Origin of the sequence: Polaribacter sp. Z022 (assembly GCF_023555495.1) — a bacterium.
Lineage (GTDB): Bacteria > Bacteroidota > Bacteroidia > Flavobacteriales > Flavobacteriaceae > Polaribacter.
The window spans coordinates 173,014-230,684 of the sequence record NZ_JALCZO010000001.1; the positions used below are offsets into that span (position 1 = coordinate 173,014).

General features: G+C 28.8%; 51 protein-coding genes (2 of these 51 only partly in view). 20 read left to right on the forward strand and 31 right to left on the reverse strand.

Features of this window, described 5'->3' with window-relative positions:
• Positions 1-1,488, reverse strand: the beginning of a protein-coding gene (locus tag MPF13_RS00720; protein ID WP_249980308.1) for a TAT-variant-translocated molybdopterin oxidoreductase. 1,566 nt of this gene lie to the left of the window's left edge; only the first 1,488 of its 3,054 coding nucleotides appear in the window; it begins with the start codon at positions 1,486-1,488; its stop codon lies beyond the left edge, outside the window.
• A gap of 81 nt (positions 1,489-1,569) precedes the next feature.
• Positions 1,570-2,874 carry a cytochrome c3 family protein gene (locus MPF13_RS00725; RefSeq protein WP_249980310.1) on the reverse strand — a complete coding sequence of 435 codons (1,305 nt, stop codon included), beginning with the start codon at positions 2,872-2,874 and terminating at the stop codon, positions 1,570-1,572.
• Positions 2,875-3,066: 192 nt separating this feature from the next.
• Between MPF13_RS00725 and MPF13_RS00730 the strand changes: the two genes are divergently transcribed.
• On the forward strand, positions 3,067-3,435 hold the full coding sequence (locus MPF13_RS00730) for an SPOR domain-containing protein (protein WP_249980312.1): 369 nt from the start codon (positions 3,067-3,069) through the stop codon (positions 3,433-3,435).
• Here the strand turns inward: MPF13_RS00730 and MPF13_RS00735 are convergent, their stop codons facing one another.
• From MPF13_RS00735 to MPF13_RS00755, 4 genes are all read right to left on the reverse strand, one after another.
• Entirely contained in the window at positions 3,436-3,999 is a 564-nt protein-coding gene (locus tag MPF13_RS00735) for a DUF2911 domain-containing protein (RefSeq protein ID WP_249980314.1), read from the reverse strand.
• A 196-nt stretch (positions 4,000-4,195) separates the two neighbouring features.
• Positions 4,196-6,307, reverse strand: coding sequence for a ferrous iron transport protein B (gene feoB, locus MPF13_RS00745; protein WP_249980316.1), 2,112 nt, complete (start codon positions 6,305-6,307; stop codon positions 4,196-4,198).
• A 6-nt stretch (positions 6,308-6,313) separates the two neighbouring features.
• The gene (locus tag MPF13_RS00750) at positions 6,314-6,538 is read right to left on the reverse strand and encodes a FeoA family protein (protein WP_249980317.1); all 225 of its coding nucleotides are present in this window, start codon (positions 6,536-6,538) and stop codon (positions 6,314-6,316) included.
• Positions 6,539-6,589: 51 nt separating this feature from the next.
• Complete coding sequence (locus MPF13_RS00755) at positions 6,590-7,270, reverse strand: SCO family protein (RefSeq protein ID WP_249980318.1); 681 nt, start codon at positions 7,268-7,270, stop codon at positions 6,590-6,592.
• A gap of 172 nt (positions 7,271-7,442) precedes the next feature.
• Here MPF13_RS00755 and rseP point away from each other — a divergent pair, with 172 nt between their 5' ends.
• Positions 7,443-8,789, forward strand: a complete 1,347-nt coding sequence (gene rseP / locus MPF13_RS00760; protein ID WP_249980320.1) for an RIP metalloprotease RseP — start codon at positions 7,443-7,445, stop codon at positions 8,787-8,789.
• Positions 8,790-9,141: 352 nt separating this feature from the next.
• Here the strand turns inward: rseP and MPF13_RS00765 are convergent, their stop codons facing one another.
• The 4 genes from MPF13_RS00765 to MPF13_RS00780 form a co-directional block, all read right to left on the reverse strand.
• Positions 9,142-9,297 carry a hypothetical protein gene (locus tag MPF13_RS00765; protein WP_249980322.1) on the reverse strand — a complete coding sequence of 52 codons (156 nt, stop codon included), beginning with the start codon at positions 9,295-9,297 and terminating at the stop codon, positions 9,142-9,144.
• 167 nt (positions 9,298-9,464) lie between these two features.
• A complete protein-coding gene (locus MPF13_RS00770; protein ID WP_249980324.1) occupies positions 9,465-10,892 on the reverse strand; it encodes a flotillin family protein in 1,428 nt (475 codons plus the stop codon).
• 9 nt (positions 10,893-10,901) lie between these two features.
• Positions 10,902-11,471 carry a hypothetical protein gene (locus MPF13_RS00775; protein ID WP_249980326.1) on the reverse strand — a complete coding sequence of 190 codons (570 nt, stop codon included), beginning with the start codon at positions 11,469-11,471 and terminating at the stop codon, positions 10,902-10,904.
• A gap of 303 nt (positions 11,472-11,774) precedes the next feature.
• A complete protein-coding gene (locus tag MPF13_RS00780) occupies positions 11,775-13,601 on the reverse strand; it encodes a TonB-dependent receptor plug domain-containing protein (RefSeq protein ID WP_249980327.1) in 1,827 nt (608 codons plus the stop codon).
• Between the two features lie 68 nt (positions 13,602-13,669).
• Between MPF13_RS00780 and MPF13_RS00785 the strand changes: the two genes are divergently transcribed.
• The 5 genes from MPF13_RS00785 (at position 13,670) to MPF13_RS00805 (ending at position 18,154) form a co-directional block, all read left to right on the forward strand.
• Positions 13,670-15,175 carry an aminotransferase-like domain-containing protein gene (locus MPF13_RS00785; protein ID WP_249980328.1) on the forward strand — a complete coding sequence of 502 codons (1,506 nt, stop codon included), beginning with the start codon at positions 13,670-13,672 and terminating at the stop codon, positions 15,173-15,175.
• Positions 15,176-15,249: 74 nt separating this feature from the next.
• Positions 15,250-16,515 (forward strand): Y-family DNA polymerase, encoded by a 1,266-nt coding sequence (locus tag MPF13_RS00790; RefSeq protein WP_249980329.1) that lies wholly within the window; start codon positions 15,250-15,252, stop codon positions 16,513-16,515.
• Between the two features lie 9 nt (positions 16,516-16,524).
• Entirely contained in the window at positions 16,525-16,902 is a 378-nt protein-coding gene (locus MPF13_RS00795; protein ID WP_249980330.1) for a putative signal transducing protein, read from the forward strand.
• 61 nt (positions 16,903-16,963) lie between these two features.
• The gene (locus tag MPF13_RS00800) at positions 16,964-17,674 is read left to right on the forward strand and encodes an OB-fold nucleic acid binding domain-containing protein (RefSeq protein WP_249980331.1); all 711 of its coding nucleotides are present in this window, start codon (positions 16,964-16,966) and stop codon (positions 17,672-17,674) included.
• A 45-nt stretch (positions 17,675-17,719) separates the two neighbouring features.
• The gene (locus tag MPF13_RS00805; RefSeq protein WP_249980333.1) at positions 17,720-18,154 is read left to right on the forward strand and encodes a LexA family protein; all 435 of its coding nucleotides are present in this window, start codon (positions 17,720-17,722) and stop codon (positions 18,152-18,154) included.
• Between the two features lie 68 nt (positions 18,155-18,222).
• Here MPF13_RS00805 and MPF13_RS00810 read toward each other — a convergent pair whose 3' ends face one another.
• A complete protein-coding gene (locus MPF13_RS00810; protein ID WP_249980334.1) occupies positions 18,223-20,724 on the reverse strand; it encodes a S9 family peptidase in 2,502 nt (833 codons plus the stop codon).
• A 103-nt stretch (positions 20,725-20,827) separates the two neighbouring features.
• A complete protein-coding gene (locus tag MPF13_RS00815; RefSeq protein ID WP_249980336.1) occupies positions 20,828-21,277 on the reverse strand; it encodes a nucleoside deaminase in 450 nt (149 codons plus the stop codon).
• Between the two features lie 57 nt (positions 21,278-21,334).
• On the opposite strand from MPF13_RS00815, the gene dxs reads away from it, so the two are divergent.
• Positions 21,335-23,104 (forward strand): 1-deoxy-D-xylulose-5-phosphate synthase, encoded by a 1,770-nt coding sequence (gene dxs / locus MPF13_RS00820; protein WP_249980337.1) that lies wholly within the window; start codon positions 21,335-21,337, stop codon positions 23,102-23,104.
• A gap of 49 nt (positions 23,105-23,153) precedes the next feature.
• Here dxs and MPF13_RS00825 read toward each other — a convergent pair whose 3' ends face one another.
• From MPF13_RS00825 to MPF13_RS00850, 6 genes are all read right to left on the reverse strand, one after another.
• Positions 23,154-23,579 carry a hypothetical protein gene (locus tag MPF13_RS00825; protein ID WP_249980338.1) on the reverse strand — a complete coding sequence of 142 codons (426 nt, stop codon included), beginning with the start codon at positions 23,577-23,579 and terminating at the stop codon, positions 23,154-23,156.
• 11 nt (positions 23,580-23,590) lie between these two features.
• Positions 23,591-26,278 carry a T9SS type A sorting domain-containing protein gene (locus MPF13_RS00830; protein WP_249980339.1) on the reverse strand — a complete coding sequence of 896 codons (2,688 nt, stop codon included), beginning with the start codon at positions 26,276-26,278 and terminating at the stop codon, positions 23,591-23,593.
• Positions 26,279-26,330: 52 nt separating this feature from the next.
• Positions 26,331-27,668, reverse strand: a complete 1,338-nt coding sequence (locus tag MPF13_RS00835) for a deoxyguanosinetriphosphate triphosphohydrolase (protein WP_249980341.1) — start codon at positions 27,666-27,668, stop codon at positions 26,331-26,333.
• 11 nt (positions 27,669-27,679) lie between these two features.
• Entirely contained in the window at positions 27,680-29,443 is a 1,764-nt protein-coding gene (locus tag MPF13_RS00840) for a Na/Pi cotransporter family protein (protein WP_249980342.1), read from the reverse strand.
• A gap of 110 nt (positions 29,444-29,553) precedes the next feature.
• Positions 29,554-31,335: a ribonucleoside-diphosphate reductase subunit alpha gene (locus MPF13_RS00845; RefSeq protein WP_249980343.1), complete on the reverse strand. Its 1,782-nt coding sequence runs from the start codon at positions 31,333-31,335 to the stop codon at positions 29,554-29,556.
• Positions 31,336-31,338: 3 nt separating this feature from the next.
• A complete protein-coding gene (locus tag MPF13_RS00850) occupies positions 31,339-32,613 on the reverse strand; it encodes a ribonucleotide-diphosphate reductase subunit beta (protein WP_249980344.1) in 1,275 nt (424 codons plus the stop codon).
• A 405-nt stretch (positions 32,614-33,018) separates the two neighbouring features.
• Here MPF13_RS00850 and MPF13_RS00855 point away from each other — a divergent pair, with 405 nt between their 5' ends.
• Together MPF13_RS00855 and MPF13_RS00860 are read left to right on the forward strand one after the other, a co-directional pair.
• Entirely contained in the window at positions 33,019-33,210 is a 192-nt protein-coding gene (locus MPF13_RS00855) for a cold-shock protein (RefSeq protein WP_249980345.1), read from the forward strand.
• Between the two features lie 88 nt (positions 33,211-33,298).
• Positions 33,299-34,321 (forward strand): COX15/CtaA family protein, encoded by a 1,023-nt coding sequence (locus tag MPF13_RS00860; protein WP_249980346.1) that lies wholly within the window; start codon positions 33,299-33,301, stop codon positions 34,319-34,321.
• Positions 34,322-34,326: 5 nt separating this feature from the next.
• Here the strand turns inward: MPF13_RS00860 and MPF13_RS00865 are convergent, their stop codons facing one another.
• Entirely contained in the window at positions 34,327-34,749 is a 423-nt protein-coding gene (locus MPF13_RS00865; protein ID WP_249980347.1) for a molybdenum cofactor biosynthesis protein MoaE, read from the reverse strand.
• Between the two features lie 62 nt (positions 34,750-34,811).
• Between MPF13_RS00865 and MPF13_RS00870 the strand changes: the two genes are divergently transcribed.
• Positions 34,812-35,084 (forward strand): DUF3817 domain-containing protein, encoded by a 273-nt coding sequence (locus tag MPF13_RS00870; protein ID WP_249980348.1) that lies wholly within the window; start codon positions 34,812-34,814, stop codon positions 35,082-35,084.
• Positions 35,085-35,088: 4 nt separating this feature from the next.
• Here MPF13_RS00870 and MPF13_RS00875 read toward each other — a convergent pair whose 3' ends face one another.
• Positions 35,089-35,331 (reverse strand): MoaD/ThiS family protein, encoded by a 243-nt coding sequence (locus MPF13_RS00875; RefSeq protein WP_249980349.1) that lies wholly within the window; start codon positions 35,329-35,331, stop codon positions 35,089-35,091.
• Between the two features lie 9 nt (positions 35,332-35,340).
• Positions 35,341-37,812, reverse strand: coding sequence for a DUF5686 and carboxypeptidase regulatory-like domain-containing protein (locus tag MPF13_RS00880; RefSeq protein ID WP_249980350.1), 2,472 nt, complete (start codon positions 37,810-37,812; stop codon positions 35,341-35,343).
• 303 nt (positions 37,813-38,115) lie between these two features.
• Here MPF13_RS00880 and MPF13_RS00885 point away from each other — a divergent pair, with 303 nt between their 5' ends.
• The 9 genes from MPF13_RS00885 to MPF13_RS00925 all read left to right on the forward strand — a co-directional run bounded on the left by MPF13_RS00885 (position 38,116) and on the right by MPF13_RS00925 (position 51,301).
• The gene (locus tag MPF13_RS00885; RefSeq protein WP_249980352.1) at positions 38,116-40,398 is read left to right on the forward strand and encodes an NADP-dependent malic enzyme; all 2,283 of its coding nucleotides are present in this window, start codon (positions 38,116-38,118) and stop codon (positions 40,396-40,398) included.
• A gap of 38 nt (positions 40,399-40,436) precedes the next feature.
• A complete protein-coding gene (gene ruvA / locus MPF13_RS00890; RefSeq protein WP_249980353.1) occupies positions 40,437-41,018 on the forward strand; it encodes a Holliday junction branch migration protein RuvA in 582 nt (193 codons plus the stop codon).
• Positions 41,019-41,022: 4 nt separating this feature from the next.
• Positions 41,023-48,138, forward strand: a complete 7,116-nt coding sequence (gene sov / locus MPF13_RS00895) for a T9SS outer membrane translocon Sov/SprA (protein WP_249980355.1) — start codon at positions 41,023-41,025, stop codon at positions 48,136-48,138.
• 27 nt (positions 48,139-48,165) lie between these two features.
• Entirely contained in the window at positions 48,166-48,546 is a 381-nt protein-coding gene (gcvH, locus tag MPF13_RS00900; protein ID WP_249980356.1) for a glycine cleavage system protein GcvH, read from the forward strand.
• Entirely contained in the window at positions 48,512-48,895 is a 384-nt protein-coding gene (locus MPF13_RS00905) for a VanZ family protein (protein WP_249980357.1), read from the forward strand. The genes gcvH and MPF13_RS00905 overlap by 35 nt, the downstream gene beginning before the upstream one ends.
• Positions 48,896-48,953: 58 nt before the next feature.
• Positions 48,954-49,673, forward strand: a complete 720-nt coding sequence (locus tag MPF13_RS00910; RefSeq protein ID WP_249980358.1) for an energy transducer TonB — start codon at positions 48,954-48,956, stop codon at positions 49,671-49,673.
• A 131-nt stretch (positions 49,674-49,804) separates the two neighbouring features.
• Positions 49,805-50,005, forward strand: coding sequence for a dodecin family protein (locus MPF13_RS00915; protein WP_249980359.1), 201 nt, complete (start codon positions 49,805-49,807; stop codon positions 50,003-50,005).
• A 74-nt stretch (positions 50,006-50,079) separates the two neighbouring features.
• A complete protein-coding gene (locus MPF13_RS00920; RefSeq protein WP_249980361.1) occupies positions 50,080-50,436 on the forward strand; it encodes a DUF1304 domain-containing protein in 357 nt (118 codons plus the stop codon).
• Between the two features lie 64 nt (positions 50,437-50,500).
• Positions 50,501-51,301, forward strand: coding sequence for a mechanosensitive ion channel family protein (locus MPF13_RS00925; protein WP_249980363.1), 801 nt, complete (start codon positions 50,501-50,503; stop codon positions 51,299-51,301).
• On the opposite strand, the gene tsaB is transcribed toward MPF13_RS00925, so the two are convergent.
• From tsaB to cyoE, 10 genes are all read right to left on the reverse strand, one after another.
• Entirely contained in the window at positions 51,291-51,977 is a 687-nt protein-coding gene (gene tsaB, locus MPF13_RS00930) for a tRNA (adenosine(37)-N6)-threonylcarbamoyltransferase complex dimerization subunit type 1 TsaB (protein ID WP_249980364.1), read from the reverse strand. The two genes, MPF13_RS00925 and tsaB, sit on opposite strands and share 11 nt — an antisense overlap.
• An 85-nt stretch (positions 51,978-52,062) precedes the next feature.
• On the reverse strand, positions 52,063-53,385 hold the full coding sequence (locus tag MPF13_RS00935; RefSeq protein ID WP_249980365.1) for a TolC family protein: 1,323 nt from the start codon (positions 53,383-53,385) through the stop codon (positions 52,063-52,065).
• Between the two features lie 123 nt (positions 53,386-53,508).
• The gene (locus MPF13_RS00940) at positions 53,509-53,730 is read right to left on the reverse strand and encodes a CAMCR motif-containing small membrane protein (RefSeq protein ID WP_249980366.1); all 222 of its coding nucleotides are present in this window, start codon (positions 53,728-53,730) and stop codon (positions 53,509-53,511) included.
• Positions 53,723-54,262, reverse strand: coding sequence for a DUF420 domain-containing protein (locus MPF13_RS00945; protein ID WP_249980367.1), 540 nt, complete (start codon positions 54,260-54,262; stop codon positions 53,723-53,725). The genes MPF13_RS00940 and MPF13_RS00945 overlap by 8 nt, the downstream gene beginning before the upstream one ends.
• Entirely contained in the window at positions 54,255-54,956 is a 702-nt protein-coding gene (locus tag MPF13_RS00950) for an SCO family protein (RefSeq protein WP_249980368.1), read from the reverse strand. Before MPF13_RS00950 ends, MPF13_RS00945 begins: the two co-directional genes overlap by 8 nt.
• A complete protein-coding gene (locus MPF13_RS00955; RefSeq protein WP_249980369.1) occupies positions 54,953-55,615 on the reverse strand; it encodes a hypothetical protein in 663 nt (220 codons plus the stop codon). The genes MPF13_RS00950 and MPF13_RS00955 overlap by 4 nt, the downstream gene beginning before the upstream one ends.
• Before the next feature lie 51 nt (positions 55,616-55,666).
• On the reverse strand, positions 55,667-56,008 hold the full coding sequence (locus tag MPF13_RS00960; protein WP_249980371.1) for a cytochrome C oxidase subunit IV family protein: 342 nt from the start codon (positions 56,006-56,008) through the stop codon (positions 55,667-55,669).
• Positions 56,009-56,027: 19 nt separating this feature from the next.
• Complete coding sequence (locus MPF13_RS00965) at positions 56,028-57,011, reverse strand: cytochrome c oxidase subunit 3 (protein WP_249980373.1); 984 nt, start codon at positions 57,009-57,011, stop codon at positions 56,028-56,030.
• 57 nt (positions 57,012-57,068) lie between these two features.
• The gene (locus MPF13_RS00970; protein ID WP_249980375.1) at positions 57,069-57,656 is read right to left on the reverse strand and encodes a cytochrome c oxidase subunit 3; all 588 of its coding nucleotides are present in this window, start codon (positions 57,654-57,656) and stop codon (positions 57,069-57,071) included.
• A 2-nt stretch (positions 57,657-57,658) separates the two neighbouring features.
• On the reverse strand, positions 57,659-57,671 hold the final stretch of the coding sequence (cyoE, locus tag MPF13_RS00975) for a heme o synthase (RefSeq protein WP_502924063.1). Its footprint extends 854 nt past the window's final position; 13 of the gene's 867 nt are visible here — the last part of the coding sequence; its start codon lies off the right edge, out of view; the stop codon is at positions 57,659-57,661.

Consider the following 57,671-nt stretch of genomic DNA (forward strand, 5'->3'; position numbering starts at 1 on the left):
GTAATAATTTGTAGTATCTCCAGACCAATTTAATAAAGCGTCTTGAACTTGACGTGTATTAAATAATGGCTGAATAGTTGGTTGCATTAAACCATAAGTAACCTCATCAAACTGAGTGTCTCCCCAAGATTCTAAGAAATGTGGAGTTGGTAATGCAAAATTAGAAGCATTTACAGTTTCATTGTTCTCTGTAGATAATGCAACTGACAACTCTAATTTTTTCAATCCATCAACAAAATCTGATGAATTAGATAATGAATAAATTGGATCTACATTGTAAGAAATTAATCCTGCAATTTTACCAGCTTTCATATCAGAAACTAATTGAGCAACTTCTACATCATTTCCTTGACGGATATTTAATGTATTCTTTGTGTCAATAATTTCACTATTTAATGCTTTGTTTATTGCCAGAGCAATTAACTGTGCATTTACATCATTTAAACCTGTTAATACAACACCTTTAGATCCAGCTTTCTTTAATTCTATAGCCATTTTCTTTACTTCTGCATCTGCTGAAGTAGACTTAGAAGAAACAGAATCTCCTGTTATTGCGTTGTATAAATTTAATAATGCAAATACTTGATCAGAAGGTTTTACAACAACTCTTTTATCAGAATTTGCACCTGTTAAAGACATATTACTTTCAAACTGAACATGGTAAGACATTTTACCAGTTTCTGGCTTTCTCCCAGCTATATATTGCTTTTCAAATCCTCCATGAAAATCTCCAAGAAAATCTGCTCCAAAAGAAACAATTGTTTTTGCTTTATCTAAATGATAGTTTGGCAAAGCACGTTTACCATACATAGCTGACATTGCCTCTACTGCTCCAGATTCTGAAATAGCATCATAAACAACATGCTTTACATTTGGGTTTGCAGCAATAAAGCCTTCAATAATCATATTTGTAGAAGGGCTTGCCATTGTTCCTGTTAATAAAACTACTGGTTTACCCGCTTCTTTTAATCCGTTTAATTTAGCTTTAATTTCTTTATCTGCATCTGCCCAAGAAATTGCTTTACCTCCTTTTGTAGGTTCTTTTAAACGTAATTTTTCATCATATAAAGACAAAACAGAAGCTTGTACTCTTGCACTAGTAGTTCCATTAGCTTCTTTGTTTGGCATTATTTGAATTGGACGTCCTTCACGAGTTTTAACTAAAACGTTTGCAAAATCGTAACCATCTGCCATAGAAGTTGCATACCAATCTGCAACTCCAAGAGTTACATCATCTGGTTTAACAACATAAGGAATAGACTTTCTTACTGGTCCTTCACATGCAGCTAAAGATGCAGCAGCAGTAGTGAACCCAACATATTTTAAAAAGTCTCTACGAGAAGTAGAAGAGTTCTCTAATGTTTCTTTATCACCTAAAAACTGATCTGTAGGAATTTCCTCTACAAACTCGTTTTTACTTAACGTTTCAACAATAGAACTATCTTTTAGTTCCTCAACACTTTTCCAGTATTTTTTGTTTGAAGCCATTTATGCTTTTATTTAATGATTAAAAGATTTAAAAATTGAATAACTACAATTTGTTGAATCTTTAAATTTTTTAATTTCTAATTAATAGTGACACTTACCACACTCTTTTCCTCCTAATTGAGAAATAGTAACTTGATCTACGTTGTATTTCTTTGCCAAATCTTCATGAATTTTCTTGTAATAATCATTACCTTTTAAATTCACTTTTGTGTCTTTATGACAATCTATACACCATCCCATTGTTAATGGAGAATATTGATATAATTCATCCATTTCCTCTACAGGACCATGACATTTTTGACAATCTAAACCTGCAACTGTTACGTGTTGTGAGTGATTGTAGTATACAAAATCTGGTAAATTATGAACTCTTACCCATTTAATTGGAGAAGTTTTACCAGTATACTCTAAATTATCAGCATCCCATCCTGCAGCAGCATATACTTTAGCAATTTCTAAATCTAATTCTTCTTTTCCAAGAACAATACCATCTTCCATTTCTACAACAGTATCATCAGCAACTTCAGAAATATTTTTATGACAATTCATACAAACATTTACAGAAGGAATACCTGATGTTTTACTATGCTTAGCAGCAGAGTGACAATATTGACAATCTATCTTATTATCACCAGCATGTATTTTGTGAGAAAATGCAATTGGTTGAATTGGTTGATACCCTTCATCAACACCAACTTTAAACAAAGTTCCAAAGAAAACATAAGCACCAATTAACATTAAAAATATTGTAGTTAATACTTTTAAGAAAGTGTTTTGTTTTAAACCTTCCCAAAGTTCATGAATATCTCTTTTAAAACTAGAACTTTCTCCTGGAGCAGTATTCCCTTTTAATTCATTAACTTGCTTTAACAAGCTAGCAATCATTAAAAAGGCAACAATTATTGCAGCAGCTAATATATAAATTAACCAACCTGGAGCCTCACCAGAAGCACTTTTAGCAGCACCACCTTCAGCAATTACTTCTTTTTTCTTAATCTCACCAACAGTAGTGTAATATAAAATATCATCTACATTTTGGTCTGATAACTGTGGAAAAGCAGTCATTGGAGAACCTTTGTACTCGTCAAAAATAGCTATAGCATCTGAATTTCCAGAAGCTCTTAACTCAGCATTGTTTTTAATCCAAGCTTTTAACCAATCATTCTCTCTTTTTTCTTCTACACCACCTAAAGCTGGCCCAATAAGTTTTTTGTCTAACTTATGACAAGAAGCACATAAAGATTTAAATAATTTTTTTCCTTCTTTTTGACGCGCTTCATCAATTTCTTGCGAATAAGACGATAAGCTAAATGCAAAAATTAAGAGAAAAGTAAAACTTTTAAGGAGAAATGCGGTTAGTCTATTGTGTAATTTTACACTTTTCATATTTAAACTTTGTTAAAATATCTAATATAAAATGATAAAAGTCATTTTTTTCGGTTTGACAAAAGTACTACTTCTTCCTAAATTTTAAAAAGCTAAAAGAATGTTAAATATAATTTATAACAATTCTAAATAAGATTATTTTCTAATTTATTTCTAAACTTGTCGTTATTTTTGTACAAAATATTAAGACGCATGAAAATTAAATTTATTGTTATAACTTTTTTGACTGTTTTATTTACAGCAAATTACAGTGCTTTTTCTCAAAATAAAACAACAAAATCAACAGAAATTAAAAGTATAATTTCTAAAAAAAGAAGTTTTAACAAGAAGTTTGGGTTTGGATATAGAATACAACTTTACAATGGTAATGAACAACAAGCAAGAAAATTTAGAGCACGTTTTAATATTGAGTTCCCAGAAAACTCATCTAAATTAGTTTATAATGCTCCTGAATGGAAAGTACAAGTTGGCTTATACAAAACCAAACTAGAAGCAGATAAAGATTTAATTAAATTTCAAGAAAAGTTCTCTGGAATTATAGTTGTACCAATGGGTAAATAGTTACTCTTTTACTACAACTTCATTTAAAGGAATAGTAACTACTTTAGTACCCCAACCTAAATACATATTTATATTTTTAGCTTCTTCTTTTTTATTGAAAGTTATAGAAAAAGCTTCTATGTTTTTATTAGATTCTGAAACTTTACCAGATACCCTAATAACGTCTTGTTCTTTTTTGTAGAAATAAGAACCCCAAACGTTTCTTTGGTTACTTATAATTATTGTCCAATCTCCATCTGTTGGAATAGTAAATAACGAATACGTTCCTGCTTTTACATCTTTCCCTCCAAAAACAACATCTTTGTAAAATGTAATTTCTGCAGCCTCATTAGCACCAGTTCTCCAAACTTTATCATTAGGTGCAAGCTTAGATAAATCTCTACCTTTTAGTTGTGGTCTTCCGTAAATTACTTTTACTAGTTTATCTGAATTTTTCCAATGAGTTGGATAAGAAGCAGCATCCATAGGACTTACATCTAATTTAGGAAATTTTTGTGCAAATAAATTTGACGAAGTTGTAAAAGCTAAAACAAGAACTAAAACTGAAAGTATAGATTTTTTCATTTTTTAAAAAATTATAAGTGTGTAGTCTTCAAAAATATAAAACCTAACAAAAGAAAGCTACTAATTTTATGTTAAAGAAAGTTTTAACAACCACAATCTGGATTACAGCCTTTTTTCTTTTTTGTAGAAAAACCAAACTTTTTCACTAAAAAAACAACCGCCAAAACAACTATTATATATGTAATAATTTCTTGCATTAGCTTAAGATTTGATAAGTTATAAAAGAAGCTACATATGCCAATAACCCCATTCCAAATAACTGAATAAGTGGCCATTTCCAAGACTTTGTTTCTCTTTTAACAATTGCCAAGGTTGCCATACATTGCATTGCAAAAGCATAAAAAATCATTAACGACATTCCTACAGGAAAATTAAACCTGTTTTTACCATTATCTGGATTAATTTCTGATGCCATTTTTTCTTTAATGGTAGCTGTATCTTCATCATCTGAACCAACACTATAAATGGTTGCTAAAGTACCTACAAAAACTTCTCTTGCTGCTAAAGAAGTAATTAGAGCAATTCCTATTTTCCAATCATAACCTAAAGGTTTTATAGTTGGTTCTATTGTTTTTCCTAGGATTCCAATATAAGAGTTTTCTAATTTTACAGATGCAATTTTTTGTTGCAATTCTACATCAGATAAATTTTGATTTGCAACATTTTCAACAACATTTTTTTCTGCATTTTTAAAAGACGATGGCCCATTAGAAGCTAAAAACCATAAAATTATAGACAGTGCTAAAATTATTTTTCCTGCCTCTAAAACAAAAGATTTTGTTTTTTCTACAACTTCATAAAATACATTTTTTACAGAAGGTAATTTATAGTTTGGCATTTCAACTACAAAAAATGATTTCGATTTTATTTTTAATGTTTTATGTAAAATAAACGCTGCTAAAACAGCCGTTACAAAACCTAAAGCATATAAAGACAATAAAACTAAACCTTGTAAATTTAAAATTCCGAAGATTTTTTTATCAGGAATAATTAAAGCAATTAATATAGCATAAACAGGCAAACGTGCAGAACATGTTGTAAAAGGTGTTACTAAAATTGTAATTAATCTTTCTTTCCAACTAGAAATTGTTCTTGTTGCCATAATTGCAGGAATTGCACATGCTGTACCTGATATTAACGGAATAATACTTTTACCATTTAAACCAAAACGTCTCATTATTTTATCCATTAAAAAAACCACACGACTCATGTATCCTGTTTCTTCTAGTATGGCAATGAATAAAAATAAAATGGCAATTTGTGGAATAAAAATAATGACACCTCCTATTCCTGGTATAATTCCTTCTGCTAATAAATCTGTTAATACTCCTGTTGGTAAATTGCTTTTTGCAAAGTCAGATAATTCTGCAAAAGCACCATCAATAAAGTCCATAGGAATTGAAGCCCAATCAAAAACCGATTGAAAAATTAACATCAATAGAAAAACGAAAAAGAAATATCCGAAGATTTTATGTGTAAATATTTTATCTAATTTACTTCGTAAATCTGTTGCTTTACTTTTATCAACTATATATGTCTTTTTTAGAATTTTATTTATTTCTTGATAACGATAAATAGTTTCTTTATGCTGATATTTCTTTAATTTAGAAACATCTTTTTTAAAGGCCAATAACTTTTCTTTTTCTTCTTTAGTTATTGATTCTGGATAATTATTTTGAGTAACCATCAACCATAATTCGTATAAAGAATAATTTGGGCTGATTTCTTTTAATTTATTAAAATAATCTGGGTCTATCTTATGATCTATACCACATAAAGGTGATGCTTTTGCTGCTACATGACATCTAATAATTGCTGCTTTAACGTCATCTATTCCTTCATTTTTTCTTGCACTTATTAAAACAACTTCTGTGTTTAATTCTTTTTTAAGCAAAGACAAATCAATAGTAATTCCTTTTCTATTCATTTGATCAACCATATTGATTGCCAAAACTGTTGGAATTTCTAAATCTTTAATTTGCGAAAAAAGCAGTAAATTTCTTTTTAAATTTTCTACATCTGCAACTACTAAAATTACGTCTGGAGACTCTTTAATATCCTTTTTTAATAAAGTTTTTAAAACAATACTTTCATCTAAAGAAGTAGGATTTATACTGTAAGTACCAGGCAAATCTGTAATTACTGCATTTTGTGTTGAAGACAACTTACTAACTCCTTCTTTCTTATCTACAGTAATTCCAGGATAATTACCAACTTTTTGATTTAAACCCGTTAATTGATTAAAAAGTGAGGTTTTTCCTGTATTAGGATTCCCTATTAAAGCAACTTTTATATCGTTTTTAGACATTTAGTTTTAGCTTTTCAAGATTAGTATTTGTGAAGCAGTTTCTTTTCTAATGGCAAGATGACTTCCATTTACACATATGTATAAAGGGTCTTTTAAAGGTGCAATTTGAACCAATTCTACTTCAGCTCCAGGTAAACACCCCATTTCTAGTAGTTTTAATGGAATTATATCTAATGATTCTTCAGAAATATATCCAATTTCTCCTTTTCGTAAAGTAGCTATTGTATTCAATTAATTTTATTTGGGAAGCAAAGATATGAATTTAGAATGATTCTAAACAAGTTATTTAGAAGCATATTCTTCTTTTAACAGTACAATGTCTGTTTTTAATTTCTCCATTTCGTTTTTATCTGTACCATCATAGTAACCTCTAATACGTCTTTCTTTGTCTACTAATACAAATTGTTCTGTATGTATAAAGTCGTTTTCATCTCCATTTCCTTCATCTAAAACAGCAAAATAACTCTTTCTTGCTAAGTCATAAATATGTTTTTTACTTCCTGTTGTAACATTCCATTTTCCATCAATTACACCTTTTCTATTGGCATATTCTTTTAAAACAGAAACACTGTCTATAACTGGAGTTACAGAATGAGACAGAAACATAATTTCATCATCATTTTTATAAAATTCTTGCAATTCGCTCATATTATAAGCCATTGCAATACAAATTGTTTGACAACGTGTAAAAAAGAAATCGGCTATATATATTTTATCTTTATAATTATTATTGGTAATTATATTTCCATTTTGATTTACCAAACTAAAATCTGCAATGGTATGGTTCTTTTGAATGTGAAACATACTTTCATCTACCAATCTTGGGTTAACATCTGATGGGTTATAAATTTTAAGACGATTGTCTACTTTTAATAAATGATAAAAAACAGTAACACCTACAGCAGAAAAAACTACTAAAAAAATTAGTGTTGGTATAGATTTTTTAAAGAATTTTAACTCCATAAAACAACTTTTATATCAACAAATTTACAACTTATAAAGCCCTTAAAAAAACAATCAAAAACAAATACTATCTAAAATCTTTGTTAAAATAAAAATGTAGCCAAATTAGTACTTTTAATACTCTCTTTAAAAACGTACATTTGCCACTATTTTAATTATGATTTAACGCTGAATGGAAATATTAATAAAAGCATCGCAATTTATTTTAAGTTTATCTTTATTAATTGTTTTGCACGAGTTAGGGCACTTTATCCCTGCAAAATTGTTTAAAACTAGAGTAGAAAAATTCTACTTATTTTTCGATTATAAATTTTCGCTTTTTAAGAAAAAAGTTGGTGAGACTGTTTATGGTATTGGTTGGATTCCTTTAGGAGGATATGTAAAAATATCTGGAATGATAGATGAAAGTATGGATACAGAGCAAATGGCTTTACCACCTCAACCTTGGGAGTTTCGTTCTAAACCTGCATGGCAACGTTTAATTATTATGTTGGGTGGTGTTTTTGTAAACTTTGTTTTAGGAATTTTTATCTACATAATGCTTATGTATGCATATGGAGAAAAGTTTTTACCTAACGAAAATGTAAAAGATGGTGTTTGGGTTCAAGATTCATTAGCAATAGATTTAGGTGTAAAAACTGGAGATAAAATTTTGACTATTGATGGAGAAAAAATTAAAAAATTCTCTGAATTAACTTTAGGTTTTGTTAACGGTAACAGCTTTCAAATAGAAAGAAATGGAGCTGTTATTGATATGGAAATTCCAGAAAATTTTATTTCTAAATTAGTAGATAGAGGTAAAAATGCTGGAGCAATTTTATTACCAAGATATCCATTTGTTATAGCAGGTATTTCTGATGACTCTCCAAATTTAAATGCAGATTTAAAGAAAAAAGATATTGTTGTTGCCATAAATGGAAATGCTATTACTTATTTTGATGAAGCACAAGTTCAGTTAGATAAATATAAAAATCAAGATATCTCTATATCTGTAAAAAGAGGAACAGAAATTAAAGAAGTTCCAGTTAAAATAACAGAAAACGGAAAATTAGGAGTTGGTATTGGCCAATTATCTTTTAAAGATTTAGAAAAATTAGGTTATTATGATTTAGCAGAAATTGAATACTCTTTTGCAGAAGCTATTCCTGCAGGATGGAATAAATCTGTTAAAACACTTTCTGATTATATAAAACAATTAAAAAAGATTTTTAACCCAAGTACTGGTGCTTACAAAGGTTTAGGTGGATTTATTTCTATTGGAAGTATTTTTCCATCAGAATGGAGCGCTCAATCTTTCTGGAATATAACTGCATTTTTATCTATTATGTTAGGTTTTATGAATCTTTTACCAATACCTGCTTTAGATGGAGGACATGTAGTGTTTACCCTTTGGGAAATGATAACAGGTAAAAAACCAGGAGACAAATTCTTAGAATATGCACAAGTAACAGGTTTTATCTTACTTATTGCATTACTGTTATTTGCAAATGGTAATGATATATTTAGGCTGTTTAAATAAATAATTATTCTTAAAATATTACATAAACTAAACCTCACATTTTGTGAGGTTTTTTTGTTTAAATCTTAAAAGATGTATTTATGAAAGAGATCCAAGTATATTTTGTATTACAATTATCGCAAGAATAAGACTTAGTGCCTGGTATTAATTTTACAAGTGGATCTCTTTTCATTCTATGCCTAGATTCTGATTTGCATTTTGGACAAGCTTTCACAATTTAGAAAATTAAAAATTAAACACCTAATCTATTAAATTACAATCAATTAAATATATATTGTTTTAACCAATTTGTATGTGATAATTACTTTTTTAATTATAAAATAAAAAGAGCCTCTCAATTGAGAGGCTCTTTTTAAATTCTTAAAGAACGGTTGATAAAGGAAAACCAAGTATATTCTGTATTACACTTATCACAAGAATAAGCTTTGGTACCTGGTATTAATTTAGCAAACGCACTTCTTTTCATTCTGTGTCTAGATACAGACTTACATCTTGGACATGCTTTCATACGTTGGGGAAATTATATTGTTTAACACCCGCAATTTACTAAATATAAAATACATGAAAACAAGTAGTTACACCTATTTAGTATTTTATTAAACTAACCTTAATGATAATTTTATAATAGGATAAAAAAACCACTATTCAAAAATCATTGAATAGTGGTAAAATTATTTAAGAAACAGTATCATTTGTATCTGTTATTTCTGTAGAATCTTCTTCTTTTACATCTATTGTTTTACCCTTTAAATAATCTGGTAATTGCATTCCTGCCATATTAAACATTTCTTGTAAAGGAGGAACAGCTTTATACATTCCTGAGATAAAATTTGAAGTAGAAGATTTTCCATCTTTACCTCCACCATTTTCCCAAACAGTAACTTTATCAATTTTAATATTTTTAATTGCTTCTGCTTGTGTTTTAACCAATTCTGGTAATTTATCTGCTATTAATAATAAAGCTGCATTTTGAGAATCATTTCCAGCTGCTTTAACAATTTGATCTAAACCTGCTGCTTGTTTTGTTAATACTTCATACAAACCTTGAGCCTCTGCTTGTGCTTTAAACAAAATTGCATCTGCTTCTCCTTTTGCAATTCTTCTAATATTTTCTGCTTCTGCCTCTGCATCAATTTCTACTTTTCTTTTATCAATTTCTGCAGGTACAATAACATCTGCTACTTGAGAAGAACGTTCTCTTTCTGCTCTTGCCAATTCTGCTTCTTTTTCTGCTGCATAAGATTCTTCTAAAGCTTTTGCAGATTGTACTTTTTCAGCTGCAATTGCTACTCTTTCTGCTTCTGCTTCTCTTTGCCTACGTAAAGAATCTGAATTTGCAACCGCAATTTTTGCAGTATTTTCTCCATCTACTGCTTGTGCGTTAGCTGCAGCAACTTGAGTTCTTTCATCTTGCACAGCATTTGCTTCACCAATAGAACCATCTCTATTTTTTTCTGCAACCGATTTTCTAGCTGCATTAATTGCATGTGCTGCTGCTTCTTTACCTAAAGCTTCAATATAACCAGATTCATCAACAATATCTGTAATATTTACGTTGATTAACTTTAAACCAACCTTCTTTAATTCTGATTCTACAGATTTAGAAATATTGGTTAAAAACTTATCTCTATCTGAGTTAATTTCTTCAATATCCATAGAGGCAACTACCAAACGTAATTGACCAAATATAATTTCTTGAGCCAATTCTTGAATTTCATTCTGACCTAAACCTAACAATCTTTCTGCTGCATTTTGCATAATTCCTGGTTCTGTAGAAACACCAATGGTAAATCTACTTGGTACATTTACACGAATATTTTGCTTAGAAAGTGCGTTTATTAAATTTACTTCTATTGAAATTGGTGTTAAATCTAAAAATTCATAATCTTGAATTACAGGAAAAATAAAGGCGGCTCCACCATGAATACATTTGGCAGATTCACCACCACCAACTTTACCATACACTACCAAAATTCTGTCTGAAGGACATCTTTTGTAGCGTTTTATCATAGCAACTATTAAAATAAATATGAATAGAATTGCAATACCTATTCCTATTAAGCCCGCAAAAGGGCTACTTTGTAATAAAATAAAATTTAGCATAGTAATTTTTTAATTTTGAGGTTCTATAATTAATATTCCGTTGTTTGTAACTTCTATCACTTTAATAACAATTCCTTGTTTTAAATCTACTTCAGAGTCTGTTAAAGCCTCTAACTCTCTTAAAGCTCCTTGTACTTTTACTTGTACTTTTCCAATTTTAGATCTTTTAGCTCCTACTGTTAAATACACTTCTCCAATAGAATTTAAAGCGTTTTGCATTTTTAATGTACCACTAGAAGTTAATTTACTGATGTAATAAAACATTGCTGCCATTACAAACATCATAGCTAAACCACAAAGTAAAGACACAAAAATTGTTACAGATTTAGAATATCCTGCATCTAAACAAGCAATTCCACTCCATCCAAAAATAGTAAAGAATGCAACTAAGTTTTTTAAAGTAAAAAATTGAAATCCTGCACCAGTATCTGCATCAATTTCTGCATCTACATCACCTATATCATCTGTATCAGCACCTACAAAAGTGCCAATTAAAACAAATAAAAATATTATTGTAGAAATTCCTGTAATTATCCAATATGTCTTTTGAAAAGACGATAATTCTTGAAACCATTCCATCATAGCTAGTTTGTTTTAAAAAGTGATTAAATATAACATTTTTTGATTGAATAAAGTGAGTTATTCTATCAATTAAAAAATAGACTCATTTTTGTAACAACAACCCAATAGCGCAATTTTAAGGTGATTAAAACTTCATTAAAAGTACCTTTTAATCTAGAATTAAAAAGATGAAGTAATTATGTTTTAGTTGAGTTTCTATTTATTAGTAGCTAAAATTTAATTTTTGTTACAAGCAAATTTAAAAAACAAAAAAACCTCCATAATTAATTATGGAGGCCCTAAATATTAATTCAAAAATATTTAAAAGTTATATCTTAATCCAAATAACACATTACTTGGTGGCATTGGCACAAAACCAGACTCTATATAATCTGCATTAAAAATATTATTTGCAGTTAAAGTAAAATTTAGTTTATTTACATCTACAATTACAGAAGCATCCCAAACATTATAACTTGTACCCACAGTTCTTTCTGCATGTTTGTAAATAATATTTTGTCTTACGTTTTTAAACAATTTACTTGCAAAACGTGTTATAAATTGGTGTTTTAATGTATTTAATGAATAACGAGATAAGTCTTTATTTTGATCTAAAATATTATCATCTAAAAAGTTATAACTAAAAGATAAGGTTTGCTTAAATTCTTTAATTTTAAAATGATAATCTGTATTAAACTCAAACCCTTTTGTATTTACTTCTGCAAGATTAGTAGCTACAAACTTTGTTGCAGTTACATCTGGTTTTACAAAATCTATTAAATTAGTTGCGTTTCTATTAAAAATTGCAATAGAAGTAGAAACTCTTTCAGAATTATATTTTAATCCTAATTCTTGAGCAAAAGCTTCTTCTGGTTTTAAGTTAGGATTACCACTTGTACTACTATCATTATAATACAAATCTGTATACGTTGGTATTCTGTATGTTACCCCTAAATTACCATAGGCTTTAAAATTATCTGACAATTGATATCCAATATCCAACCCTGGAAAAGCGTGGAATTTAAAATCAGAAAAATACGTAACAGCAACTCCTGGAGTAATATCTAATTTATCATCTGCCAATTTAAAACGATGCTCTAAAAACAAGTTTGCCATAGTTCTATTTCTGTTTCCTAAGTTATTACTACTAATAAATACTCTAGAAATATCAACTCCAAAACCAGTAACACCTAAATTAGATGTATAAGCAGCATTCGTTTCTACACCTACTTTATTTGTAATGTGTAAGTTTCTATAAAAACTAGGATCGTCTCTTTTTAACTGAAAAATATCTTGACCTCTTTTCCAATAAATTCTTGGTGTAATTTTTAAGTTTTCACCTTTAAAAGTTGTTGAAACACCTAACAAACTACTTTGAGTTTCTTCATACTCGTTAAAACCCCAAGAAGTTGGTGTGTAAAAATTTTGAGCTCCAAATTTCTTATCAAAGAAATTAGCTAAAACTTCTATAGGTTGTTTGTTTTTATTAAAAACACCTTTTAAAAAATAACTGTAGTTTTTATAATCAGAATTATCTCTATACCCATCAGAAGTTAACGCACCAACATGTGCAATAATTGATGAGTTTTTAAACTCTTTACCAACAGTTACAGAACCGTTTAATTGGCCAAAAGAACCTGCTTCTGCATTTACAGAAACTGTATCTGATAAATTCTTTTTAGTAACAATATTTATAGCTCCAGTAAATGCATTTTGCCCAAAAACTCTTGCTGCAGGACCTTTAATAATTTCTATACGCTCAATAACCTCAATTGGTAAAGCAGCATTCATTGTATGGTGCCCTGTTTGTGCATCGTCCATTTTTATACCATCAATTAAAAGTAATGTTTGATCAAAACCTCCACCTCTAATATATAAATCTGCTTGACTTCCAGCAGTTCCTCTTCTTCTAATATCAACTCCTGCTACTTGTTGTAATAAATCTACCACATTTGTTGCAGCACTATTTTTTATTTGGTCTGATGAAATTACATTGATTGTTCTAGAATTTTCTTTAAAAGGTAAATCTATTCTAGAAGAAGTAATAATAACTTCTTTTAAAGTGTCTCTTTTTACAGAGTTGTCTTGTGCTTTTACCTGAAAAGCAACTAATAATAAAACAATTACTAAAGTAATTTTAATTTTCATGTTTTGTGATTTTAATAACGTTGCAAAAATCGTAACTTTCCGGACGATTAAAATAGTCCAGTTTTAAAATGATTGATAGTCCGGTTAAAATTCTTTTTAAACAACTCATTGAGTTTGATAAATCTCTTACACAACCTGTATACATACAAGTATCACAACAAATTATCAATGCCATTCAACGAAACTATTTATCAAAAGGAACTGTGTTACCAGGAACTCGTGTTTTAAGTAAATTACTAAATATTCATAGAAACACAGCTGTAGCAATTTACGAAGAATTGGCATCTCAAGGTTGGGTAGAAATTATTCCAAATAAAGGAACATTTGTTTTAGACCCTGCATTAAAAAATACAAAGATAAAAGCGCCTTCACAAAAAATAAATGAAGCTTACAAGTATGCAAAAAACACTGGTTTTCCTTTCGAAAAATCATTCAACTTAGCATCTACAATACAACTAACAAATGCAACTTATTCCATTAATGATGGAAATCCAGATTTACGATTACACCCAGTTCATCAATTTACAAGATGGTACAGTGCTGCCATGAAACGTAAAACTTTAATAAAAAAATGGAACAGACCTAACGAATCTTCTTATTCATTATTTCAAACACAACTTTGCAATTATTTAAATGCTACTCGCGGTTTTCATATTAACCCAAACAACTTAATAAGTACAAGAAGTACAGAAATGAGTTTGTACATTGTTTCGCAATTATTAATAAAACAAAACGATGTTGTATTGGTGGGTAATTTAAGTAATTATGTAGCTAATATGATTTTTCAACAAGCAGGGGCTAACATTAAAACAATACCTGTAGATAAAAGCGGATTAAACGTTGCTTACATTAGAAAACATTTTATAAAAGGAAGCATTAGATGTGTACATATTTGTGCTCATAGAGATTACCCAACCACTGTAACTTTAAGCGCAGAACGTCGTATAGAATTATTACAACTTGCCAAAGAATACGGTTTTGCTATTATTGAAGATGATTACGATTATGATTTTCAGTTTGAAGGTTCATCTATGTTACCCATGGCAAGTGCAGATGCTAATGGAATGGTTATTTATTTAGGAAAATTAGGGCAATCCTTATTTCCTAGTTTTCAAACAGGATTTGTGGTAGCCCCAGAAAATTTAATTTCTGAAGCAAAAAATTATTTACAATTATTAGATGAACAAGGAGATTTAATTCAAGAACAAATGTTGTCTGAATTAATTTATGAAGGTGAAATTCATCGTTTAATGAAGAAAAACATTGTTATCTATAAACAAAGACGCAACTGTGTATCTAAACTTTTAAAACAAGATTTTTCTGAAATTGCACAATGGGATATTCCTTCTGGTGGTTTGGCTTTTTGGATACAATTTCAACCCAAAATATCGCTTGTTAAATTAGCTGAAGAATCAGAAAAAAATGGTTTATTTATACCAAAAACTATTTTATTTCAAGATAAAAACACCTGTGCTATTCGTCTTGGTTTTGGTCATTTAAATGAAGAAGAAATTGCCCTTGTACTTCAAAAATTAAAACTTGCTTATCACAAAGTTTATATAAAATCTATTTAAAATTATTTCTTTTTTTAAGCAATTAAGATATTAACAACTGCTTTTTGCCTGCTATTTTTTGATACTTTTATAGCATGTTTGCACTAATAGATTGTAATAATTTTTATGCTTCTTGTGAGCGGGTTTTTAATCCGAATTTACAAGGAAAACCCATTGCTATTCTAAGTAATAATGATGGTTGCGTAATTTCTATGAGCGATGAAGCTAAGAAATTACAGTTGCCTTTTGGTGCACCTATTTTTAAGTGGGAACAGTTTTGTAAAGCAAATAATATTACCATTTTATCATCAAATTACCCTTTATATGGAGACATGAGTGCAAGAGTTATGAATATTTTAGCTCAATTTTCTCCAGATGTAGAAGTATACTCTATTGACGAATCTTTTTTACAATTAAAAGGATTTGAAAATTATGATTTAGAAGATTACGCTACCCAAATTAGAAGTAGAATTTTAAAATGGACAGGTATACCAACTTGTGTAGGTATTGCACCAACAAAAGCATTGAGTAAAGTTGCCAATAAAATTGCACGATCTAACCTAAAACAATCTAAAGGAGTTTGCATAATTGATTGCGAAGAAAACAGAATAAAAGCATTAAAATGGACTAAAATTGGAAACGTTTGGGGAATTGGACGTCGTTTAAAAAAACGTTTACAAGCCAAAGGATGTGAAACTGCATACGATTTTACACAATTACCAAGCAACTGGGTTTTAAAAAATTTTTCTATTGTAGAGTGGCGTTTGCAAAAAGATTTACAAGGCATTTCTAAAATTCCTCTAGAAGAAGTTTCTTCAAAAAAAATGATTGCAACAACACGTAGTTTTGAGTACACATATTCTGACATTGATAACCTTAAAGAACGTATTTCTACCTTTGCAGCAAGTTGTGCAGAAAAATTACGAGTGCAAAAATCGAGTTGTCATATGCTAATTGTACAACTTTCTAGTGACAGACATAAAAAAGATTTAGAACAACATAGAGAAAGTAAAACTGTTGTTTTTTCTTACCCAACAGATTCTACTTTAATAATTTGTAATGCAGCTGTAGAAGCTATAAAAGCAATGTTTAAACCCGGAATTAAATACAAAAGAGCTGGTGTTATTGTTGCTGGCTTAGTACCAAATGATAATTTTCAACTAAATTTATTTGATCACGAAAACCCAAAACACAAACCTTTAATGTCTGCAATTGATCATTTAAACCGTAAATTTAAAGCAGATAAAATTAAATTAGGAAATCAAGATTTAAAACGCACCTGGAAAATGCGTCAAGAACGTTTGTCTCCAAAATTTACCACAAATATTAATGATGTTTTTATTGTAAAAACCTCTAAATAAAATATTTTTATGAATGATGATTATAACATTTTAGCTGTATTTGAATATTCTACAGAAGCACATGTTACCAAATCTAAATTAGATTCAGAAAACATTCAAACAATGCTAATGGATGAAAAAACCATAGACTCTGACCCTTTGGTTAGCAATGCTATTGGAGGTGTAAAATTGCTAGTTCATAAAAACGATTTTGAAAAAGCAGTAAAAATATACAATGAAATTAGAATGTATCAAAAAGACAAAAATGGCAATGAAATTAACTGCCCTAAATGTCAATCAAACCGAATTTTAATAGCTCCAATTCAAAGAAAAAATGTCTTTTACATGTTGTTTCCTTTTTTTGAAAAAAGAAGGCATATTTGTAATGACTGTAAAACCATATTTTAAGTAATCTAAACTCTTTTATTTAAAGAAATGTTATAATTTGCACGTTCTTAAAACAAGAACAATGAAATACTTTGCATTATTTTTTTTATTTACAATAGGGTTTTTAACAAGTTGCAAAAAAAATGAAAAAACAGAAATTATTAAAGAAAAAGTTTCTGTAGAAAATTTAGCTTCTAAAAACATACATCAGATTAAAGTAATCGAAAAAATACCTGCTGGAGGATATGTTTATATTAAAGTTTTAGAAAAAGAAAAAAAATATTGGATGGCAATTCCTGGTAGACCTATAGAAATAGGAGCTACTTATTATTATGATGAAGGAGCAATGCAAATGGGGAAATATGAAAGCAAGAGTTTAAACAGAACTTTTGATAATATTGTTTTTGCACAAGGCATTAGAGATGAAAAAATTGCAACTAAAAAACCTAAAAAAAGAACTATCAATAAAGGAAAATCTAACGTGGTTAACGTTGATAAAGCTCCAAATGGAATTAGAATTGCTACTCTTTTTGAAAACCTAAAAGAATATCAAAATAAGCAGGTAATTATTAAAGGGCAAGTTATTAAGGTTAATAATGGAATTTTAGGCGTTAATTTTCTGCACTTACAAGATGGAACAAAAGGAAATGGCGAATTTGATATTACAGTTACAAGTAATGCTGAGTTTAAAGTTGGTGAAATAGTTACCATAAAAGGAACTGTTGTGTTAAATAAAGATTTTGGTTCTGGTTATACTTACGATGTAATCATTGAAAAAGCCGTTATTTTATAATATTTTTTAAAACATCTAATAAAAAGTTATAATTTGCAACATATTATGAACGCATCTAAAACACTTACTTTTTTTACACCTAAAGCTTCATCAGGAAATGGTGCTATTTTTGTAGATACTGGTATTTCTGCCGGATTTCCATCACCAGCAGATGATTTTAGAGAAACGCGTATTTCTTTAGATGATGAGTTAATCACCAATAAAGATGCTACTTTTTTTGCAAAAGTAAAGGGACAATCTATGATTGATGCTGGTTTAGATGATAACGATTTATTAGTTATTGATAGAAGTTTAGAACCTGCAAACAATAAAATTGCAGTTTGTTTTTTAGATGGAGAATTTACCGTAAAAAGACTTCGAGTAGAAAAAAATGAAGTTTGGTTGCAACCAGAAAACCCAAATTACCCAATTATAAATATCACTGAAGAAAATGATTTTGTTATTTGGGGAATTGTAACCAATGTTATTAAAAAAGTATAAAAAAACTCCAAATTTTCATTCGGAGTTTTTTTATAATATGAGTTCTCGACTGCGTTCGAACAGACAAATTATCTTTTCATTGGTTTGTCCATATTCATAAATAAAAAGTCAACATCAGTTACTTCTTTACCTAATAAGTATTTACTAAAATGATCTGCTCTTAACCAAAAAGAATATTCAGACATATTACCAAAACCATGTCTTTGCCCTGGCATTACCATAAATTTAAAACGTTTATTCGCTTTAATTAATTGGTTTGCCATTCTAATAGTTCCTGCAGGATTTACGTTATTATCCATATCTCCATGAATCAACATTAAATGTCCTTTTAAGTTTTTTGCCAAAGATTGATTGGTGTCAATTTTATATTTATGTGTAATTTTTCCTTTACCATCAATTTCTTCTTTTACTCCATGATGGGTTTCACTCCACCAAGAATTATATACTGTATTATCATGATTTCCTGCAGATGAAACTGCTGCTTTAAAAAAGTCTGGATACACTAACATTGCAGCTGTAGACATAAATCCACCTCCTGAATGTCCATAAATTCCAACTTTTTCAATATCAATAAACTTATGTTTATTTGCCAATTGTTGTGCAACATATTTTTTATCTGCTAAACCATAATCGCGTAAATTTCCATAACCATAATTATGATACCATTTAGATCTATCTGGATGCCCACCTCTATTTCCTAAAGTAATTACAACAAAACCAACTTGCGCCATTCTATCTAAACGATCCATTCTGTAAGAAAAAGATTTGTTTACAGCTTCTGTTTGTGGTCCAGGATAAACATATTCTAACAACGGATAAACTTTTGTAGAATCCATGTCAAAAGGCTTATACATTACACCATAAATATCTGTAATTCCATCATCTGCTTTAACTTTAAATGGCTCTGGAAATTTGTAACCTGATGCAAATAATTGCGATAAATCTGCAGTTTCTAAATCCATTACTTTTCTACCACTTGCATCTCTAACTTCCGATTTTGGAACTGTATTTACTCTAGAGAAATTATTAATAAAATACTTATTAGAGTCTGACATACTAGTTCTTGTAGTAAAATCTCCAGCATTTAAAGTTCGCATACCTGTTCCGTTTAAATTAATTTTATACATATGTGCATAATATGGGTCTTGCTCTTTATTTACACCATTTGCAGTAAAATATAAAGTTCTTGTTTTTTCATCTAAACCATCAAAATTATCTACATGAAAATCTCCAGAAGTAACTTGTTTCTTTAAATTTCCATCTGTATCATAATGATAAAAATGTGCCCAACCATCTCTTTCTGCCCAATGCAACATTTCTTTTTCATTGTTAAATAATATTAACGGACGAGACTCTATATATGTATTAAAACGCTCTTCTATTAAAGTTTTGTACTCACCTGTATTAATGTCTGCAACATTAATATCTAATTTTTTTCTATCTCTAGAAATTACACTGAAATATACTTTTCCTTTTTTAGATAGTAATAATGAAGGCTTAAAATCATCATCTCTACTAGATTGTTTTCTTGGAGATCTATATACAGAAATACTTTGCTGACGAACAGTGTCTAAAGGTACTTTAATGTGTGTTTTTGTAGGGATATCAAAAATTAGCAACTCAGATTTGTAGTATTCTTGTTCCCCAGGCATATGATATTTATATGTTTCTAAAGTTGGTCTTTTTTTACCTGTTGAATTTATAACCCATAAATCTTTAATATGCCTTGAGTCTGATTTTTGAAAAACGAATTTTTTAGAATCATGAGACCAAGTTCCCCAAACACCTTTTCTGTCGTCTTTCTTTTTTTCTTTATCTACATTATCTTGTCCTCTACCTCCCCAAGTGTAACCGTAATTTTCTTCACCGTCTTTTGTCCATTGATTTTCTACAACAGTACTATCTTTTTCATCTTTAATAAACTTTTTAAAGTTTACTTTGTCCATCCAATATATGTTATGATTTTTACCATATAAAACAATAGAACTATCTGGTGCTATATTTGCCCATTTTTTCCAAGGCTCCTTTTCTTTCTTCTTAGTATCTATAATTGTTAATCCATTACTACCTAACCTATATTCTAAATGGTAAGTTTTCTTCTCCATTTTAGGTTTTTTCTTTTTAGTTTTTTTGGTAGATGTAGAATCTTTTTTAGTCTTCATTTTATTATCAACAACTTCTACTTCTTCTGTAGATGTTACTCTAAAACGAATAGCATTTTCGGCTTTATTAAACTTAAAACGTAGACGTGGTAAATGTTTAGCATCATAAGGATCTTTAGTTATTTCTGTTAACCATTTTGCCATTTTTACATTATCAAACAAAAACTTCTTAGTTTTTTTATCTAAATCTACAATGTAATGATTGGATCCTTCAGATGTTTTATAAGCATACCAAAAACGATTTCCTTTTTTTAACCAGTGTGGATTTACACTTGTAGAATGGACCATTTTAGCTAAATTCTTGGGAGAGTATTTAGAGGCTGCTCTATAATTTGGAGTTGGAGTTTCTTGTGCAGATATTATTGAAACAGTAAGAATCATCACAAAAAATAAAATGATTTTTTTCATTTGTAAGAGTTTGTTTGGTTTGAATTGTTGATAAAGTTCTCTAAAACAAACTAACCCACAAATTTTAATGTAAAAATTGTTAAATATTTAACAGTTTTTAACACTAATTCAAATTACGTTTTTCAATAAAAAAGCGTTTCAAAAGCTGAGAACATTCGTTTTCTAAAATTCCTGATACAACTTTTGTTTTTGGATGGATAGTTGTTTTTAAATTGACAAATCCTCTTTCTAGCTCAGAAGCTCCATAAACAATCTTACCAATTTGCGCCCAATAACTTGCACCAGCACACATCTGACAAGGCTCTAAAGTAACATACAACACACAATCTTTTAAATATTTTCCTCCTAAAAAATCTGCAGCAGCTGTAAATGCTTGCATTTCTGCATGTGCAGTAACATCGTTTAAAGTTTCTGTTAAGTTATGAGCTCTTGCAATAATTTTATCTTTAAAAGTAATGATTGCACCAACAGGAACTTCACCTTTATCAAAAGCAAATTCTGCCTCTTGTAGGGCTTTTTTCATAAAATAAGTGTCGTCAAAAGGTTGAATCATTTTTTAAAAATATAAAAACCAATATTACAAAAAGTTAAATTGTATTTTTGCTTTTGCATGACAAATTTGTTAGACCACATATCAAATCCTTCAGATTTAAGAAAATTAAATCCTAAGCAATTACCTCAACTCGCAAAAGAATTGAGAGCATTTATTATAGATATTGTTGCCACAAAAGAAGGTCATTTAGGAGCCAGTTTAGGTGTTGTAGAGTTAACTATAGCTTTGCACTATTTATTTGACACTCCAAACGATTTGTTAGTTTGGGATGTTGGTCATCAAGCTTATGGTCACAAAATCTTAACCGAAAGAAAAGACATTTTTTATACCAACAGACAATTTGGTGGTGTAGCAGGATTTCCATCAAGAAATGAAAGTAAATTTGATGCTTTTGGAGTTGGACATTCATCTACATCTATTTCTGCTGCTTTAGGAATGGCAATTGCGTCTAACTTAAAAGGCGAAACAGAAAAACAACATATTGCTGTTATTGGAGATGCTTCTATTGCTAGTGGTATGGCTTTTGAAGCCTTAAATCATGCAGGAGTTTCTAATGCTAACTTGCTCATTATTTTAAATGACAATGCAATTGGTATAGACCCTTCTGTTGGAGCTTTAAAAGAGTATTTAACAAAAGTTAAAACAGATAAAAGGTTAGCTGTACAAAACAATATTATAAAAGCTTTAAATTTTGATTATTCTGGTCCAATTGATGGTCATGATTTACCTACTATTTTAAAAGAATTAGAAAGATTAAAATCGGTTAAAGGACCAAAATTTTTACATGTAATTACTACTAAAGGAAAAGGATTACAACAAGCAGAAGAAGATCAGGTTACTTATCATGCACCTGGAAAGTTTGATAAAATTTCTGGTGAAAGAATTAAAAAAGAAGCAAGTTTATACACAAAATACCAAGATGTTTTTGGTAAAACTATTGTAGAATTAGCAGATAAAAATGATAAAATTGTAGGTATAACTCCTGCAATGTTAACAGGTAGTTCTTTAAAATTGATGTTAGAGAAATATCCTGAAAGGACTTTTGATGTTGGTATTGCAGAACAACATGCAGTTACTTTAGCATCTGGAATTGCAACACAAGGTTTAATTCCTTTTTGTAATATTTACTCCACTTTTTTACAACGTGCATATGATCAAGTTATACATGATGTTGCTTTACAAAATTTACCTGTTGTATTTTGCCTAGATAGAGCAGGTTTAGTTGGCGAAGATGGAGCAACACATCATGGTAATTTTGATTTAGCATATTTACGATGCATTCCTAATTTAATAGTTTTTGCTCCTAGAAATGAAATTGAATTGCGTAACATTTTATATACTGCTCAATTAAGTTTAAAAAACCCAATTGCAATTCGTTACCCTAGAGGAAGAGGAAACATAATTGATTGGAAACAGCCTTTTAAAGAAATTAAAATAGGTAAAGGTGTTCGCCTACAGAAAGGAAATAAAATTGCAATTTTATCTATAGGAACTATAGCAAAAAACGTAATTGATGCTTTGACTCTGGTAAAGAATACTACATGTTTTTCTCATTATGATATGCGTTTTGTAAAACCTTTAGACATTGTTTTATTACATACAATTTTTAAAACACATCAAACAATAATTACAATAGAAGATGGAACAATTAAAGGTGGTTTTGGTAGTGCAATTTTAGAGTTTGCCTCTGATAATAATTACCAAAATAAAATTGAAGTTTTAGGAATTCCTGATAATTTTATTGAACATGGAAGTGTTTCTAGACTTCAATTAAAATTAGGTTTAGATGCCACTAGTTTAGCAAATCATTTTAAATTATTGATATAAAAAAAGACGCTAAAAAGCGTCTTTTTTATTTCTATTTATATCAAAATAATTACATTGGAAAATCCATTGTAGATTTTTTGGTTAAAACTATTTTAACATATTTTAATTTACCTTCTGCAGAATAACTTACTACAGCTTCATTATTATCTAACTTAAAAGGAATTTCTAATTCATTTGTTTTTTTAGAATCACTTTCTTTAATAAATCCTTGAAAATTTCCTTTTCCTTGATCCTTAAGGTTGGTGAATTTTCCTTTAAAATAAACACCTTCAACAACAATATCTTTGTCATTAACACTATTATCTAAAAACAAATAAATACTAAAACCTGAACCTCCTTCTTTTATTCCAGAAGACCAGTTTTTATAGTAAGACTCTTTAAAATTTAATTCAGATTTTTTTTCTAATTTATAAGTATTAGCACATCCTAAAAAAATTGACAATAAAAAGAAACTTAAAAAATTAGTTTTTGACATTTAATTAAATTTTAGTTTTTAACGAACTTAAAGTTTTGCTTTTTACCATTTACACTTAAATTAACAAGATAAACTCCAGAATTTAACGTTTCAACATTAATTTTTCTATTTAAAACAGTTCCTGTTTTAATAGTTTTCCCTGTAATATCAGAAATATTGTAAGTTAAATTATTGCTTAAATCTAACGTTTTACTTTGTAAATTTAATTCCTTTTGTGTAGGGTTTGGATAAAAAGAAACTTCTAAATTATTTGAATTAAAATCATTTGTAGATAATGTTCCACCAACTGTAGTTTCAAACATACCATTTCCATGAGTACCAATTAATAATTTATTATCTGCTGGTCTGTATGCTAATCCACTAATTAAAGCAAGTCCTATATCATCTGCTCCTTCCATTTGCCAATCTATACTTGTAGGATCTGTAGAACTATACAAACCTCTTGCTGTACCTACAAAATAAACAATATCTGAACCTACTTGAGTAATAGCAGCAGATCTAATAGAATGCTTATCTAAATTTCTTTCTACTAAAGTCCATGTTGGTGTTGCAGAAGTTGCATTTGTAGTTAAATAAATATTATTAATACCGTAATTAGCATAGGTTACTAAAACAATATCTGGGTTTGTTGGGTGTATAGCTATATCACTAACATTGGTTCCAAAATTAGTATTAGCTCCTGTTGGTGTAATATTAGTTGCTGTACTTACACTTGTAGCATTTTTAGGGTCATTTACTTTAAAAACACCTCCTTTACCACCACCAACTAACATAAAACTAGTTGATGCATCGTAAGTTCCTCTTGTGGTAGCAATAGTATTAATTATCTCAAAAGATGGTAAAAAACCAGCATTAACCCAAGAATCAGAATCTACATTAGCTGCATCATCTGTTTTAAATAATGTATTCTTACTTCCATAATATAATAGGTCATTATTATCTGGGTCTAAATAAAAATAAGTAACAAACTTTGCACTTGAACCACTTGCTGCATCAGTAGGTGTAATTTCTCTATACCCACTAGGGTAATTCGTATAAATTGGTCCTTGTTGAAAACCTAAAAATAATTGTAACTCTGTGTCAGAATCTCTCCTTGCAATTCCTACAGCAACACCATCTCCACCAGCAATTGAATTCATTGAAGTATTATCTGCAAAACCTGCATCTGTACCTCCCATAGTTGTTCCATTATCTTGAGCCCCACCAATAACTATATTACTTCCAGATAAAGGATCTAAAGTTACATGATAATATTGGTATGTTGTGTAGTTATTATTTAAACTTATCCAAGTAATACCTAATGAAGTTATATCTAAAGTTTTATGAATCCCTCCATCTGTACCACTATAAAAAACATTATTATTATTTGGATCAAACTCTAAAGAATGAATATCTGGATGATGATTATTATAGCTAGCATATCCTGTATTATCTTTATAACCACCTATTCTAGAGAATGTAGCATCAGTTGTTATATTAGCAATTTTATAAATATTAGTTCCTCCAATAGTTACAAAGTTCTCATCATCTGGTTTTACAGAAACAACCAAGTCATAACCTCCTTGAACCGCAAATGGATCATTACCATCTGAATCACCTCCAGCCTCATCTGGTAATTTTGAAGAATAATTAGTCCAAGTAGATGTTGTAGAATTATACTGCCATAAATCTGCTTCAATACCAGATTTTCCGTTTACATATAAAGCATAAACCATTCCATCATTAGAAGCTGCTTCACCTAATACAATTCTTCCTGTAGCAGACCAATCTGCAGGAGTACCATTTTTAGCAATTTGTGTCCAAGAACCATTTCCATTTGGAGAAGCCCAAACTCCTTCTAAACTTGAATTACCTGCAAAACTAACATAAACTTTTCCACTAGGAGTAATTACCACATCTGTATGGCTTGTACCTGAAGGTTTCAATTCAGAATTAAAATTAACTCCATCATATCTAAAAATTTCATCACTTGTTGCTATAAATAAATCTCCTGTAACAGGATGAACTTCTAAAGCACTCGTATAATCAAAAGAACTATCAAATGTTTGAAAATCTGAATCTGTTCCTGGAAGTATAGTCCAACTTTGTCCACTATCTGTAGATTTCCAAACACCTTGTCCATTATAAGCTGTATTACCTAAGGATGCACTGTTTCCAGAAAATTCTCCAGTAGCATAATACCAAATATTTTGAAAACCAACTCTTGGGTCTTGTGCTAAAGCAGATACATTATGTATTTGTCCTTGAGGAGTTACTTTTGTCCAACTAGCTCCTCCATCTGTAGTTCTAAAAAGTCCACTACTAATACCTCCTGAAAGCATTGTATTACTTGTTGCGTCAGAAATATCTACTGCAAATGCTCTGGTTCTACCTCCTAAATTAGAAGGACCTCTAGATATATATGAATTGGCACTAGATTTTCTTAGTTTTTGAATTCTCATTAAATCTACTGCAGTATTATATTCTCTTGCTTTTTCATCTAAAGGAATCTCTCCAGTAACTGGGTTTTTTTGCATATTAAACTCATACTTTTCTCTTTCTAAAGCATATAAATATCTTGCATTTTCAGGCTTAGATTTTGGTTTTAATTTTCCTTGAGAAGTATTATTAAGTATTTTATTATTATTACTTTGCTTGTTAAAATAAAAAGCTAAAATTGTTATAATGGCAATAAATGGAATTAGTAATTTTTTATTCATAATTTTATAAATTCTTTAATAAGGTTAGCAATTTAGGTATAAATAATAATTTTTAAATAATATTTCCTGTTAATTTTTTATGCATTCTTATTGCATATCCATCTGACATTCTAGAAACATAGCTACAAACTTGCATAATTCTGTTGTACAAATTACTAGTTTCTGAATGGTATTCTTTAGGTAATAAGTTTAAAACTAACTTGTCAAAATTAGATTGATTTCCATCAAACTTATTGTTTAATGCAGTTACAAATACATCTAAAAGATCAGCAATAATTCTGTAGCCTGCTACTTCTTTTTCTATCACTTCTTTACTTTGATAAATTTTATCTACACTAATTTTAATGATGTCGTTAATTTGTGCTTCATACTTACACTTATCTAGTAAAGATTTATTAAAAGTACCATTTAAAATAGCTTCTTCATTTTCTAAGAAAATAGCAACAGCTTCATTAATTAATACTCCAATTGCTAAGGCTCTTAAATAACTTACTCTATCTTTTTTGTGCTGTAATAAGTGATATTTCTTAGAATCTATGGTGTCTTTTACCAACTTAATCATGTATTCTAGAGCAAACTCTTCTTCTATTAAGCCTAAGTTAATACCATCTTCAAAATCTATAATTGTGTAACAAATATCATCTGCTGCTTCTACCAAATACGCTAATGGATGTCTGTAAAAGGATACTGATGAGTTAGATTTTTGTTTCATTCCTAAAGTATCAACAACATCTAAAAATTCATTTTTTTCAGATTGAAAAAAACCATATTTTTTATCTACAATATGATTTGTTGGTTTTTTAGGCAAACTTTCTTTTGGGTATTTTAAAAAGGCACCTAAAGTTGCATAACTAAGTCTTAATCCTCCTGAAATACCTTCTCTAGATTCTGTTAAAATTTTAAATCCATTAGCATTTCCTTCAAAATCTATTAAATCTTGATATTCTTTTTCTGTTAATTGGTCTTTATATTTTAAGCCTTTTCCTGTTTTAAAATACTCTCCAATTGCTTTTTCTCCTGAATGTCCAAAAGGAGGGTTTCCAATATCGTGCATAACAGATGCTGCTGCAACTATGGCTCCAAAATCATTAAAGGTATATCCTAATTTTCCTAAATTTGAATGACGCTCTAACAATACTTTACCAACTCTTCTTCCTAAAGTTCTACCCACTACAGAAACTTCTAGACTGTGTGTTAAACGAGTGTGAACAAAGTCTGTTTCTGATAAAGGAATAACCTGAGTTTTGTCTTGTAAACTTCTAAAAGCTGATGAAAATATAATTCTATCAAAGTCTACATCAAAACCTAAGCGTGTTTCATCTTGTGTTGCTCTTGGTCGTTTCTGAGTGTCTCCAAAGCGTTTTAAAGAAAGAAGTTCTTCCCAATTCATTTAAATATTTTTTATTTATTACCGTTTTCTAAGATTACATCTTTTTCTGAATATAACAGTTCTGCAACCTGTATTAATTTCTTTATTAAATCATTTACATTAACATTATCATTTACTAATGAAGATGCCATATTTGTAGTGATTAAGTTTTCTCTTATAACTCTATCTATAGATTTATTTTCTTCATGAAGCGCATTTTTTGCTTCCTTTTTTAGTTTTTTTAAGATACTAAAATACTCTTCTTTATCTTCATTTTTATCAAAACCGTAGATTACTCTTAAAACCTTAACAACCTTTTTTCTAAACTTGTTATATTCTTTTTTAATTTCTTCATTATCTGACTCTAAGAATTGAGTTACATTTTTTTCTAATTCTCTGGTATCTTTTATAATTTCTACCATTCTTCTATTGGCAAATTTTAACTCAGAAAGTCTCTTATTTTGTGCTTTGGTTAATTTTAAATCTTGTTGACCTCTGGTTACAAAACTTATAATTTTACCATAGATGTTTTTTACTTTGTTATAGTAAAGTTCTTCAATATTTGCTTTTATTTGAATGTCTGACTTTTTTATTAGTTTTTTAATTTTTATATCAGATTTAATATCATCTCTATGAATATTTAAAGCATGGGCTATTATTTCGAAAATGGCGTTTTTATATAAATATTTAGATTCCTTTAAAACAGAAGATATTAGTGTTCCTGGAAACTCTAAGATTGCTTCGTTTAAATATTTTGGTTCATCTATTGCCTTTCCTTCTTCTTCTTTATATAGTTTTAATAAAAACTTTTCTAGTTTCTTAATAAAAGGAATCATTATAAGAACCCCTAAAACATTAAATATTGTATGAAATAACGCTAGTTTAAGAGTGTAATCTGTTTCTGAAAAATGTAAAAAATTTGATAAATAATTAACCAAATTTGCTAAAGGAAAAATAAGTGCGAGTGCTAAAATACCTGTAGTAAAATTGAAAATTAAATGGGCAATAGCCAATCTTTTACCTGCTGCATTAGAACTTAAAGAACCCAAAACAGCAGTTATTGTAGTACCAACATTAGCACCAATTGCTAATGCTAATGCATTTTGATATTCTATTTGACCTGCAGCAAGAGCTGTTAAAATTAAGGCTAAAGTTGCACTACTAGATTGTAAAACTGTAGTAATTATAATTCCTAAGCCTGCATAAATTACAGCTCCTAAAAACCCAGAAACTGCAAATTGAGTTAAATCTATATAATCTTTAAAAAAGTCGAAACCTTCTTTCATGTAATGAATACCTAGAAAGAAAAAACCTAAACCTGCTAAAACATTTCCTATTCCTTTAAAAGTAACATTCTTTTTAAAAGAAAAGATTAGCCCGAAAATTAGCATTGGCATTGCTAAAGCAGATATTTTAATTTTTAAACCAAAACCAGCTACTAACCATGCAGTTGCTGTAGTACCAATATTTGCCCCAAAAATTAAACCTAAACCACCAGAAAGACTTATTAAACCTGCACTTATAAAAGATATTGTAATTACAGAAACTAACGAGCTAGATTGCACTAAAGCTGTAACTAAAGCTCCTGCACTAATACTTTTATATAATTTATTTGTAGCTTTTTTTAAGAAATTTTGTAACGGCCCTTTTGTAAAAACTTTAAAACCTTCTTCTAACATTATCATTCCAAAAAGAAGAACTGCAACACCTGCTGCAATCGTTTTAAAGTTTGGATTGAAATATAAAATTATAGCAAGTATAACTAAGAAAAAAGTAAATAGAATTTTTTTAATCATCTTTAAAGCATGCCTTTGTTTACAAAGATTATGTAAACATAAAGATATTATTTATAAATAAAAAAGAGAAGTCTTTCGACTTCTCTTTTTTATTTTTGTTATCAAGATGATTATCCTTCACAAGAAGCACATTCTTTCTTTTGTTTAAATTTCTGAGCTGCATTCATACTATGTTGGTAATACATAGATTTTACACCTAATTTCCAAGCATTAATATAAACAGCATTAACATCTTTAATTGGCATATCTGGATGTACCATAATGTTAATAGATTGCCCTTGATCTATATGGTTTTGTCTATTTGCTGCTTGATATACAATTACATTTTGATCAATTTCTGAATAGGTTTTAAAAACATCTTTTTCTGCATCAGTTAAAAAATCTAAATGCAATACAGAACCATCATTATCTCTAATACTTTTCCAAACATTAGAAGTATTGTAGCCTTTTTCTTCTAAAACTTTTTCTAAAATAGGATTCTTAATTGTTGTTTTAATTTTAGCAATATCTTTTACATAAATGTTAGACCAAATTGGCTCAATACCTTGTGAAACTTGCCCTAATATAAATGCTGAAGATGTAGTTGGTGCAATTGCATTTAAAGTAGTGTTACGTCTTCCATAACCTTTTAAAATTTCTGGCTCACCAAACATTTTTGCCATTTCTACAGATGCTTTGTAAGATTTCTCTTTAATGACCTTAAAAATTTCACTGTTTAAAGAGTATGCTTCTGCACTATCAAATGCTAACATTTTAGATTGTAATAAAGAGTGCCAACCTAAAGCTCCTAAACCTAAAGCTCTGTTATCTTTTGCAAATTTATAGGCTTTTTCCATAAATCTAAAAGTAAATTGATCATCTCTATTTGGTGAGTCTTTATAAACATCTAATTTTGTTATAAACTCTTCCATTACTGCATCTAAGAAATAAGTAAGTGTTTCTACTGCATCTGTATCTTTCCATTTATCATAATGCAATAAATTCATAGAAGATAAACAGCAAACAAAAGACCACTCATCATTAGATGGTAACATTATTTCTGTACAAAGGTTACTTGCATAAATTTCTAAGTTTTTGTCTTTATAAACATCAACAGTTCCATTATTTGCATTGTCTCTAAAAAGAATATATGGATATCCTATTTCTCCTCTTCTTTGTAATATTTTTGCCCAAATATTTCTCTTTTCTACATCACCATCAATCATTTCTTGCATCCAATCATTACCCACTGTAACTCCATGGGTTAATTCTTGAATTGGGTTTCCTTCTGTACCAATTTCTAAAAACTCTTTTATGTCTTTATGATCTATAGGTAAATAAGGAGAAAAACGACCACGTCTTACAGAACCTTGACTAACTACATCAACCATTTTTTCAAACAATTGCATGATATGTACAGAACCTGATGATGAACCATTATTTTTTACATCTGCTCCTCTTTCACGTAATTTACCAAAGTAACCAGAAGTTCCTCCTCCAAGTTTAGACATCATACCAACTTCTGATTGAGAGAATAAAATATCTCCCATATCATCTGCTACATGAGACCCAAAACAACTAATTGGTAAACCTCTTCTTTTTCCGAAATTAGACCAAATTGGTGATGCTAAAGAAAAGAATCCTTCAGCCATATATTTGTAAAATTTATCAGAAAAACCATCAATTTTTAAAATACGTTCTGCATTGTCTGCAATTTCACGAATTCTTTCTTCTGGTGTTGTATCTCCTGTTAAATAACCAGATTCTAAAAATTTACGACTATTTTCTGTTAGCCATGTTATTTCTGGTTGTTTAGAATTTTTAAGCATTTCTTTTCTAGCAAGATTTCTTGCTTGAATAAGTTGTTCGTGTTCAGTAAGTTGTTCAGTGGTTTTTGTGGTGCTTTGGTTCATAGTTTAAAATAGGTCGTCGCTAGTTATACTTTTAGTTCTTTTACTGTAGTTAATTGATCTTTTTACGAAGAAATCTCCGTGTTTGGTTCCAATAATTTCATCATCAAACCAATCTGTTTCTGCCACTAAAGCTTCATCAACATCAAATACTTTTGAAATACCAATGCTCTCTAATGAGTTATTAAATCGGTTTTTAATAAATTCTTTTATTACTTTTTTAGGTAGAAAATCTAGTTCTCCACTTTCAAAAATCCAATCTATAATTTTGCTTTCTGATAGATAAGCTTCTTTACAAGTTTCTTGTACTAATAAGCTATGATCTTCATCAAACCAATCTGGATTTTCTTCTTTTATAATTTTAATAATATCTATACCAAAATCTCCATGAATTTGCTCTTCTTTAGAAGTAGCCTCTACAACATTAGATATCCCTTTTAAAACATTTTTATGCTTATTAAAAGCCATAATAATTAAGAACTGAGAAAATAAAGATACATGCTCTATAAATAAAGAAAATAAAATTATAGATTCTGAAAACTCTTTGTTGTCTTCACTTCTTACGTTTTTTAAGGCACCTTCTAAATAGTTTACACGCCTCATTATTACTGGGTTTTTCTTTAAGTTTTTAAACTCATTATTTAACCCTAAAACTTCTAATAAATGCGAGTAAGCATCATGATGACGTACTTCACTCTCTGCAAAAGTTGCTCCTACAGAACCAATTTCTGGTTTTGGCATTTTTTTATAAATGTCTCCCCAAAAAGTTTTTACTGCAACCTCAATTTGAGAAATTGCTAACATGGTATTTTTAATAGCGTTCTTTTCTACACTTGTAAGAACTGCTTTAAAATCTTGAATATCACTTGTATAATTAAACTCTGTATGTATCCAATAAGAGTGTCTAATAGCATCTACATATTCATTTAAAGCAGGATAGTCATAAGGTTTTAAGTTTAACCTTTTTTCAAAAATATTTAATTTTCTACTTCTAGATTGCTCATCTCTATATAAGATATATGCTTTTGCAACATCATGAAAAGGACTGTCCATTAACTTGTCTTCTACAATGTCTTGTACTTGCTCTACAGTAGGTACATAAAGAGGTTCGTTTAACTTTCTTTCTAATAAAGTTCCGTTAACAATATTAGTTATTGCAATTGCATCTTGTCTACTACCATTATTTACTGAAAGCATTGCTTTTTCAATAGCTTTTGTGATTTTTTCTAACTCAAAATCGCTTGTTTCTGAGTCCCTTTTTATAATCTGAGTAATTTTCACGATGAATTGGTGTTATTTAAAAGTTAATTAAATGCTAAAAACGAGTCTTACAAAGATTGACTTTTTTGTTCCAAAATGAAAGTCATACTTATTCACAAAACCCTTGAAGTTTTTAACAAATTTGTCATTTTCGTATTTTTATCATCAAAAAATTGATTTTTTAACAATCTAAATATCAGTATTTTATCATAAAAAAATCGCTGAAAGTACTATAAATATTGAGATTCTTAAAATGCTCTTTTTAAATCTTTAATTATCATAATTTCTGCAATCTTTTTTAAAGCTTAAAAAAAATGCAATTTTATTATCTTTTTTAATCAATTTTATTTAATAACAGTTATTATGTACAACCAACAACTTATAACCTTATATTTGTAGTATTATTAACATTTATTATTTATTACAGTGAAAAACGGAACAGTAAAATTTTTCAACGAATCTAAAGGATTTGGATTTGTAGTTGAAGACGATTCAAAAACAGAGTATTTTGTACACGTATCAGGTTTAATTGACGAAATTAGAGAAGGTGATGCAGTAGAATTTGACTTAAAAGAAGGAAGAAAAGGTTTAAACGCAGTAGACGTTAGAGTAATCTAATACTTTATAATCTTTTTAAAAGTAAAAGATCGTCTAAAATATTTTGGACGGTTTTTTTTTGCCTTATTTTTGCATAAACTTTTTTCTGATGAAGAATAAATTTCCAAAAATTGTACAGATTTCAATTATTTCTGTTTACTTAATTTTTTTAGCGGGCTCAGTAGTTAGAATGACAGGTTCTGGAATGGGTTGTCCTGATTGGCCAAAATGCTTTGGTTATTATATACCACCAACTTCTGAAGAACAAATTACCTGGAAACCAGATACTGAATTTAAAAAAGGCTTTATTATTATTAAAGATGAAGTTTTATTTGTTGCAGAAAAAGATGTAAAAACTACTTCTGAGTTTAACCCAAAAAATTGGGAAAAATATACAAAACACGATTACGCAAAATTTAATAAATACCATACTTGGACAGAATACATTAATAGACTTTCTTCTGTAATTGCAGGTTTTGTCTTTTTATTTTTAATTTATGGAGCTGCAAAATTTTGGAAAACAGATAAAAAAATTCCACTATTAGCTTTTAGCGCTTTCTTTTTAATGTTGGTAGAAGCATGGTTAGGAAAAACTGTAGTAGACACCAATTTAAAACCAACTGTAATTACCATACATATGGTAATAGGTCTTATTATAATTGCGCTTTTATTACAACTGCATTTTCATATAACTAAAAGAAAAACTTTTTTAAAGTACAATTCTGTTTTTAATAAACTATTAATTGTTTCTGTAATTTTTTCTCTTGTACAAATTGCAATGGGTACACAAGTAAGACAATTTATAGATGAACAAGTAAAACTTTTTGGGTTTGAAAACAAAAACTTCAGCTTAATGAAACCTAGCTTTAAATTTTACTTTCACAGGTCTTTTACCATAGCAATTGTATTAGTAAACTTAGGTTTGTTTTACCTTAATCAAGCAAAAAATTTAGGCTACAAATTGGTTAATTGGGTTGTTTTATTAATTTTTATTGAAACCATTACTGGTATTTTAATGTATTATGCAGAATTTCCTTTAGGTACACAAGCTATCCATTTATTGTCTGGAGCTCTTTTATTTGGTTTGCAGTTTTACCTTTGGCTACAGAGTAAAAAAACAGTTAACAATTAACTTGTTTAAGGATGTGCATTTACCCAAACTTCTCCATCTGAAAAATATTCTTTTTTCCAGATTGGAACAGTTTCCTTTAAAGTATCTATAGCAAACTCACAAGCCTCAAAAGCTGCTTTTCTGTGCTTAGAAGAAACAGTGATTATTACAGGAATATCTCTTATTTGTAACATTCCTTCTGCATGATGAATGGCTATTTTTTTAACATCGAACTTTTCTAAAGCTGCGTCTGCAATTTTTTGCATTTCTTTTATAGCCATTGGTTTGTAGGTAGAAAAATCTAATTGTTTTACTTCTTTTCCTTGAGTATCATTTCTTACTGTTCCTACAAAAGCAGAAATACCTCCACAAGAATCATCTTCTACAAAATGGTAACATTCTTGTAAGTTTAGTTTTTCTGAAGTAATTTTTATCGAAGTTCTTTGCATTGTTCTGCAAAAATAACAATTCAAAATGTATCTTTGCTATCAAATTTTTAATACTTCATAAAATGAAAAGTATCTTTAGAATTGTAAGTTTACTAGAGGGTATTTCTTACTTATTACTTTTATTTATAGCTACACCAATAAAATACTTACAAGACAATCCAGAATATGTAAAAATGTTAGGAATGCCTCATGGAATTCTTTTTATGCTATATGTAGTTTTAGCTTTTATGATTAAAAAAGAAATGAATTGGGATAATAAAACTTTAGGTATTGTTTTAGCTTGCTCTATTATACCTTTTGGTACTTTTTATGTTGATAAAAAATATTTAAGGTAATATTTTAACCTCCAGAAACTGGGGGAATAACAGCAATAACATCATTTTCTTTTAACAAAAGCTCATTAGAAGCATATTCTTCATTCACTGCAATTGCATAAGAATCTATATTTTCTAACTTAGGATAATTCTCTTTAAGCAAATTCTTAAAACTAGAGACAGATAATCCTTCTAAGACACCTAATTCTAAGTTAGAAGTTGCTACTAAATCTGTTGTTATTCCAAAAAAGAGTACTTTAATTTTCATGTTTCAAAATTAGTTAAACATACTCAATCTAAACAATAAACCATCGTTTTTAATTCCTGCATTAAAAGATTTTACATAATCTATCCTTAAAAAACGCCATTTACCAAAACCAATATTATCTAACCCAACTGAGTATTCTGTATAAGGTTTTTTATCTGCCATTAGCAACGTTTTTGCACCTCCTACTAAGTGAAAGTTTAATTTATTTACCAATGGAATTTTACCTAAAATAGCTCCTCTAAAATTATGCTCTATGTGTGCTTCTGCATATTTATCATTAGTGTAAAACTTATAATACTCTAACAGCCCAAAACTATTTAATTGACCATCTAATGGAAAATCTAACTGATTACCATTAGCTTGTAATTTATCCATTAAAGCAATATTTTTCTTCTTTAAAAACATACCTCCTCTTAAATTATAAGATAAGTTACCATAATTACCTGCATTGACATCTTGTCTTAAACTTGCAACAAATAAATCTGAATTTAATTCAGAATTAGAAGCCCCAAATCTTTTTGTATAATTTATATTTAATGTTGGGTATTTATCATTACCAATATTAAATTTTCTATCTGGGTAAGACAAATATTTTTGTCCAAAAACAATAGACGCACCAACATTTAATGTTGCAATTTTATGCTCTGTAAAAGCAGCATTTACAAAATCTGTTGTATTTAAAGGGTTGTTAGATGTATATGGTTCTGTATTACTTTGCTTTGCAAACGAATAATTTGTTGTATTAAATAACGGCTTTCTGTTAGCATATTCTAAAGAAGAAGAAAAATAAATACCATTTTTTATTTCTTCTGAATAATTGATTTTAGCAAAGCCTTTTTCGTAAATTTTTAAATGATTTCTTCTATAAAACAAAGAAGCAATAGTGTTATTTAAATCCATAATTGGATTTCTACTATTAAATTGAGCTGTTGTAATTCCTCCAGAAATAGTCATTCTTGGTCTAGAAATATTATTCCATTTTTTACTAAAGAAAACTGTTGGTCTTAAGCGTTTATCTGAAAAACCATAATTAGCACTTATACCAGCATTCCACCATTTTCCTTTTTCATTTTGTCTTTTAAAATAACTAAAACCTAAAGAAGTATTAAAACCTTGTACTGTATTAAAACCAAAATTACCTAGCAAACCATCATAAGAAAAAGACCATTTTTCGTAAGAATTTCTATATGTGTAGCCTGTAATTGGCGCTAATAAACTAAACTCATTTTGTTTTTTATTTACAGAATCTAAATATTTTTTAGATTTTCTAACAACCTTAATACTATCTTTAATTTTATAATCTTTAACTTCTTCTATAGTTAAGGGCACTGGTCTTAATTTATTCCAATAAACAGCATTTTTTTCAGTAGCTTTTTTCTCAAAAGTTAATACTTCATTTGTAAAAGTATTCTCTTCATATTTAGGCGAAAATTTATATTCTGAATATGCTGATGAAAACCTTCCATCAAATTTAAATCCAAATACATTTACCTTAAAATCTATACTTTGACTTATTAAAACCCAAGCATCAGTTTTATTAGCATAATTATAATTTTGTTTTAAATGCAAAACATCTACCATAGGTATATTTACTTGAGCACCAGTTACAGATACATCTGCTCCATACATTGCCCAATCATCTTCTACAATATAAATTGATCCGTTAAAAACTCTGTCGTTTTTTCTTTTAGGAATTAATTTTATTTTATTGATAAGTTTCCCATTTTTATCATAAAAAGTTCCTTCTAACTTATACTTATAATAACTAAACGCATTTGTAGAAATTGGCGAAACCAAATCATTACCAAACTCAACACTATTTTGATAAAAATTAATATTTGCATCTTCTGCTCTATTAAAACTTATACCATTATCTGTACCAGAAACCTTAGATGCAATAATATTCTCTTTAAATTTTTTTGGTTTTTTTTGAAATTTAATTTCAGAAATAGTTTCAGAAAGGTAAATTATTCCACTTCTTGTAGAGTCTAATCCTCCCCCAAAATCTCCCATAGTTTGCCCCATAAATTTTTCTGGAGCATCTTTTATTTTATACAATCCTCTAGAGTAAAATTTAGCAGTATATTTTGCAAACTTATCTGTATTTTTCTCTTTGTTTTCTATTACATTTCTAATAATTCTATTTGCAGGATTATCTTTTGTAGAAATTGAAATTTCATCTAACTGTACATTTTCCTCTGCTAATTCTACATTTAATTCAAATGGAAAAGAAGAAATAGTAACTTTCTTTTTAAAAGTTTTATACCCTAAAAATTGAAAAACAATAGTGTGATTTCCTTTTTTAGAAATATTTAAAACATACTCTCCATTATCATTAGAAGTTGTACCTGTAACTGTTTTATCTAAATAAACACTCACAAATGATAAAGGTCTGTAATTGGTGTCTGTAATCTTTCCTTTTACTTGCGCAAAAAATGTTGTTGAAACAAAAAGAAAGAATAAAAAAGTAATTTTTTGCATAGGTTGGCTTTTGTTGGTAGACGCAAACATAGAGTTTATGTTACAATCAAATCTTTAAAATTTGTTAAACAAGCATTAATGATTTCATAATTTTTAATAAATAAGCAATAAAAGCATCTATTTATAAGCCATAAATTATATGAAAAATTTAATACTTTTATTAATACAAATAGAATCTACTAATCAAATTAACTTTTTTAGTTAAAAGCATTAAAACAAAGCTCTTAAAAGTAACAATATATCATTAACAGTTTCGTTGAAAACCCTATATTTGTTCGCTATAAACAATGCAAACAACATTTTATGAGCGATTCTAGAAAACGACATGAAGCTTTACTTTATCATGCAAAACCAAAACCAGGAAAAATTGAAGTAATTCCTACCAAAAAATATGCTACTCAACACGATTTAGCTTTGGCATATTCTCCAGGTGTTGCAGAGCCTTGTTTAGAAATTGCAAAAAACAAAAACAACGTTTATAAATATACTTCTAAAGGAAATTTAGTAGCTGTTATTTCTAATGGTACTGCAGTTTTAGGTTTGGGCGATATTGGTCCTGAAGCTTCTAAACCTGTTATGGAAGGAAAAGGATTGCTTTTTAAAATATTTGCAGATATTGATGTTTTTGATATTGAAGTAGACACAACTGATGTAGACAGGTTTATTGATACAGTTAAAGCAATTGCACCAACTTTTGGTGGAATTAACCTAGAAGATATTAAAGCTCCTGAAGCTTTTGAAATAGAAAGACGTTTAAAAGAAGAGTTAGACATCCCTGTAATGCATGATGATCAGCATGGAACTGCAATAATTTCTGCAGCTGCTTTAAAAAATGCTGTAGATATTACAGAAAAAGACATTAGCAAAGTTCAAATTGTTGTTAATGGTGCTGGAGCTGCTGCTATTTCTTGTACTCGTTTATACTTAAAACTAGGTGTAAAAAGAGAAAACGTTGTAATGTGTGATAGTAAAGGGGTTATCAGAAAAGATAGAGAAAACCTTACCACACAAAAAGCAGAATTTGCTACAGATAAAGATTTAAATACTTTAGATGATGCAATGGTTAATGCAGATGTGTTTATTGGTTTATCTATGGGTAATGTTGTTTCTACTGAAATGTTACTATCTATGGCTAAAGACCCTATTGTTTTTGCAATGGCAAATCCAGATCCAGAAATAGAATACGACTTAGCAGTTGCAACTAGAAAAGATATTATAATGGCTACAGGAAGATCAGATCATCCTAACCAAGTTAATAATGTACTAGGATTTCCATTTATTTTTAGAGGTGCTTTAGACGTTAGAGCTACTAAAATTAATGAAGAAATGAAAATGGCTGCCGTAAATGCTTTAGCAGACCTTGCAAAACAAACTGTACCAGAACAAGTAAATATTGTTTATGATGAAGTAAGTTTAGCATATGGTAGAGATTATATCATACCAAAACCATTTGATCCAAGATTAATTTATGAAATTCCACCAGCAATTGCAAAAGCTGCAATGGACTCTGGTGTTGCATTAGAACCCATTGATAATTGGCAAAAATATCGCGAAGAATTAATGGAAAGATCTGGTTCTGGAAGTAAAGAAATTAGACTTTTACACAACAGAGCTAAGAGTAATAAAAAACGAATTGTTTTTGCTGAAGCAGATCATTTAGATGTGTTAAAAGCAGCACAAAGAGTGTTTGAAGAAAAAATTGGAATCCCTATTTTACTTGGAAGAAAAGATGTTATCCTAGACTTGATGGAAGAAATAGGTTTTACAGGTAATGTTACAATAATAGATCCAAAAACAGACGAAGAAACTGAACGTAGAGAACGTTTTGGTGAAGTATATTGGAAAAATAGACAACGTAAAGGACGTACTTTTTCTGAAGCAAAAAAATTAATGCGAGAACGTAATTATTTTGCTGCAATGATGGTAAATGAAGGTGAAGCAGATGCACTAATTACTGGATACTCTAGACCTTACCCTACAGTTGTAAAACCAATTTTAGAACTTATTGAAAAAGACAAAGGAATCACTAAGATTGCTGCAAGTAATTTAATGCTTACTAAACAAGGTCCTTTGTTTTTAGCAGATACAACTATTAATGAAAACCCATCTGCTAAAGATTTAGTTAAAATTGCTCAAATGACGGCTAACTTTGTTAAAATGTTTGGTATGAAACCAAATATGGCAATGGTTTCGTTTTCTAATTTTGGATCATCTAACTCAGAAACATCTAAAAAAATTAGAGAATCTGTATCTTATTTACATCGTCATTTTCCAGACACAGTTATAGATGGTGAATTACAAGCAGATTTTGCTTTAAATCCAGAGTTATTAGCAAAAGAATTTCCTTTTTCTAAATTAAATGGTAAAAAAGTAAATGTTTTAATTTTCCCTAACTTAGAATCTGCTAATATTACTTATAAATTATTAAAAGAAGTAAATAAAGCAGAATCTATTGGTCCTGCAATTTTAGGTTTAAGTAAACCTGTACATATTATTCAATTAGGAGCAAGTGTAGATGAAATGGTTAATATGGCTGCATTAGCTGCTGTAGACGCTCAAGAAAAAGAAAAAAGAAACAACAAATAAAATTTGTTACTTTAGAAGCCTAAAAAAAGTCATTAAATATGATTACACAAATTAGAGGGAGATTAGTTGAAAAAAATCCAACAGAAGTTGTTGTAGATTGTAATGGAGTTGGGTATTTACTCCATATTTCATTAAATACTTTTTCTAGTTTACCAAATGATGAAGCTGTTATTCTTTATACACATTTATCTATAAGAGAAGATGCTCATACGCTATTTGGTTTTATTAATAAAACTGAAAGAGCCGTTTTTAAATTATTAATTTCTGTTTCTGGAGTAGGACCAAGTATTGCAAGAACTATGTTATCTTCTATGACATCAGAAGAAATACAAAATGCTATAGCCTCAGAAAATGTACCTTTAATACAATCTGTTAAAGGTATAGGTGCAAAAACAGCACAAAGAGTAATAGTAGATTTAAAAGATAAAATTTTAAAGACGTTTGATATTGATGAAGTTTCATTAACTACAAGCAATACAAACAAAGATGAAGCGTTATCTGCTTTAGAAGTTCTAGGTTTTAATAAAAAACAATCAGACAAAGTTGTGTCTATGATTTTAAAAGAAAACCCAGATGCTTCTGTAGAAAATTTAATAAAATTATCCCTAAAGAACTTATAATCAATTGAATAATTTTTTAAAAAATACATTTTTATTATTTGCTTTTGCAATTATAGCAAGCATTAATTCTTATGCGCAAACAAATAAAAATAACGATTCTTTATCCTCAAAAAAAGACAGTTTAAAATTAAGGTACAACTTTAAGAAAAACCAAACAGGTGGTTTATTTTTAGACTATTTAGCTAAAAAAGAAATAGTTTTTGACAAAGAGTTAAACAGGTATGTAATTATAGAAAAAATAGGTAACTATCAGTCTAGAACACCTATTTATCTTACACCAAAACAATATGCTCAATATCGTTTAAAGAGAGATATGTTGTTATACTTTAAAGACAAAGTAAGTGCAACAAACTCTAAAAGAAAAGGGGCAAAAAATGCTCAAAAAGACCTTTTACCAACCTATTATGTTAATTCAGAGTTTTTTGAAACAATTTTTGGTGGTAGTACAATTAAAGTAACACCTACAGGTAGCTTAAATTTAAAGCTAGGTTTTATCTATCAAAATACAGAAAACCCTCAATTATCAGAAGAAAATAGAAGTAGTTTTACTTTTGATTTTGATCAGCAAATTAACGCAAGTATAAAGGCTCAAGTTGGTGAACGTTTAGAGTTTACTGCAAATTATGATACACAATCTACTTTCGATTTTCAGAACTTAGTAAAAATAGATTACACACCTACAGAAGATGATATTTTACAAGGAATAGAAGCAGGTAATATTTCTATGCCAATTAAAAACTCATTAATTAATGGTGCTCAAAGTTTATTTGGTGTAAAAACACAATTAAAATTTGGTAACACAAATGTTACAGCTGTATTTTCTCAACAAAACTCAGAAAGTAAAACTGTAGTTGCAGAAGGTGGTGCTTCTATTCAAGAATTTGAATTACAAGCCACAGATTATGATAATGATAGACACTTTTTTTTAGGTCAGTATTTTATTGATAATTATGCCAATTCTCTTAAAAATTATCCTTTAATAAATAGCCAAATTAATATTACAAGAATAGAAGTTTGGATTACAAACAGAAATGCAAGTACAGAAGATTATAGAAGTATTGTAGCGTTGGCAGATATTGGAGAATCTGATACTAATGTTTTAGTAAATCAAACAGGTGCTGTAACTCCTACAAATCCACCTACTACAACAGGTGGTAACATACCTAGTAACGAATCTAACAACCTATCTTCTTTACTTACAACCACAAGTGGAATTAGAAGTATTTCTACAATAAACAGCACATTATCTCCTTTTAACATGAGTGAAGGTACAGATTATTCTGTTTTAGAAAATGCTAGAAAATTAGATGCAAGCGAATTTACACTAAACTCTCAGTTAGGTTTTATCTCTTTAAATAGAAGATTAAATGATGGTGAAGTTTTAGCTGTAGCATATGAATATACAGTTGCTGGTGGTGTAACAGGAAGCACAAAAACTTCTTTTAAAGTTGGTGAGTTTTCTAATGACGGAATTTTATCTCCACAAACATTAGCTGTAAAATTATTACGTAGTGAAATTCTTACAACAAAAAGAGACAAAACTGTAAATGGTGTTACTGTAGAAGAATCTTTTCCTACATGGCGTTTAATGATGAAAAACGTTTATGCATTGGGTGCTTTTCCATTAACACAAGATGGTTTCCTATTCGAAATTCAATATAGAGATGACCAAACAGGTATTCCTTCTAACGTTTTACAAAATGCTAAAACTGCAGGTATTCCAAATTTACCATTAATTCAAGTTTTAAAGTTAGATCAATTAGATCAAAGTCAATTTAGAGCTCCAGATGGTTTTTTCGATTATGTAGAAGGTATCACAGTTAATTCACAAAACGGTTTTGTATTTTTTCCAGAACCAGAGCCTTTTGGTAATGATTTAGTAAAACAAAACACAAATGATGTTGGTTTAGATGAAACTTTAGATGAAATTTACTTGTTTAAAGAACTTTATTTAAATACAAAAATTAACATTCAGAATAATTTTCAGAACAAAGATAAATACTATTTAAAAGGATACTTTAAATCAGAAAATTCTGGAGGTATTCCTATAGGAGCATTTAATGTACCAAGAGGTTCTGTAAAAGTTACAGCTGGTGGAAGACAATTGGTAGAAGGTGTAGACTATGTAGTAGATTATCAATTAGGACGTGTACAAATTATAGACCCAGGTTTGCAAGCTTCTGGTACACCAATTAGTGTTTCAACAGAAAACAATGCAGTATTTAATCAACAACGTAAAACATTTATGGGTGTAGATGTTGAGCATAAGTTTTCTGATAAATTTATACTTGGTGCAACAATTTTAAATGTAAATGAAAGACCAATTACACCAAAAGTAAATTTTGGATCTGATCCAATAAACAACACTATGTTTGGTGTAAATATTGATTACTCTACAGAAGTACCTTATTTTACAAAACTAGCAAACAAATTACCTTTTGTAGACACAGATGTTCCTTCTAACTTATCAGTTAGAGCAGACATGGCATATTTAATTCCAGGAACTCCTAGTGGAATAGATGTAACAGGTGCTGCAACAACTTATATAGATGATTTTGAAGCTTCTCAAATTCCTATAAGTATTTTATCTCCTTTAGATTGGTATGAGGCAAGTACACCAAAATATTTTCCTGGATTTAATGGAGAACAAACAGATTTGTCTTATAATTATCAAAGAGGAAAACTTGCATGGTATAATGTAGATCAAATTTTTTATGGAGCTGGAGAAACGCCTGCAAGTATTACTGCAGACGAACTTTCTAGAGCAGAAACAAGACAAATTAATTATAGCGAATTATTTCCTAATGTTCAATTAGATATTACTCAAAACTCTTTAATTAGAACATTAGATTTAGCTTATTTTCCTGCAGAAAGAGGTTCTTATAATTTTGATACAGGTATAAATGTAAATGCAGATGGAACATTTAAAGACCCTCAAAATAGATGGGCAGGAATTATGCGTCCGTTAACAACGAATAACTTTGATCAAGCAAATGTAGAATATATTCAGTTTTGGGTAATGGATCCTTATGAAAACTATTCTATGACTGCTGCAGAAGGTGTACCAGATGAAATAAACCCTCAAGACCCATCTAATCATGTTGGAGATTTATACATTAATTTAGGTAATGTTTCTGAAGACATTTTAAAAGATAGTCGTAAAATGTATGAAAATGGTTTACCAGAAACTGGTGGAATCTTAAATACAGACCCAACAACTTGGGGTAAAGTTCCTACAAACCCTTCTATTATTTACGCATTTAACGAAGAAGATGATGCCAGAAATAATCAAGACCTTGGTTTTGACGGTTTATCAGATGGAGATGAATTTACAAAGTATAGCACAACAATTGCTAACTTTAGTAAATTAGATCAAAACGATCCTGCTTCAGATAATTTTCAATTTTTTAGAGGTAGTGAATTAGATGCAGCAAATGCATCTATAATTTCTAGATATAAAAACTACAATAATACACAAGGTAACTCACCTACATTAAATCAATCTACAGAATCTTATCCAATTTCTTCAACAACATATCCAGATGTAGAAGACATTAACAAAGATCAAACAATGAATACTGTAGAAAGCTACTATGAATATAAAATTTCTATGAATAGAAATGATTTAGTTGTAGGTAAAAACTTTATTGTTGATGAAAAAACTACTGATGTTACTTTAGAAAACGGAGCAACTCAAAAAACAACTTGGTATCAATTTAGAGTTCCTGTTAGAAGTGGAACTTCTATAAACGGAATCTCAGATTTTAATAGCATTCGTTTTGTAAGAATGTTCTTAACCAATTTTAAAATGCCAGTTGTAATTCGTTTTGGAGAAATGGATTTAGTACGTGGAGATTGGAGACGTTACACAAAAACCTTAGATGAAACTTTAACTGAACCTATAGAATTAGATGAAAACGAATTAAAAGACTTTGAAGTTGGTGTTGTTAGTATAGAACAAAATGAAGGTAGCTACATACAACCTCCAGGTATAGAAAGAGAACGCTTACAAGGTAGTACAACAGTTCAATTACAAAACGAACAATCTGTAACACTTAAGGTTAATAACTTAGAAGCAAATAAAACAAGAGCAATTTATAAAAACATCAGTATAGATTTAAGACGTTTTAAAAACTTAAAGATGTTTATGCACCTTCAATCTAATGAAGGAGCTGTAGCAATAAATGATGATGATTTTTCTGCAATTATAAGGTTAGGTACAGATTTAGATGATAATTATTATCAAATTGAATTGCCTTTAAAAGTATCTACAAACGGAACTTCTGCTTTAGATCTTTGGCCAGAAGCAAACAACTTAGATGCATTCTTAGAAACTTTTGGAAAAGTAAAATTAGAAAGAGATAAAATAGACTTTTCTATAACAGACCTTTATACTTCTGTAGAACAAGATGCAAATTTACCATATACAATCTCTGTAAAAGGAAATCCAACTTTAGCACAACTAAAAACGATTGTTTTAGGAATTAAAAATAAAACTACAGCACCAATAAGTGGTGAGGTTTGGTTTAATGAGTTACGTTCTGCAGGTTTTGACAACAAAGGTGGTTGGGCTGCAGTAGTAAATGCAGATGCAAATTTTGCAGATATAGCAAACGTATCTTTATCTGGTAGTATGTCTACTATAGGTTTTGGTAATGTAGAAGAAAGAGTAAACCAAAGAAGTTTAGATGAAACTAAACAATATGATGTTGCCACAACTGTAAACTTAGGAAAAGTATTAACTCCTAAAAAATGGGGAATTCAATTACCTATGAGCTATAGTGTTGGAGAAACTTATATAGATCCAAAATATGACCCTCAATATCAAGATGTAGAATTAGCTGATGCTTTAGGTGAAAATGATAACAGTGAGTTTTCTAGAGATTATACAAAAAGAACAAGTATTAGTTTTACAAATGTTAAAAAGAATAGAAACCCTAACTCAACTAAAAAACCTAAGTTTTACGATATAGAAAATTTAGCAGTTTCTTATGCACACAACAAGGAGTTTCAAAGAAATTATAACATTAAAAAACGTATAAACGAAACTGTAAGAGCATCTGCTTCATATAATTTTAGTTTCGATTCTAAACCATTAGAACCTTTTAAAAACTCAAAAGCATTTGAAAGCAAATATTTTAAATTAATTAAAGACATTAACTTTAATCCAATTCCTAAAACATTTGCAATTAACTCTAGCATTAATAGAAATTATAACGAACAACAATCTAGAAATTTAGTAGAAGGGTTAGCTCCTCAACCAGAATTAAAACAACGTAGATTTATGTTTGATTGGGATTACACAGTTGGTTTCGACTTAACAAAATCATTACAATTAAACTTTAACGCTACTAATAGCTACATCTACGATACTTTTGATAACAATGATGATGTACAAGTTTTTGATGATTTCTTTAATACAGGAAGAGCAAATCATTATCACCAAAAATTAAACGGAACTTATAATTTACCAATAGATAAAATTCCTTTTTTAAGTTTTATAAAAGCAGACTATGCTTACACAGCAGATTTTGATTGGCAAGCAGCACCTCAAAATACAATTAATGTAAATGGTGTTGATGTTGCTTCTGTAGATTTAATTGGTAATGTTATTCAGAATTCTAATACACACAATTTAAACACAACCATTAATTTTGATCGTTTTTACAAAGGTTTAGGTTTTGAAAAGTTATTAATGACTAAAAAACAACGTAAAAACACAAAAGGGTTAAATGGTACAGGTTTACCAAGAACTCCAGGAAGAGTTAATCAAAAGAAAAAATTATCTGTTGGAAAACAAATTTTAAAAGGCGCTTATGATATTTTAACATCAGTTAAACAAGGTAAAATAAGTTATTCTGAAAATAACGGACAATTATTACCTGGTTATACAGAAGACATTGGCTTTTTAGGAGGAGCACCAACTTCTTTTGCATTTGGTAGTCAAGTAGATATTAGAAATAGAGCTTTAGAAAATGGTTGGTTTGTTACTAGAAATCAGGGTGATGAGTATTATAGTAAAACCTTTAGTAAAACACATTACAATAAATTAGATTATACATTTACATTAAAACCTATTAAAGATTTAAATATAGATGTAAGAGGAAATAAAATTCAAACAAGAGATATTTCTCAACAATTAGATTTAATTGATGGAAACAATCAATTTGAAACTACTCCTTTCTTTGAATCTGGAAACTTTAGTACAAGTTACTCAATGCTCTCTACTGCTTTTTCAGATAGTGATGCATTATTTCAAAACTTAAGAGATTACAGAGGTGTAATATCAAACAGGTTAGCAACAGAAAACGGTGTACCAGTTTCTGGTTTTGGAGAAAATAGTCAACAAGTATTGTTACCTGCTTTTATGGCTGCATATTCTGGTAAAAGTCCAGATAAGGTAGATACTGGTTTATTTAGAGATATTCCAATTCCTAACTGGACATTACGTTATAGTGGATTAATGAAATTTAAATTCTTTAAGAAAAATTTTAGCAATTTTGTAGTATCTCATGGTTATAGATCTTCTTATACAGTTTCTAGTTTTACCAATAATTTACAACATGATAGAGAAAATCCTTATGCAAATATTAATGTAGCTAACAATTATGAACCAGAATTATTAGTATCTGCTGTTACTTTAGTTGATGAATTTTCGCCACTAATAAAATTAGATATGAAAATGAGAAATTCTTTTTCATTAAGAGGAGAAGTAAAAAGGGATAGAACATTAACAATGAATTTTAATAATAGTACTTTAACTGACATTAAAGGTACCGAATACATTTTTGGTATGGGCTATGTTTTTAAAGATGTAAAATTTAATACACGCTTTACTGGTAAAAAACAATCTTTAAAAGGCGATATAAACTTAAGGGCAGATGTATCTTTAAGAGATAATTTAACACAAATAAGATCTGTAGAAGAAGATAATAATCAAATTAGTGGTGGTCAAAAACTTTTTTCTATTAAATTTACAGCCGATTATAGATTAAGCAGTAATTTAACAGCTTCTTTTTACTACAATCACCAAACATCTAAATATGCAATATCTACCACATTCCCTAGACAAGCAATAAATGGTGGATTTAATATTATTTACAACTTAGGAGGAAATTAAAAATAACAATATATAATTATTAATAACATGAATTTACCATCAGAATTAAAATATACTAAAGATCACGAGTGGATTAAAATAGAAGACAACATTGCTACTGTAGGAATTACAGATTTTGCTCAAAGTGAATTAGGAGACATTGTTTATGTAGATGTAGACACTTTAGATGACTCTATTGAAGAAGGAGAAGTATTTGGGTCTGTAGAAGCTGTAAAAACAGTTTCAGATTTATTTATGCCTTTAACTGGTGAAGTAATAGAATTTAATGAAGAATTAGAAGACGAACCAGAATTAGTAAACTCAGATCCTTATGGAAAAGGTTGGATGATTAAAATTGAAATCTCTGATAGTTCTCAAATTAACGATTTATTAGATGCTGAAGCTTACAAAGAGCTTATTCAAGGATAACCTTTTTATCATTGCAATAGGAATTACTCTTGGTATTGCTTATTTAAGTTTAATGCAAGTACCAAAAACTCAACTATCATTTACTAGTATTGATAAAGTATATCATCTATTTGCTTATTTTACGTTAACAATCTGTTGGTTATTCTCATTTTACAAAAAACCATCAATAAAATTCAAAATAGTTATAGCGTGTATAGTTTATGGCATAATTATTGAGGTTTTGCAACACACGTTGACTAAGTATAGAACAGGTGATTTTTATGATGTGCTTGCAAATACAGTTGGAATTTTCTTAGGAATGATAGTTTTTAACCTTTTTTTAAAAAAAATTAAGGTTAATTCATACTAAGACTTGTATATAAACGAATAATTTAATTAAATTAGCGAACTATTAAAAACTCTTTACAATGGAAATTAAGAAAAACCCGAAATCAAACTTAGAAAATTATAGCAAAATTTTTATGCAAATTGGTCTAGTATTAGCACTTTTTGTAACATATGCTGCAATTGAAAAGAAAACATACGATAAAGTTATTGGTGATTTAGGTTCGGTAACAATGAATGCTGAAATGGAAGAAGAAACGGTTATTACTGAAAGAGTAGAGCCAGTAAAACCAAAAACTCCACCACCACCAGCACCGGAAAAAATTGAAATTGTAGAAGATGAAAAAGAAGTAGAAGAAACTGTAATTGAATCTACTGAAACAGATGAAACTGAAGCTGTAGAAGTTGAAGAAATTGTAGAAGTAGAAGAAGTAGAAGAAGTTGTAGAAGATGTAAGTTTCATGATTATTGAAGATGTACCTGTTTTTCCTGGTTGTAAAGGAAACAAAACTCAATTAAAAGCATGTTTCAGTAAAAAAGTACAAAAACACTTTTCTAGAAAATTTGACTCTGATTTACCAAACGAATTAGGTTTATCTGCAGGTAGAAAAAGAGTATTTATTGGTTTTAAAATTGATAGAAACGGAAATATTGTAAACGTTAACGCAAGAGCTCCACACCCAAAAATTAAAAGTGAAGTAATTAAAGTAATGAAACAATTACCAAAAATGAAACCAGGTAGACAAAGAGGTAAACCTGTAGGTGTAAAATATAGTATTCCTTTTACTTTAATTGTAGAGTAATAGAAAACAAAATATTAAAAGCGTTTAGAATTAAATTTCTAAACGCTTTTTTTTGCTATAAATTTAAACAGAATAACACTTAATTTAAATTTGATATATTTATAGTATTATAAATTTAAAAAAATAAGATTATGGCAATAATGAAGGTTATAGAAGTATTAGCTAATTCTGATAAAAGTTGGGAAGAAGCAACAAGAAAAGCAGTAAAACAAGCTTCTAAATCAGTAAAAAACATTAAATCTGTTTTTGTTCAATCTCAAAGTGCAGTAGTAAATGATGATGAAGTAACTGAGTTTAGAGTTAACTTAAAAATTACTTTCGAAGTAAACTAGCCTTAATAAACTAACTACTTAATAGCGATTTGATTTCAGAATTAAATCGTTATTTACTTTTAAATATAAATAAAATGAAAATCATTCAAATTATCTCAATAAGTGTAGTAGCAATAATACATATTTATATAGTGTATTTAGAAATGGTTTTATGGACCACTAATAAAGGAATTAAAACCTTTGGATTAAAAAGTAAAGAATTTGCTAAAGAAACTAAAGTAATGGCCGCTAACCAAGGTTTATATAATGGTTTTTTGGCTGCAGGTTTAATCTGGTCTTTAATAGTAAATAATACAGATGTTTCTTTATTCTTTTTAACTTGTGTTTTTATAGCTGGTCTCTATGGATCTTATTCAACTAAGAAAAAAAGTATTCTAATCATACAATCTATTCCAGCTTTAATAGCAATAATTTCATTATACATAAAATAACCTTTCTTTTCTTTGTTATCATATAAACTATTATTTTTGTTGCTCATATCTAACAAAAAAAATGATGGAAAAATACATTGAAAATTTAAAAAACTTAGTAATAGAATACACCCCAAAAATTTTAGTTGCCTTGGCAATTTTAATTATTGGTTTATTTGCAATAAAAATTGTAGTAAAAACATTTAGAAACATCTTAAAGAAAAGAGATGTAGATGAAACTTTACAAAAATTCTTAGGCGATTTAATTAGTTGGGCTTTAAAAATCTTATTGTTTGTTACTGTTATATCTAAATTAGGTATAGAAACTGCTTCTTTTGCTGCTATTATAGCTGCAGCTGGTTTAGCTGTTGGTTTAGCTTTACAAGGGTCTTTAGGTAATTTTGCTGGAGGTGTTTTAATTATGATTTTTAAACCATTTAAGTTAGGAGATTTAATTGAAGCTCAAGGTGAAATTGGAGTTGTAAAAGAGATTTCTATATTTACTACAAAACTTACTGGCTTATCTAATAAAGAGATTATAATTCCTAATGGAACTTTATCTAATGGAAACATTGTAAACTACACTACAGAAGGTACAAGAAGAGTAGATTTAACAATTGGTGTTTCTTATGATGCAGATATTAAACAGACAAAAGAGGTTTTAATGAATATTTTAACTGCGCATTCAAAAGTTTTAAAAGATCCTGCTCCTGCAGTTACAGTTGCAGAATTAGCAGATAGTTCTGTAAATTTTGCTGTAAGACCTTGGTGTAAAACAGAACACTATTGGGATGTATATTTTGAAGTTACAGAAACAGTAAAAATAGAACTTGATAAAGCAGGAATTGAAATTCCTTATCCACATCAAGTAAACGTTAAAAAATAGGTTTCTTTTTCTTTTCAGGAATTGCAACAAAATCTTTTAGATAAAAAGGTTCAAAATAAGCGACATCTTCGATGTCGTTTTTTTTGTACTTATTATATGACAAACGAGCCATTTGTTTAGCAGATGGAAATTTATTATCAATAAAATTAGCATTTTCATGAGTAATAACTTCTTTACACTTGTGAGCACCATCACCTAGAAAATATACTTTCCCTGCTTCTAAATAATCAGAAAACGAATTTTCATCAATAATTTCTGCTTTAATTTCTCTAATTTCAGAATAATTTTCATCAAAAACAGATGCATAAACTTCCATTCTTCTAGCATCTAACATTGATACAATAACCCCTTTTTCTACAACTATTGCATTTGCTAAAGATTCTAATGTGTTTATTGAAATTAATGGCTTGTCAAAAGCAAAACAAAGGCCTTTTGCAGCAGAAACTCCAATTCTTAAGCCAGTATAAGAACCAGGTCCTTTACTTACAGCAACAGCTTGTATTTCTTCTGTAGAAATATTTGCTTCTTTTAAAGTATCTAAAATAAAAGGGTGCAAAACTTCTGCATGAGAATAATTACCATTATTCAATTCTTTTATTGCTAAAACTTCTCCGTTTTTTGCAATACTTACAGAGCAGTTTTTTGTTGCAGTTTCTATGTTAAGGATTATTGCCAACTTATTATTTTTTATGCAAATATAAGTTATAGAAAAAAGAAAACCTCGCAAAATTGCGAGGCTTCATATAATATAAGTTTTTAAATTATTCTAAAACTAAATCTCCAGAATAAAATTGCAATACTTTAGTTTTAAAAACATAATCATATTTAGATCTAATCATTGCTCCTTGAGCGCTTACTAAACGATTTCTTACCTGATCAAAATCGAATAAAGTCATTGCTCCAAAATTATATCTTTCTTGAGCATTTTTAAAAGCTTCTTTTTGTGCTGCTAAAGAAATTTTAGCTGCTTCAAAAGTTTTTAAAGCAGATTTAACATCTAAAAAAGCTTGCTCTATTGTTTGTTTAAGTGTTAGTTTTTCACTTTCTAATCTTGTTTCAAAAATTTCTTTATTAATCTTAGATTTAGCAACTCCATTTTTGGTTTGAAAACGGTTAAAAATTGGAATACTTACATTAAAACCTAAACCATACCCTAAATTATCATTTAATTGAGTAAAGAAAGTTGTATTTGGTCCTGTTTTTAAATTATATCCGTAATTAGTGTTTAAACCTGCAGAAGCAGAAACTGTTGGTAAAAAAAAGCTTTCAGAAATTTTAATATTTAAATCTGCGTTTTCAATTGCCAATTTAGCTCTTGCAATTTCTGGCATTCTTTGTACAGATCTATCAAATACTGATGATGAGTTTTTATACAATAAATCTGATGAAGGTGTTCCTACATCTATTGGTGCAACATCAAAATTTTCAACAGGTACTTGCAATAACTGAGCTAAATTTAATAAAGCAATATCTAAAGCATTCTCTTGTGTAATTACACTTTGTAAATTAGTTGCTGCTGTAGATTGTGTATTTAAAAGCTCTCCTTTTGCAATTACACCAGAATTAAATCTATTTTCTGCTGCTTCAATTTGCTTTTTACTAATTTCATATTGAACTTTAACAGCATTTAAATTTTCTTTTGCAAACAAAACATTTAAATAACCATTTACTACAAATAAAGAGATATCGTTTTCAATTTTTTGTAAATCTAATAAACTAGATTCTACACCTAATTGTGCTTGCTTAAAAGTGTTAGTATTTCTAAAACCGTTAAATACTGTATAGCCAGCACTTAATCCTAAAGAACCTCCAAAAATACTTGTACTAACTCTATTTTGGGTTACATAATCAAAACCAGATCCAAAATTTAAATTACCACCTGTAGATGCATTTAAGTTTGGTAAAAAATTTCCTTTGGCAATTTCTACATCTTTTTTTGCTAACTCTAAGCTTAATTTATTTTGTTGAATTGAAATGTTTTTATCTAAAGCTTGATCTACACATTCTTTAAGCGTCCATTTTTTTTGAGAAAAAGTAGCTATAGATGTTAAAAGAGCTACAAACAGTATCAGTTTAGTTTTCAAAACGTATTATTTTTAGTTGATATAATATATTATTAAACTTCAAAAAAAGTAAATTTCTTTTGATAGTGACAATAAGACGATTAAAAGTAAAATATGTTACACCAATTTACTCTTATATATATGTTAATTTTTAGCTTTCTTTTTATATCTATAAATTATATAAAATAATGCACCTATTAAAAGGTAAGGAAAAACCATTAAATAAGTAATTCCGTTATTTACACCTTCTGCCATAGAAACATCTCCATTTTCTACAACTGCTTTACACATTGCACATTGTGAAAACGTAACTTTAGAGGTTACAAACAACAACAAAACAATTAAAAAAATACGTTTTTTATGCATAATATGGAGATATCATTATATAAACTACAACACCAGTAATAGCAACATATAGCCATAAAGGAAATGTAAGTTTTGCTATTTTTTTATGTTGAGGAAAGTTACCCAATTTTGCTCTCATAAATGTTGTTAAAACAAAAGGGATAATTACAACAGATAAAACAATGTGTGTGATTAGAATAAAATAATAGATGTATTTTATAGCTCCTTCTCCACCAAATTTAGTAGAATCTGAAGTCATATGATAACCTATATATAAAAGTAAAAAAACTAAAGAACAACCAATTGCAAAAGTTGTAAGTTGCTCATGTAATTTTTTATTTCCTTTTTTTATTGCAATAACTGCAGCTATTAAAACAATAGCTGTTAATCCGTTTATTGTAGCATAAATTGGTGGTAAAAATGTTAAAGGTTCTACATTAAAACCAAGTTTTCTTAAATTAACACCAAATAGAGCAGCAACAGCTAAAGGTATTATTATAGATAAAGCTGTAATTATCTTTTTGTATTTTTTTTCTTGCGCTAAATTACTCATTCAACAAAATTTTAATATCTTCTTTTAATTCTTCTATTTGATCAGGAAAAGTTTGCTCTTTTAAAGCTCTATAATACATAATTGGGTTTCCAAATTTATCTTTTCTAGATCTTATATTTCCTTGTTTATCTATTAAAGCAAATAACCCTGAATGTTCAAAACCACTGTGATCTTCATCTCCTTTACCAACAAATAATTTAAAACCTTTGTTGGATAAAGCGTAAACTACTTCTTCTGGTTGACCTGTTAATAAATGCCAGTTTTTATGAGTTATACCATTAGTTTTGGCATAAGTTTTCATCACTTCTGGTGTATCAATTTCTGGAGTTATTGATATAGATGCAATTCCGAAGTTTAAATTGTCTTTAAATTCATTCTGGATGGTTAACATCTTTTTATTCATAATAGGACAAATAGTAGGACAAGTAGTAAAGAAAAATTCTACAACATAAACCTTTCCTTTAAAATCATTATTGGTAATAATTTTACCATTTTGATTTATAAATTCAAATGCAGGAACTTTATCAAATTTGTATAAACTACTTTTAACTTCTAATTTTTTATTTACTTTGTTTAACCTATTGTCTTTAATCAATTCATCTTTATCTACTCTACTATCTATGTTTCTAACAACATAAATACCAAATAAAAGAATAATAAAAGAAATACCTATGTAAGAATATTTTTTACTCATAACCCTACTTCTTTTCTGTCTGCTTTATTTTTGTTTTTATCTTTAAATGCTGCATAGTATTCATAATACAACACTAATACATCATCTTTTAATTTACCATTTAATACAGAAACAGAATTCATATTGTAACCAAATAGTTTTCCGTTTTTTGCATCTGCATCATTAATTCTACCTCTTAAATCGCCATTTTTATCTACTAAAAAAGCATTAGATGTATAAAGATTATTTAGAGTGTCTAAAGAATTAAAACTTGCATGTAATTTATTTATATCTTCTTTAGAAGCAGCAATAAAATTCCATTTAACCATATCAGTAAACGCACTAATATCTTTTTTTGTTTTCTTAGCTTCTTCTTCTTTTCCTTTAGGGTAAATAGCTAAAATTTGAAAATTATTATACTCTATAAATTTCTTATAAATTTTTTCGTTAAGATTAAAAAAACCTCCTTTGTTAGCTTCTATATCATTACCAAGAAAGCACACTATAGAAATGTTCCCTTTAAATGTTTTAGAAGAATCTATAAGAGAAATATCAACAACATTTTTAGTAACAACTGGTAGTTTTGTAAAATTATTTTTTCCTGTTGATAAAATTAAAAAACAGATTAAAGGAAAAATAAAAAGCAAGAATAATACAACTCTTTTTTTAGTAAGTTTCATCATTACAATGTATAAAAAAAGGTGGTTAAAACCACCTTTTAAATTTTTAAATTACCATTTTACTAGTGGCGCTAATGTGCTATGAAGATATTCTCCTTCAATTAATAGAAGCGTTACTAAGTAACAGATTAAGAAAACTGCTGTCCAAACAATAGAGCGTCTAAACCATTTTTTTTCTCCTTCTAAATGCATAAATGCCCAAGCAATATAATATGCTTTTACTAATGTTAAAATAATAAATATCCAGTTTAAAGGACTTGTTCCTAAAAAGCTAGTTAGGTGTAAACTATCTGGTTTAACAATACCTAAAGCAACTTCTACAGTAGTTAATACTGATAAAATACCTAGAACTATCCAAATTCTTTTTGTGTTTGATTCGTGTGCGTGTGCCATTTTAAATCTTATTTTATAATTATACTAAGTAGAAGAATGTAAATACAAATACCCAAACTAAATCTACAAAGTGCCAATATAATCCTACTTTTTCTACCATTTCATAATGTCCTCTACGTTCATAAGTACCTAGAATAACATTAAAGAAAATAATGATGTTTATAATAATTCCTGAGAATACGTGAAAACCATGGAAACCAGTAATAAAGAAAAAGAAATCTGCAAAAATTGTATTTCCATATTCATTTACTTCAAGGTTTGCACCTTCAACAACCAATTTTGTTTTAGCTAATTGTGCTAAACCTTCTTCTCTAGAAAGAATTGTTTTTTGTTTTGTTGCTGGATCTATAAGTTCTGTACGTACTAAAACATCTGAATTTGCTTTATATGAGTCTTGAATTTGAGCAATTGAATATTGAGATATTGTTGCTTCTTTTTCAAACCATAATCCATTTTCTCTTTGATGTTGTACTCTACCATCAGTTCTTTCTCCAACAACAAAATCAGATAAAGCAATTTGATGCCCATCTTTTACAAATTGTAAAATTTTACCATCAGTAGTTTTAACAGCACCATAAGAACCATTAATAAAGTTTTTCCACTCCCAAGCTTGAGAACCAACAAAAATAATTCCAAAAATAATTGTAGCAAACATATACCAAGCTACCTTTTTTTGTTTCATTTGATGACCTGCATCTACTGCCAAAACCATTGTTACAGAAGATACAATAAGAATAAATGTCATTAAAGCCACATAATACATAGGTGCATGTACACCATGTAACCCAGGAAAGTGCGTAAACACTTCATCTGCAATTGGCCATGAATCAATAAATTTAAATCGTGTTAAACCATAAGCTGCTAAAAATCCTGAAAAAGTTAAAGCATCAGAAACGATGAAAAACCACATCATCATTTTACCATAACTTGCTCCAAAAGGTTTTACTCCACCACCACTCCAAGTTTCTTTACCATCTGAAGGTATAGCAATATTTGCTCCCATATTATATTCTGTGTTATATTAGTTCTTAGTTAGTTCGCCAAAAATAACTATTTTTCATCACCTAATAAAATAGAAAAAGAAAAATAGATAAATCCATAGTATATCTACAAAGTGCCAAAAGATTGCTCCTAGTTCAAATCCTAGCATATCATTGGGTTTGTACTTGTTTTTAAAATGATTATAAATAACAACTAAAAGCACCAAAACACCTGCTAATAAGTGTAATACGTGCATAAATGTTATACCTATAATAAAAGATGTAGACACTGTACTTTCTGGTCCAGTAAAAAATAAACCAACACTTTTTAATTGATTAAAACCTACATATTGTTGCCAAATAAATCCTATTCCTAATAAAAAAGTTACTAATAGTAGTATTAAAGACAGTTGTCTTTTGTCATTTTTTAAGAATTTTTGCGATAAAAACAACGTAATACTGCTAGCTACAATAAAAAAAGTACTTACATAAAATGCTTGTGGTAAATCAAAAGAAACCCAATCATCTCTTTTCATACTTATTACATATGCACTTGTTAAACCTGCAAAAAACATAACCATACTTATCATGGAAATCCATAACATTGGTTTAGCTGATTTTTTCTTAGCTACTGATAATTCTTCTTGTAATATTTCTTCTTGTACCATTATTAATGTAAAAAT

What these genes read in the sequence shown, in the direction of transcription:
- MPF13_RS00725 (WP_249980310.1), bottom strand. Translation starts at nt 2,874, where the DNA reads ATGAAAAGTGTAAAATTACACAATAGACTAACCGCATTTCTCCTTAAA.
- MPF13_RS00730 (WP_249980312.1), top strand. Translation starts at nt 3,067, where the DNA reads ATGAAAATTAAATTTATTGTTATAACTTTTTTGACTGTTTTATTTACA.
- MPF13_RS00735 (WP_249980314.1), bottom strand. Translation starts at nt 3,999, where the DNA reads ATGAAAAAATCTATACTTTCAGTTTTAGTTCTTGTTTTAGCTTTTACA.
- feoB (WP_249980316.1), bottom strand. Translation starts at nt 6,307, where the DNA reads ATGTCTAAAAACGATATAAAAGTTGCTTTAATAGGGAATCCTAATACA.
- MPF13_RS00755 (WP_249980318.1), bottom strand. Translation starts at nt 7,270, where the DNA reads ATGGAGTTAAAATTCTTTAAAAAATCTATACCAACACTAATTTTTTTA.
- rseP (WP_249980320.1), top strand. Translation starts at nt 7,443, where the DNA reads ATGGAAATATTAATAAAAGCATCGCAATTTATTTTAAGTTTATCTTTA.
- MPF13_RS00765 (WP_249980322.1), bottom strand. Translation starts at nt 9,297, where the DNA reads ATGAAAGCATGTCCAAGATGTAAGTCTGTATCTAGACACAGAATGAAA.
- MPF13_RS00770 (WP_249980324.1), bottom strand. Translation starts at nt 10,892, where the DNA reads ATGCTAAATTTTATTTTATTACAAAGTAGCCCTTTTGCGGGCTTAATA.
- MPF13_RS00775 (WP_249980326.1), bottom strand. Translation starts at nt 11,471, where the DNA reads ATGGAATGGTTTCAAGAATTATCGTCTTTTCAAAAGACATATTGGATA.
- MPF13_RS00780 (WP_249980327.1), bottom strand. Translation starts at nt 13,601, where the DNA reads ATGAAAATTAAAATTACTTTAGTAATTGTTTTATTATTAGTTGCTTTT.
- MPF13_RS00785 (WP_249980328.1), top strand. Translation starts at nt 13,670, where the DNA reads ATGATTGATAGTCCGGTTAAAATTCTTTTTAAACAACTCATTGAGTTT.
- MPF13_RS00790 (WP_249980329.1), top strand. Translation starts at nt 15,250, where the DNA reads ATGTTTGCACTAATAGATTGTAATAATTTTTATGCTTCTTGTGAGCGG.
- MPF13_RS00795 (WP_249980330.1), top strand. Translation starts at nt 16,525, where the DNA reads ATGAATGATGATTATAACATTTTAGCTGTATTTGAATATTCTACAGAA.
- MPF13_RS00800 (WP_249980331.1), top strand. Translation starts at nt 16,964, where the DNA reads ATGAAATACTTTGCATTATTTTTTTTATTTACAATAGGGTTTTTAACA.
- MPF13_RS00805 (WP_249980333.1), top strand. Translation starts at nt 17,720, where the DNA reads ATGAACGCATCTAAAACACTTACTTTTTTTACACCTAAAGCTTCATCA.
- MPF13_RS00810 (WP_249980334.1), bottom strand. Translation starts at nt 20,724, where the DNA reads ATGAAAAAAATCATTTTATTTTTTGTGATGATTCTTACTGTTTCAATA.
- MPF13_RS00815 (WP_249980336.1), bottom strand. Translation starts at nt 21,277, where the DNA reads ATGATTCAACCTTTTGACGACACTTATTTTATGAAAAAAGCCCTACAA.
- dxs (WP_249980337.1), top strand. Translation starts at nt 21,335, where the DNA reads ATGACAAATTTGTTAGACCACATATCAAATCCTTCAGATTTAAGAAAA.
- MPF13_RS00825 (WP_249980338.1), bottom strand. Translation starts at nt 23,579, where the DNA reads ATGTCAAAAACTAATTTTTTAAGTTTCTTTTTATTGTCAATTTTTTTA.
- MPF13_RS00830 (WP_249980339.1), bottom strand. Translation starts at nt 26,278, where the DNA reads ATGAATAAAAAATTACTAATTCCATTTATTGCCATTATAACAATTTTA.
- MPF13_RS00835 (WP_249980341.1), bottom strand. Translation starts at nt 27,668, where the DNA reads ATGAATTGGGAAGAACTTCTTTCTTTAAAACGCTTTGGAGACACTCAG.
- MPF13_RS00840 (WP_249980342.1), bottom strand. Translation starts at nt 29,443, where the DNA reads ATGATTAAAAAAATTCTATTTACTTTTTTCTTAGTTATACTTGCTATA.
- MPF13_RS00845 (WP_249980343.1), bottom strand. Translation starts at nt 31,335, where the DNA reads ATGAACCAAAGCACCACAAAAACCACTGAACAACTTACTGAACACGAA.
- MPF13_RS00860 (WP_249980346.1), top strand. Translation starts at nt 33,299, where the DNA reads ATGAAGAATAAATTTCCAAAAATTGTACAGATTTCAATTATTTCTGTT.
- MPF13_RS00865 (WP_249980347.1), bottom strand. Translation starts at nt 34,749, where the DNA reads ATGCAAAGAACTTCGATAAAAATTACTTCAGAAAAACTAAACTTACAA.
- MPF13_RS00870 (WP_249980348.1), top strand. Translation starts at nt 34,812, where the DNA reads ATGAAAAGTATCTTTAGAATTGTAAGTTTACTAGAGGGTATTTCTTAC.
- MPF13_RS00875 (WP_249980349.1), bottom strand. Translation starts at nt 35,331, where the DNA reads ATGAAAATTAAAGTACTCTTTTTTGGAATAACAACAGATTTAGTAGCA.
- MPF13_RS00880 (WP_249980350.1), bottom strand. Translation starts at nt 37,812, where the DNA reads ATGCAAAAAATTACTTTTTTATTCTTTCTTTTTGTTTCAACAACATTT.
- MPF13_RS00885 (WP_249980352.1), top strand. Translation starts at nt 38,116, where the DNA reads ATGAGCGATTCTAGAAAACGACATGAAGCTTTACTTTATCATGCAAAA.
- ruvA (WP_249980353.1), top strand. Translation starts at nt 40,437, where the DNA reads ATGATTACACAAATTAGAGGGAGATTAGTTGAAAAAAATCCAACAGAA.
- gcvH (WP_249980356.1), top strand. Translation starts at nt 48,166, where the DNA reads ATGAATTTACCATCAGAATTAAAATATACTAAAGATCACGAGTGGATT.
- MPF13_RS00905 (WP_249980357.1), top strand. Translation starts at nt 48,512, where the DNA reads ATGCTGAAGCTTACAAAGAGCTTATTCAAGGATAACCTTTTTATCATT.
- MPF13_RS00910 (WP_249980358.1), top strand. Translation starts at nt 48,954, where the DNA reads ATGGAAATTAAGAAAAACCCGAAATCAAACTTAGAAAATTATAGCAAA.
- MPF13_RS00915 (WP_249980359.1), top strand. Translation starts at nt 49,805, where the DNA reads ATGGCAATAATGAAGGTTATAGAAGTATTAGCTAATTCTGATAAAAGT.
- MPF13_RS00920 (WP_249980361.1), top strand. Translation starts at nt 50,080, where the DNA reads ATGAAAATCATTCAAATTATCTCAATAAGTGTAGTAGCAATAATACAT.
- MPF13_RS00925 (WP_249980363.1), top strand. Translation starts at nt 50,501, where the DNA reads ATGGAAAAATACATTGAAAATTTAAAAAACTTAGTAATAGAATACACC.
- MPF13_RS00940 (WP_249980366.1), bottom strand. Translation starts at nt 53,730, where the DNA reads ATGCATAAAAAACGTATTTTTTTAATTGTTTTGTTGTTGTTTGTAACC.
- MPF13_RS00945 (WP_249980367.1), bottom strand. Translation starts at nt 54,262, where the DNA reads ATGAGTAATTTAGCGCAAGAAAAAAAATACAAAAAGATAATTACAGCT.
- MPF13_RS00950 (WP_249980368.1), bottom strand. Translation starts at nt 54,956, where the DNA reads ATGAGTAAAAAATATTCTTACATAGGTATTTCTTTTATTATTCTTTTA.
- MPF13_RS00955 (WP_249980369.1), bottom strand. Translation starts at nt 55,615, where the DNA reads ATGAAACTTACTAAAAAAAGAGTTGTATTATTCTTGCTTTTTATTTTT.
- MPF13_RS00960 (WP_249980371.1), bottom strand. Translation starts at nt 56,008, where the DNA reads ATGGCACACGCACACGAATCAAACACAAAAAGAATTTGGATAGTTCTA.
- MPF13_RS00965 (WP_249980373.1), bottom strand. Translation starts at nt 57,011, where the DNA reads ATGGGAGCAAATATTGCTATACCTTCAGATGGTAAAGAAACTTGGAGT.
- MPF13_RS00970 (WP_249980375.1), bottom strand. Translation starts at nt 57,656, where the DNA reads ATGGTACAAGAAGAAATATTACAAGAAGAATTATCAGTAGCTAAGAAA.